The 57,671-nt window shown below is 56.7% G+C and carries 51 protein-coding genes; 31 read left to right on the forward strand and 20 right to left on the reverse strand.

Features of this window, described 5'->3' with window-relative positions:
• Positions 1-238: 238 nt before the first annotated feature.
• Complete coding sequence (gene gap, locus KDX30_RS16410) at positions 239-1,240, reverse strand: type I glyceraldehyde-3-phosphate dehydrogenase (protein WP_027898731.1); 1,002 nt, start codon at positions 1,238-1,240, stop codon at positions 239-241.
• Positions 1,241-1,459: 219 nt separating this feature from the next.
• On the opposite strand from gap, the gene edd reads away from it, so the two are divergent.
• The 10 genes from edd to KDX30_RS16460 all read left to right on the forward strand — a co-directional run bounded on the left by edd (position 1,460) and on the right by KDX30_RS16460 (position 13,850).
• Positions 1,460-3,286, forward strand: a complete 1,827-nt coding sequence (gene edd, locus KDX30_RS16415) for a phosphogluconate dehydratase (protein ID WP_231676933.1) — start codon at positions 1,460-1,462, stop codon at positions 3,284-3,286.
• Positions 3,283-4,260, forward strand: a complete 978-nt coding sequence (locus KDX30_RS16420; protein WP_027898729.1) for a glucokinase — start codon at positions 3,283-3,285, stop codon at positions 4,258-4,260. The genes edd and KDX30_RS16420 overlap by 4 nt, the downstream gene beginning before the upstream one ends.
• Positions 4,261-4,465: 205 nt before the next feature.
• Positions 4,466-5,203 (forward strand): response regulator, encoded by a 738-nt coding sequence (locus KDX30_RS16425; protein ID WP_027898728.1) that lies wholly within the window; start codon positions 4,466-4,468, stop codon positions 5,201-5,203.
• Positions 5,204-5,263: 60 nt separating this feature from the next.
• Complete coding sequence (locus tag KDX30_RS16430; protein WP_099267695.1) at positions 5,264-6,670, forward strand: ATP-binding protein; 1,407 nt, start codon at positions 5,264-5,266, stop codon at positions 6,668-6,670.
• Positions 6,671-6,994: 324 nt separating this feature from the next.
• Positions 6,995-8,281, forward strand: a complete 1,287-nt coding sequence (locus KDX30_RS16435) for an ABC transporter substrate-binding protein (RefSeq protein WP_231676934.1) — start codon at positions 6,995-6,997, stop codon at positions 8,279-8,281.
• Between the two features lie 114 nt (positions 8,282-8,395).
• A complete protein-coding gene (locus tag KDX30_RS16440; protein ID WP_027898725.1) occupies positions 8,396-9,304 on the forward strand; it encodes a carbohydrate ABC transporter permease in 909 nt (302 codons plus the stop codon).
• Positions 9,297-10,142 carry a carbohydrate ABC transporter permease gene (locus KDX30_RS16445; protein WP_027898724.1) on the forward strand — a complete coding sequence of 282 codons (846 nt, stop codon included), beginning with the start codon at positions 9,297-9,299 and terminating at the stop codon, positions 10,140-10,142. The genes KDX30_RS16440 and KDX30_RS16445 overlap by 8 nt, the downstream gene beginning before the upstream one ends.
• A gap of 2 nt (positions 10,143-10,144) precedes the next feature.
• A complete protein-coding gene (locus KDX30_RS16450) occupies positions 10,145-11,305 on the forward strand; it encodes an ABC transporter ATP-binding protein (RefSeq protein ID WP_099267570.1) in 1,161 nt (386 codons plus the stop codon).
• Positions 11,306-11,417: 112 nt separating this feature from the next.
• Positions 11,418-12,773, forward strand: coding sequence for a carbohydrate porin (locus KDX30_RS16455; RefSeq protein WP_027898722.1), 1,356 nt, complete (start codon positions 11,418-11,420; stop codon positions 12,771-12,773).
• Between the two features lie 222 nt (positions 12,774-12,995).
• A complete protein-coding gene (locus KDX30_RS16460; protein ID WP_231676935.1) occupies positions 12,996-13,850 on the forward strand; it encodes a D-hexose-6-phosphate mutarotase in 855 nt (284 codons plus the stop codon).
• A 153-nt stretch (positions 13,851-14,003) separates the two neighbouring features.
• Here KDX30_RS16460 and KDX30_RS16465 read toward each other — a convergent pair whose 3' ends face one another.
• Positions 14,004-14,870 (reverse strand): MurR/RpiR family transcriptional regulator, encoded by an 867-nt coding sequence (locus KDX30_RS16465; RefSeq protein ID WP_027901054.1) that lies wholly within the window; start codon positions 14,868-14,870, stop codon positions 14,004-14,006.
• A gap of 218 nt (positions 14,871-15,088) precedes the next feature.
• Between KDX30_RS16465 and zwf the strand changes: the two genes are divergently transcribed.
• The 3 genes from zwf to KDX30_RS16480 are packed head-to-tail and all read left to right on the forward strand — an operon-like array spanning position 15,089 to position 17,950.
• Positions 15,089-16,558, forward strand: a complete 1,470-nt coding sequence (zwf, locus tag KDX30_RS16470) for a glucose-6-phosphate dehydrogenase (RefSeq protein WP_027901053.1) — start codon at positions 15,089-15,091, stop codon at positions 16,556-16,558.
• Positions 16,545-17,258, forward strand: coding sequence for a 6-phosphogluconolactonase (pgl, locus tag KDX30_RS16475; RefSeq protein ID WP_231676936.1), 714 nt, complete (start codon positions 16,545-16,547; stop codon positions 17,256-17,258). Before zwf ends, pgl begins: the two co-directional genes overlap by 14 nt.
• A gap of 17 nt (positions 17,259-17,275) precedes the next feature.
• The gene (locus tag KDX30_RS16480) at positions 17,276-17,950 is read left to right on the forward strand and encodes a bifunctional 4-hydroxy-2-oxoglutarate aldolase/2-dehydro-3-deoxy-phosphogluconate aldolase (protein ID WP_099267572.1); all 675 of its coding nucleotides are present in this window, start codon (positions 17,276-17,278) and stop codon (positions 17,948-17,950) included.
• A 151-nt stretch (positions 17,951-18,101) separates the two neighbouring features.
• Here KDX30_RS16480 and KDX30_RS16485 read toward each other — a convergent pair whose 3' ends face one another.
• Both KDX30_RS16485 and KDX30_RS16490 read right to left on the reverse strand, forming a co-directional pair.
• Complete coding sequence (locus KDX30_RS16485) at positions 18,102-19,277, reverse strand: aminotransferase class V-fold PLP-dependent enzyme (RefSeq protein ID WP_231676937.1); 1,176 nt, start codon at positions 19,275-19,277, stop codon at positions 18,102-18,104.
• A 251-nt stretch (positions 19,278-19,528) separates the two neighbouring features.
• The gene (locus KDX30_RS16490) at positions 19,529-19,768 is read right to left on the reverse strand and encodes a DUF3820 family protein (RefSeq protein ID WP_027901049.1); all 240 of its coding nucleotides are present in this window, start codon (positions 19,766-19,768) and stop codon (positions 19,529-19,531) included.
• Between the two features lie 220 nt (positions 19,769-19,988).
• Between KDX30_RS16490 and KDX30_RS16495 the strand changes: the two genes are divergently transcribed.
• Entirely contained in the window at positions 19,989-20,468 is a 480-nt protein-coding gene (locus KDX30_RS16495; RefSeq protein ID WP_231676938.1) for a PA2169 family four-helix-bundle protein, read from the forward strand.
• A gap of 175 nt (positions 20,469-20,643) precedes the next feature.
• Here KDX30_RS16495 and KDX30_RS16500 read toward each other — a convergent pair whose 3' ends face one another.
• From KDX30_RS16500 to KDX30_RS16520, 5 genes are all read right to left on the reverse strand, one after another.
• On the reverse strand, positions 20,644-22,140 hold the full coding sequence (locus KDX30_RS16500; protein WP_231676939.1) for a sensor domain-containing diguanylate cyclase: 1,497 nt from the start codon (positions 22,138-22,140) through the stop codon (positions 20,644-20,646).
• A 369-nt stretch (positions 22,141-22,509) separates the two neighbouring features.
• Positions 22,510-23,874 carry a heavy metal sensor histidine kinase gene (locus KDX30_RS16505; RefSeq protein WP_231676940.1) on the reverse strand — a complete coding sequence of 455 codons (1,365 nt, stop codon included), beginning with the start codon at positions 23,872-23,874 and terminating at the stop codon, positions 22,510-22,512.
• Positions 23,871-24,554 carry a heavy metal response regulator transcription factor gene (locus tag KDX30_RS16510; RefSeq protein WP_231676941.1) on the reverse strand — a complete coding sequence of 228 codons (684 nt, stop codon included), beginning with the start codon at positions 24,552-24,554 and terminating at the stop codon, positions 23,871-23,873. Before KDX30_RS16510 ends, KDX30_RS16505 begins: the two co-directional genes overlap by 4 nt.
• 256 nt (positions 24,555-24,810) lie before the next feature.
• On the reverse strand, positions 24,811-27,936 hold the full coding sequence (locus KDX30_RS16515; RefSeq protein WP_231676942.1) for a multidrug efflux RND transporter permease subunit: 3,126 nt from the start codon (positions 27,934-27,936) through the stop codon (positions 24,811-24,813).
• Positions 27,933-29,093, reverse strand: a complete 1,161-nt coding sequence (locus KDX30_RS16520) for an efflux RND transporter periplasmic adaptor subunit (protein WP_231676943.1) — start codon at positions 29,091-29,093, stop codon at positions 27,933-27,935. The genes KDX30_RS16515 and KDX30_RS16520 overlap by 4 nt, the downstream gene beginning before the upstream one ends.
• Before the next feature lie 250 nt (positions 29,094-29,343).
• Here KDX30_RS16520 and KDX30_RS16525 point away from each other — a divergent pair, with 250 nt between their 5' ends.
• From KDX30_RS16525 to KDX30_RS16555, 7 genes are all read left to right on the forward strand, one after another.
• Complete coding sequence (locus KDX30_RS16525) at positions 29,344-29,712, forward strand: hypothetical protein (protein WP_231676944.1); 369 nt, start codon at positions 29,344-29,346, stop codon at positions 29,710-29,712.
• 472 nt (positions 29,713-30,184) lie between these two features.
• A complete protein-coding gene (locus tag KDX30_RS16530) occupies positions 30,185-30,769 on the forward strand; it encodes a fimbrial protein (protein WP_231676945.1) in 585 nt (194 codons plus the stop codon).
• Positions 30,770-30,948: 179 nt separating this feature from the next.
• Entirely contained in the window at positions 30,949-31,698 is a 750-nt protein-coding gene (locus KDX30_RS16535) for a fimbrial biogenesis chaperone (RefSeq protein WP_231676960.1), read from the forward strand.
• Positions 31,699-31,941: 243 nt separating this feature from the next.
• Positions 31,942-34,389 carry a fimbria/pilus outer membrane usher protein gene (locus KDX30_RS16540; protein WP_231676961.1) on the forward strand — a complete coding sequence of 816 codons (2,448 nt, stop codon included), beginning with the start codon at positions 31,942-31,944 and terminating at the stop codon, positions 34,387-34,389.
• On the forward strand, positions 34,386-35,117 hold the full coding sequence (locus KDX30_RS16545) for a fimbrial biogenesis chaperone (RefSeq protein WP_231676946.1): 732 nt from the start codon (positions 34,386-34,388) through the stop codon (positions 35,115-35,117). The genes KDX30_RS16540 and KDX30_RS16545 overlap by 4 nt, the downstream gene beginning before the upstream one ends.
• 309 nt (positions 35,118-35,426) lie before the next feature.
• The gene (locus KDX30_RS16550; RefSeq protein ID WP_231676947.1) at positions 35,427-36,347 is read left to right on the forward strand and encodes a fimbrial protein; all 921 of its coding nucleotides are present in this window, start codon (positions 35,427-35,429) and stop codon (positions 36,345-36,347) included.
• Positions 36,348-36,449: 102 nt separating this feature from the next.
• Positions 36,450-36,674: a hypothetical protein gene (locus KDX30_RS16555; protein ID WP_095094465.1), complete on the forward strand. Its 225-nt coding sequence runs from the start codon at positions 36,450-36,452 to the stop codon at positions 36,672-36,674.
• A gap of 150 nt (positions 36,675-36,824) precedes the next feature.
• Here the strand turns inward: KDX30_RS16555 and KDX30_RS16560 are convergent, their stop codons facing one another.
• From KDX30_RS16560 to KDX30_RS16575, 4 genes are all read right to left on the reverse strand, one after another.
• Entirely contained in the window at positions 36,825-37,577 is a 753-nt protein-coding gene (locus KDX30_RS16560; RefSeq protein ID WP_231676948.1) for a YkgJ family cysteine cluster protein, read from the reverse strand.
• A gap of 106 nt (positions 37,578-37,683) precedes the next feature.
• Complete coding sequence (locus tag KDX30_RS16565; RefSeq protein ID WP_099267586.1) at positions 37,684-38,004, reverse strand: hypothetical protein; 321 nt, start codon at positions 38,002-38,004, stop codon at positions 37,684-37,686.
• Positions 38,005-38,053: 49 nt separating this feature from the next.
• Entirely contained in the window at positions 38,054-38,554 is a 501-nt protein-coding gene (locus KDX30_RS16570; protein ID WP_231676949.1) for a GNAT family N-acetyltransferase, read from the reverse strand.
• The gene (locus KDX30_RS16575) at positions 38,551-39,450 is read right to left on the reverse strand and encodes a chemotaxis protein (protein ID WP_027901033.1); all 900 of its coding nucleotides are present in this window, start codon (positions 39,448-39,450) and stop codon (positions 38,551-38,553) included. Before KDX30_RS16575 ends, KDX30_RS16570 begins: the two co-directional genes overlap by 4 nt.
• A gap of 324 nt (positions 39,451-39,774) precedes the next feature.
• On the opposite strand from KDX30_RS16575, the gene hmpA reads away from it, so the two are divergent.
• The 7 genes from hmpA to cyoE all read left to right on the forward strand — a co-directional run bounded on the left by hmpA (position 39,775) and on the right by cyoE (position 47,438).
• Positions 39,775-40,956 (forward strand): NO-inducible flavohemoprotein, encoded by a 1,182-nt coding sequence (gene hmpA / locus KDX30_RS16580; protein WP_231676950.1) that lies wholly within the window; start codon positions 39,775-39,777, stop codon positions 40,954-40,956.
• Between the two features lie 654 nt (positions 40,957-41,610).
• Positions 41,611-42,135 (forward strand): disulfide bond formation protein B, encoded by a 525-nt coding sequence (locus KDX30_RS16585; RefSeq protein WP_099267589.1) that lies wholly within the window; start codon positions 41,611-41,613, stop codon positions 42,133-42,135.
• A 452-nt stretch (positions 42,136-42,587) separates the two neighbouring features.
• A complete protein-coding gene (cyoA, locus tag KDX30_RS16590; RefSeq protein ID WP_231676951.1) occupies positions 42,588-43,556 on the forward strand; it encodes a ubiquinol oxidase subunit II in 969 nt (322 codons plus the stop codon).
• A 3-nt stretch (positions 43,557-43,559) separates the two neighbouring features.
• Positions 43,560-45,578: a cytochrome o ubiquinol oxidase subunit I gene (gene cyoB, locus KDX30_RS16595; RefSeq protein ID WP_099267590.1), complete on the forward strand. Its 2,019-nt coding sequence runs from the start codon at positions 43,560-43,562 to the stop codon at positions 45,576-45,578.
• A gap of 2 nt (positions 45,579-45,580) precedes the next feature.
• Positions 45,581-46,204 carry a cytochrome o ubiquinol oxidase subunit III gene (locus tag KDX30_RS16600; protein WP_027901028.1) on the forward strand — a complete coding sequence of 208 codons (624 nt, stop codon included), beginning with the start codon at positions 45,581-45,583 and terminating at the stop codon, positions 46,202-46,204.
• Positions 46,205-46,540, forward strand: coding sequence for a cytochrome o ubiquinol oxidase subunit IV (cyoD, locus tag KDX30_RS16605; protein WP_027901027.1), 336 nt, complete (start codon positions 46,205-46,207; stop codon positions 46,538-46,540).
• 10 nt (positions 46,541-46,550) lie between these two features.
• A complete protein-coding gene (cyoE, locus tag KDX30_RS16610; protein WP_027901026.1) occupies positions 46,551-47,438 on the forward strand; it encodes a heme o synthase in 888 nt (295 codons plus the stop codon).
• An 81-nt stretch (positions 47,439-47,519) separates the two neighbouring features.
• On the opposite strand, the gene KDX30_RS16615 is transcribed toward cyoE, so the two are convergent.
• Both KDX30_RS16615 and KDX30_RS16620 read right to left on the reverse strand, forming a co-directional pair.
• Positions 47,520-49,025, reverse strand: a complete 1,506-nt coding sequence (locus KDX30_RS16615; protein WP_231666088.1) for a hypothetical protein — start codon at positions 49,023-49,025, stop codon at positions 47,520-47,522.
• Between the two features lie 199 nt (positions 49,026-49,224).
• A complete protein-coding gene (locus KDX30_RS16620; protein ID WP_027901022.1) occupies positions 49,225-49,650 on the reverse strand; it encodes a VOC family protein in 426 nt (141 codons plus the stop codon).
• Between the two features lie 126 nt (positions 49,651-49,776).
• Here KDX30_RS16620 and KDX30_RS16625 point away from each other — a divergent pair, with 126 nt between their 5' ends.
• Entirely contained in the window at positions 49,777-50,661 is an 885-nt protein-coding gene (locus KDX30_RS16625; RefSeq protein ID WP_099267592.1) for a LysR family transcriptional regulator, read from the forward strand.
• A 108-nt stretch (positions 50,662-50,769) separates the two neighbouring features.
• On the forward strand, positions 50,770-51,789 hold the full coding sequence (locus tag KDX30_RS16630; RefSeq protein WP_099267593.1) for a branched-chain amino acid aminotransferase: 1,020 nt from the start codon (positions 50,770-50,772) through the stop codon (positions 51,787-51,789).
• A gap of 90 nt (positions 51,790-51,879) precedes the next feature.
• Here KDX30_RS16630 and KDX30_RS16635 read toward each other — a convergent pair whose 3' ends face one another.
• The 3 genes from KDX30_RS16635 to KDX30_RS16645 form a co-directional block, all read right to left on the reverse strand.
• A complete protein-coding gene (locus tag KDX30_RS16635; RefSeq protein ID WP_231676952.1) occupies positions 51,880-52,857 on the reverse strand; it encodes an ATPase in 978 nt (325 codons plus the stop codon).
• Positions 52,858-53,021: 164 nt separating this feature from the next.
• Positions 53,022-53,810 carry a transporter substrate-binding domain-containing protein gene (locus KDX30_RS16640; protein WP_099267595.1) on the reverse strand — a complete coding sequence of 263 codons (789 nt, stop codon included), beginning with the start codon at positions 53,808-53,810 and terminating at the stop codon, positions 53,022-53,024.
• A 172-nt stretch (positions 53,811-53,982) separates the two neighbouring features.
• Positions 53,983-54,771 (reverse strand): transporter substrate-binding domain-containing protein, encoded by a 789-nt coding sequence (locus KDX30_RS16645; protein WP_231676953.1) that lies wholly within the window; start codon positions 54,769-54,771, stop codon positions 53,983-53,985.
• Between the two features lie 591 nt (positions 54,772-55,362).
• Between KDX30_RS16645 and KDX30_RS16650 the strand changes: the two genes are divergently transcribed.
• Positions 55,363-55,977, forward strand: coding sequence for a YitT family protein (locus KDX30_RS16650; RefSeq protein ID WP_027901016.1), 615 nt, complete (start codon positions 55,363-55,365; stop codon positions 55,975-55,977).
• Between the two features lie 119 nt (positions 55,978-56,096).
• Here the strand turns inward: KDX30_RS16650 and KDX30_RS16655 are convergent, their stop codons facing one another.
• Together KDX30_RS16655 and KDX30_RS16660 are read right to left on the reverse strand one after the other, a co-directional pair.
• On the reverse strand, positions 56,097-56,327 hold the full coding sequence (locus KDX30_RS16655) for a hypothetical protein (RefSeq protein ID WP_231676954.1): 231 nt from the start codon (positions 56,325-56,327) through the stop codon (positions 56,097-56,099).
• A gap of 49 nt (positions 56,328-56,376) precedes the next feature.
• Positions 56,377-57,261, reverse strand: a complete 885-nt coding sequence (locus tag KDX30_RS16660; RefSeq protein WP_099267598.1) for a manganese catalase family protein — start codon at positions 57,259-57,261, stop codon at positions 56,377-56,379.
• Positions 57,262-57,671 lie beyond the last annotated feature (410 nt).

Consider the following 57,671-nt stretch of genomic DNA (forward strand, 5'->3'; position numbering starts at 1 on the left):
CGTCAGCACAGGCAATATATTCATCGACTGACAGACCGAATCGCGGGCAAGCGCGCTCCTACAGATGAAAAAGTACTCCAAATCAAATAGTTGTAGTTTGTTTGATAGGAGCAGAGCTTGCTCGCGATAAAGCTGAACGCGGTCCAAAGTGAAGCGCGTTCAGCCTTATCGCGAGCAAGCTCTGCTCCCACAGGATTGCATTTCAGTTCAGGAATGATGATTCCTCAAACTGAAAGTTTTACTCCGCGTTATGCAGCGCCAGGCAGTTGTCCAGCATACGGTTGGAGAACGCCCATTCGTTGTCATACCACGCCAGGACTTTCAGCAACTTGCCGCTGACCTTGGTGTGATTGGCATCGAAAATCGACGACAGCGGGTTGTGGTTGAAGTCGTGAGAAACCAGCGGCAGCGTGTTGTAACCCAGCACCTTCGAATGCTGGCTAGCTTCTTTCATCAACGCATTGACGTCGGCAGCGGTGGTGTCCCGCGTTAATTGCACGGTCAGGTCTACCAGCGACACATTGATCACCGGAACGCGAACGGCCATGCCCGTCAGTTTGCCCGCCAGTTCCGGCAGTACCAGGCCTACCGCCTCGGCAGCACCGGTCTTGCTCGGGATCATCGACTGAGTGGCTGAGCGTGCGCGGTACGGATCGGTGTGATAGACATCGATCAGATTCTGATCGTTGGTGTAAGCGTGAATAGTGGTCATCAGACCGCTTTCGATGCCCAGTTCACGGTGCAGCACTTGCGCCACCGGAGCCAGGCAGTTGGTCGTGCAGGATGCGCTGGAAATGATTTGATGCGATTTACGCAGCGTGTCGTGGTTAACGCCATAGACGATGGTCGCGTCGGCACCTTGAGCCGGGGCCGAGATAATCACCTTGCGAGCACCGGCAGTCAGGTGTGCAGCGGCTTTGTCGCGGCTGGTGAACAGACCGGTGCATTCGAACACCACGTCAATGTCTTGTGCCTTCCACGGCAGTTCGGCAGGGTTGCGAATGGCGCTGACCGCAATACGGTCACCATTGACCGTCAGGCTCTCGCTGTCACACTCGACCGTGCCGGAAAAAGGCCCGTGAACCGTGTCGAAACGCAGCAGGTGAGCGTTCATCTCACTGTCGCCCAAATCATTGATGGCGACGACCTGCAGGTCCTGGCGGTAGCCTTGGGTATACAGTGCGCGTAGGACGTTGCGGCCGATGCGGCCAAAACCATTGATTGCGATACGAAGAGTCATACAGCCGTCCTTTCTGAATTTGTTGTTGGAATTACAAGATTATTCGCATAGAAATAGAAAACAAGCCTTTTTAGTGGCAATATTTTGTTTTATCTACAACGAGAAGCCTGTAAGGCCAAAACAGTTGATCGAGATCAAGCTTTTACAGATAAGGCCTGTGCCTCGAAATCTGCAAGGTCTGAAACGGGTGACCACATACGTTAGCCTGGAGTTCAGCACATGCATCCCCGCATCCTTGAAGTAACCGAGCGGCTGATAGCCCGTAGTCAAGAAACCCGGCAGCGCTATCTGCAACTGATTCGAGGCGCCGCCAGCGACGGCCCGATGCGCGGCAAGCTGCAGTGCGCCAACTTTGCTCATGGCGTTGCAGCCTGTGGTCCTGAAGACAAAAACACGCTACGCATGATGAACGCCGCTAACGTTGCCATCGTGTCCTCCTACAATGACATGCTCTCGGCGCATCAGCCGTACGAGCACTTCCCGAATCAGATCAAACAGGCTTTACGTGACATTGGTTCGGTCGGTCAGTTTGCCGGTGGCGTACCGGCCATGTGTGACGGTGTGACCCAGGGCGAGCCTGGCATGGAGATTGGTATCGCGAGCCGCGAAGTCATTGCCATGTCCACCGCCGTAGCGTTGTCCCACAACATGTTCGACGCCGCCTTGATGCTGGGTGTCTGCGACAAGATCGTGCCGGGCCTGATGATGGGCGCGTTGCGTTTTGGCCACTTGCCGATGATTTTCATTCCGGGCGGACCGATGGTTTCCGGTATTTCCAACAAGGAAAAAGCCGACGTCCGTCAACGCTATGCCGAAGGCAAGGCTACCCGTGAAGAGTTGCTGGACTCCGAGATGAAGTCCTACCACGGCCCAGGCACCTGCACCTTCTACGGCACCGCCAACACCAACCAATTGCTGATGGAAGTCATGGGCTTGCATTTGCCAGGCTCGTCATTCATCAATCCGTACACCCCGTTGCGTGATGCGCTGACCGTCGAGGCCGCACAGCAAGTGACGCGCATTACCATGCAAAGCGGCAACTTCATGCCCATCGGCGAAATCGTCGACGAGCGTTCGCTGGTCAACTCGATTGTCGCGTTGCACGCCACGGGCGGTTCCACCAATCACACCCTGCACATGCCTGCCATTGCTCAAGCCGCAGGTATTCAACTGACCTGGCAGGACATGGCCGACTTGTCCGAAGTCGTGCCGACTCTGACCCACGTCTATCCGAACGGCAAAGCCGATATCAACCACTTTCAGGCCGCGGGCGGCATGTCGTTCCTGATTCGTGAGTTGCTGGAAGCCGGTCTGCTCCATGAAGACGTCAACACGGTGCTGGGTCGCGGCCTGAGCCGATATACCCAGGAGCCATTCCTGGAAGACGGCAAGCTGGTATGGCGCGAAGGCCCGATCGAAAGCCTTGATGAAAATATCCTGCGCCCTGTCGCCAAAGCGTTCTCCCCTGAGGGCGGTCTGCGGGTGATGGAAGGCAATCTGGGACGCGGTGTGATGAAGGTTTCGGCCGTCGCCCTGGAGCATCAAATTGTTCAGGCCCCGGCAAAAGTCTTTCACGATCAGCAGGACCTGGCGGATGCGTTCAAGGCTGGCGAGCTGGAATGTGATTTCGTGGCTGTCATGCGCTTTCAGGGGCCGCGCTCCAACGGCATGCCTGAGCTACACAAAATGACACCATTTCTGGGTGTCCTGCAGGACCGGGGTTTCAAGGTTGCGCTGGTCACCGACGGACGCATGTCCGGCGCCTCGGGCAAGATCCCGGCTGCCATTCACGTCTGCCCTGAAGCCTACAGTGGTGGCCCTTTGGCACTTGTGCAGGATGGCGATATTATCCGTGTGGATGGCGTAAAAGGGACCTTGCAAGTTTTGGTCGAACCGGCAGAATTGGCCGCCAGAGAACCCGCTGTGGGTCATCTGGACAATGCGGTCGGCTGCGGTCGCGAACTGTTCGGTTTCATGCGCATGGCCTTCAGCTCCGCCGAGCAGGGCGCCAGCGCCTTTACCTCGAGTCTGGAGACGCTTAAGTGAAGTTGGCCCTGGTCGGTGATATTGGCGGTACCAATGCACGGTTTGCCATTTGGGAAGACGACAAGCTGCATTCGATCCGGGTATTCCCGACCATCGACTACGCCAGTCCGGAGAAGGCCGTTGAGGTCTATCTTCAGGATCTGGAACTGCAACGGGGTGACGTCGGCTCGGTCTGTCTGGCGGTTGCCGGGCCTGTGGACGGCGACGAATTCGAGTTCACCAACAGCCACTGGAAACTCAGCAAGTCGGCGTTTTCCGCGAAGCTGAAAATTGATGACTTGCTGTTGATCAACGACTTCAGCGCCATGGCGCTGGGCATGACGCGTCTGGCTGACGATGAATACCTGACGGTCTGTCACGGCATCAGCGAGCCGGACCGTCCGCGTGTCGTAGTGGGACCCGGAACGGGTCTTGGTGTCGGCACCTTGCTCAGTGTTGGCGTCAATCACTGGATGGCCTTGCCGGGCGAGGGTGGTCATATCGACTTGCCCATCGGCAATGCGCGCGAAGCCATGCTGTGGATGCGGCTGATGGCTGAACATGAACATGTCAGTGCGGAAACCGTACTCAGTGGCGCAGGTCTTCTGGGGTTGTATCAGGTCAGTTGCGCGCTGGATGACATCGAGCCGGTGCTCAAGTCTCCGGCGGCTATTACCTCGGCAGCCGTCGCTGGCGATCCGGTTGCGGCGGCGGTACTGGAGCAATTCTGTGTCTTCCTCGGGCGCGTGGCAGGCAACAATGTGCTCACCGTCGGCGGTCGCGGCGGGGTATATATCGTCGGCGGCGTGGTGCCGCGCTTTATAGAATTCTTCATGAACAGCGGTTTCAAGCGCGCTTTCGCCGAGAAGGGCGTGATGAGCGATTACTTCAAGGGCATCCCGGTCTGGCTGGTGACCGCCGAGTACCCAGGCCTGATGGGCGCCGGTGTGGCGCTGCAACAAGCATTTGGTGAAGGGCGCGCGGTAGAACTCTAGTTTTTGAAATTCGATCGGGCGCCTGATTTCTAAAATTTGGCATCCAATCCCATGTGGGAGCGGTGCTTGCCCGCGATAAGGTCCGCGCGATTCAAGATCATGGCGCCCTCATCGCGGGCAAGCACCGCTCCCACAGTTCAGGATGTGAGTAAGATTTCAGCTTCACCCCTAACAATAACGATCCATAGCAACAAGGACGATCCCAGTGAGCTCAGTCAGTAAATCGATCCTGCTGGTCGATGACGACCAGGAGATTCGTGAGTTGCTGCAAACCTACCTGAGCCGCTCCGGTTTTCAGGTACGTGCCGTCGGCGATGGTGCGGGCTTTCGTCAGGCGTTCAATGACGAGCCCGGCGACCTGCTGATTCTCGACGTGATGCTGCCCGACGAAGACGGCTTCAGCCTCTGCCGTTGGGTGCGTCAACATGTTCGCCATCCTCATGTGCCGATCATCATGCTTACCGCCAGTTCCGATGAAGCAGACCGCGTCATCGGTCTGGAGCTGGGCGCGGATGATTACCTCGGCAAACCCTTCAGCCCACGAGAACTGGTTGCGCGCATCAAAGCCCTGTTGCGCCGTGCGCAGTTCGGACAAGAGCGCGTCGGCGGTGACGTGCTGACCTTCGATGAGTGGCGGCTGGACATGGTCAGCCACCGGCTGTTCCATAGCGACGGCGAAGAAGTCATCCTGTCCGGTGCCGACTTTGCGCTGCTCAAGCTGTTCCTCGATAACCCGCAACAGATCCTCGACCGCGACACCATCGGCAACGCCACCCGTGGCCGCGAACTGATGCCGCTGGAGCGTATCGTCGACATGGCGGTCAGTCGTCTGCGTCAGCGCCTGCGCGATACCGGCAAGTCGCCGCGCTTGATCCGGACCGTGCGCGGCAGTGGTTATCTGTTGGCTGCCAATGTGATGTGTCAAGCCAGCAGTGGTTACTGAGTGTTGATCTACGAAGCGCCAAAACGCTCGTTGCCGCTGCCGCGTTCCCTCCTCGGGCGCATGCTGCTATTGACCCTGCTCGCGGTGTTGCTGGCTCAGGCGTTATCGAGTGTGATCTGGCTGTCGCAACTGCGTGCCACGCAGATGGAAGGTCTGGTCACCAGTGCGCGCAGTCTTGCGCACTCCATGGCCGCCAGCGTCAGTTACTTCCGTTCCTTGCCGTTGGCGTATCGCCCGTTGGTGCTCGACCAACTGCGCAGTATGGGCGGCACGCGCTTTGTCGTGTCCCTTAACGATCGTCCTCTGGACATGAAAGTGCTGGATGCCACGCCACGCAAACAGGCGGTGCTGACGGCAGTCGACGAGGTGCTGCGTCAGCATCTGGGTAATGATCCGGCCATTGCAGTATGGTTTGTGCGGCCTGAAGACTTGCGCATCTTCAACAGCGGGCTGACCCTCGATGAGCTGCCGCGCTCCTGGGCGCATTACGCACTCACTCTGGAGCCTGTGAACCCGCCCGTGCTGGTGACGCAAATCGAGCTGGCGGCGGGAGAGTGGTTGTATATCGCGTCGCTGCTGCCAGAGCCTTACACCACCCTCGAAGAACAGGACCTGCCGCTGCAGCAGGTCTGGTTCATCCTGCTCACCAGCGGTTTTCTATTGTTGTTCATTGGGCTGTTGGTGCATTGGCAGAGTCGGCCGCTCAAGCGTCTGGCGCTGGCTGCGCGGGATATGTCCCTGGGAGCGGACGTCGAGCCGGATGTTGAAGGGGGCGCCAGTGAGGTGGTGGAAGTCAGCAGGGCGTTCAGCGCCATGCGTACTCGCATCAGCCGTTATCTGACCGAGCGTGGTCAGTTGTTCAGCGCTATCTCCCATGACCTGCGCACACCAATCACCCGTTTGCGTCTGCGCGTCGAGTTGCTTGAGGACGAAGCCCTGCAAGCCAAATTCACCCGCGATCTTGATGAGCTGGAGTTGTTGGTCAAAGGCGCGCTGCAATGCGTCAAGGACACTGACATTCACGAAAACATCGAGGCTGTGGACCTTAACCATGTGCTCGATTGCCTGGTGGAGCCTTACCTGGCGCCTCATGGCAATGGCAACGCCACGCAGGAGGGCAAGGCGCTTGGGCCTTACCCCGGCAAACCGCTGGCCCTCAAACGCTGTATCGGCAACCTGATCGACAACGCTCTCAAGTACGGCACCAAAGCTCACCTCAAGATCGAGGACAACCTCCAGGCCTTCGTCCTGCACGTGGACGATGAAGGGCCGGGCGTACCCGAGCAACGCCTTGAACGGGTCTTCGAACCGCACTTCCGGCTCGCGGGCAATCAACAGCAAGGTTACGGTCTGGGTCTGGGCATCGCCCGTAATATCGCCCACAGCCACGGCGGCGAAGTCAGCCTGCAGAATTTGCGCGGTGGTGGACTGCGGGTGACGTTGTATTTGCCTAGAACGGTGGAGTGACTGACGCCCGGAATCCTTGTGGGAAATTGAAAACCCCAATTCTACGCTGGACCTGTGGGACCGAATTCATTCGGGAAGGCGGTACTCCAGGCGATACACAGGCTGCGGATGTACCGATCTCTTCGCGAATGAATTCGCTCCTACCGGTATTGTGTTTGCAGGCCAGCATAGAATCTCCCACAGGATTTCTCTCCCTGGTTCCAATGTAACCATCCTGTGACCATCGCGCGTCCCTTCGTTACTGTTCTTTCAAAACCCTTGGTTAGACTCCATGCAGCGCAAGCACAGACTTGCTCATGCATAACAACAAGAAAGGTTAAATCGATGAATTCAATCTCCCGCCTCGCAGCTGTCATCTCTGTTGCCTCGTTGTTCCCTCTGAGTGCTCTTGCCGCCGATTCGAAAGGCACCGTGGAAGTCGTCCACTGGTGGACTTCCGGTGGTGAAAAAGCGGCTGTGGATGTGCTCAGGGCTCAGGTTGAGAAAGACGGCTTCACATGGAAGGACGGCGCAGTCGCCGGTGGCGGTGGCGCTACGGCGATGACGGTGCTCAAGAGCCGTGCCGTAGCAGGTAATCCGCCTGGCGTTGCGCAGATCAAAGGCCCTGATATTCAAGAGTGGGCGTCCACTGGCTTGCTGGATACCGATGTTCTAAAGGACGTCGCCAAGGAAGAGAAGTGGGACAGCCTGCTGGACAAGAAAGTCTCCGACACCGTCAAGTACGACGGCGATTATGTGGCCGTGCCGGTCAACATTCACCGCGTCAACTGGCTGTGGATCAACCCGGAAGTCTTCAAGAAAGCCGGTATTGAGAAAAACCCTACAACCCTCGAAGAATTCTACGCTGCTGGCGACAAGCTGAAAAAAGCCGGCTTCATCCCTCTGGCGCATGGTGGCCAACCATGGCAGGACAGCACCGTGTTCGAAGCGGTCGTGCTGTCGGTGATGGGCGCGGATGGCTACAAGAAAGCACTGGTGGATCTGGATAACGGCGCGCTGACCGGGCCTGAAATGGTCAAGGCCCTGACCGAACTGAAGAAAGTCGCAACTTACATGGACGTTGACGGCAAAGGTCAGGACTGGAACCTGGAAGCAGGCAAGGTCATCAACGGCAAAGCCGGTATGCAGATCATGGGTGACTGGGCCAAGAGCGAGTGGACGGCGGCCAAGAAAGTCGCTGGCAAGGACTACGAGTGCGTAGCGTTCCCGGGTACTGAAAAAGCCTTCACCTACAACATCGACTCACTGGCCGTCTTCAAGCAGAAAGACGCCGGTACGGCGGCTGGTCAGCAGGACATCGCCAAAGTTGTGCTGGGTGAAAACTTCCAGAAAGTCTTCAGCATCAACAAAGGCTCGATCCCGGTTCGTAACGACATGCTCAGCGACATGGGCAAGTACGGTTTCGATTCCTGTGCGCAAACCGCTGCCAAGGACTTCCTGACTGACGCCAAATCCGGCGGTCTGCAACCAAGCATGGCGCACAACATGGCGACCACGCTGGCTGTTCAGGGCGCGTTCTTTGATGTCATCACCAACTACATCAATGACCCGAAAGCTGACCCGGCTGATGCTGCGAAGAAACTCGGTTCTGCAGTCAAGGCCGCCAAGTAATTCGTTTGCGCAGGCGCTAAAACCACCCCAGTCGCAGTCCGTGTTCATGACATCGTATTCCGGTGTCGGGCACGCCTGCGGACTGGAAATGATTTGTTCAATGTGAGTGATTCGATGAGCTCTGTCGCTGCCCTCAGCAAAGCCTCGCCGCTTGATGCGCTGCAACGCTGGCTGCCCAAGTTGGTGCTGGCGCCGAGCATGTTCATCGTGCTGGTCGGTTTTTACGGTTACATCCTCTGGACATTCGTCCTGTCGTTCACCACCTCGACTTTTTTGCCCAGCTACAAGTGGGCCGGTCTGTCGCAATACGTGCGCCTGTACGAGAGCGACCGCTGGTGGGTGGCCAGCAAGAACTTAATGGTCTTCGGTGGCATGTTCATCGCGATCAGCCTGGCAATCGGCGTGCTGCTGGCGGTGTTTCTTGATCAGCGCATTCGTCGTGAAGGCTTTATCCGCACCATTTATCTGTACCCGATGGCGCTGTCGATGATCGTGACCGGCACCGCCTGGAAGTGGCTGCTCAACCCGGGCATGGGCCTGGACAAAATGCTCCGGGACTGGGGCTGGGAAGGCTTCCGCCTGGACTGGCTGGTAGACCCGGATCGCGTCGTTTACTGCCTGGTGATCGCCGCTGTGTGGCAGTCGTCGGGGTTCATCATGGCGATGTTTCTCGCAGGGCTGCGTGGCGTTGATCAGTCGATCATCCGTGCCGCACAAATCGACGGCGCGAGCATGCCGAAAATCTACTGGAAAGTGGTGCTGCCAAGCCTGCGTCCGGTGTTCTTCAGTTCGGTGATGATCCTTGCCCACATCGCGATCAAGAGCTTCGATCTGGTGGCGGCGATGACGGCTGGCGGACCGGGCTACTCCTCGGACCTGCCCGCGATGTTCATGTACTCGTTCACCTTCAGCCGTGGCCAGATGGGCATGGGTTCGGCCAGTGCGATCCTGATGCTCGGCGCGATCCTGGCGATTCTGGTGCCTTACCTGTATTCCGAGCTGAGGACCAAGCGCAATGACTAGTCATGTCGGCAAACCCGCCCTCAGCTTCGGTCGTATCGCTATTTATGCGGTGTTGATCCTCGCTTGCTTTCTGTATCTCGTACCGCTGGTGGTCATGTTGCTCACCAGCTTCAAAACACCTGAAGACATCGGCACCGGCAACCTGCTGAGCTGGCCGACCGTGGTCACCGGGATTGGCTGGATCAAGGCCTGGGGGACGCTGGATGGCTACTTCTGGAACTCGATCAAGATCACCGTGCCGGCCGTTCTGATTTCCACGGCCATCGGTGCGCTTAACGGTTACGTGCTGTCGATGTGGCGTTTTCGCGGTTCGCAGCTGTTCTTTGGCCTGTTGCTGTTTGGCTGCTTCCTGCCGTTTCAAACGGTCTTGCTGCCAGCGTCCTTCACGCTGGGCAAGATGGGACTGGCCAGCACCACCACCGGTCTGGTGTTCGTCCACGTGGTTTACGGTCTGGCGTTTACCACGCTGTTCTTCCGTAACTACTACGTGAGCATCCCGGATGCGCTGGTCAAGGCTGCACGGCTGGACGGCGCGGGCTTCTTCACGATCTTCGGCAAGATCATTCTGCCGATGTCGACGCCGATCATCATGGTCTGCCTGATCTGGCAGTTCACCCAGATCTGGAACGACTTCCTCTTCGGTGTGGTGTTCTCCAGTGGTGATTCGCAGCCCATTACCGTGGCGCTGAACAACCTGGTCAACACCAGCACCGGTGCCAAGGAATACAACGTTGATATGGCGGCTGCGATGATCGCCGGGCTGCCGACTCTGCTGGTGTACATCGTCGCCGGCAAGTATTTCGTGCGTGGGCTAACGGCCGGCGCAGTCAAGGGGTAAACATGGCAACGCTCGAATTACGTAACGTAAACAAGACCTACGGCGCGGGCCTTCCGGACACGCTGAAGAACATCGAACTGCAGATCAAGGATGGCGAATTCCTGATCCTGGTCGGTCCGTCGGGCTGTGGTAAATCGACCCTGATGAACTGCATCGCGGGGCTGGAAAACATCAGTGCCGGGTCGATCCTGATCGACGACGCCGATGTCAGCGGCATGAGCCCCAAGGATCGCGACATCGCCATGGTGTTTCAGTCCTACGCGCTGTACCCGACCATGAGCGTGCGCGAGAACATCGAGTTCGGCCTGAAGATTCGCAAGATGAGCGCAGCGGCCATCGACGAGGAAGTCACCCGTGTGGCCAAGCTGCTGCAGATCGAACACTTGCTCAATCGCAAACCGGGGCAGTTGTCCGGCGGGCAGCAGCAGCGTGTTGCGATGGGCCGGGCGTTGGCGCGGCGGCCGAAGATTTACCTGTTCGACGAGCCGCTGTCCAACCTCGACGCCAAGCTGCGGGTCGAGATGCGGACCGAAATGAAGCTGATGCATCAACGCCTGAAAACCACCACTGTTTACGTGACCCACGATCAGATCGAAGCGATGACCCTGGGCGACAAAGTGGCGGTCATGAAGGACGGCATCATTCAGCAGTTCGGCACGCCCAAGCAGATTTACAACGATCCGGCCAACCTGTTTGTGGCGAGCTTCATAGGTTCGCCGCCGATGAACTTCATTCCTCTGCGCCTGCAACGCAAGGAAGGGCGTCTGATCGCATTGCTTGATAGTGGTCAGGCGCGCTGTGAATTGCCATTGGGTATGACCGATGCCGGTCTGGAAGACCGCGAAGTGATCCTGGGTCTGCGCCCTGAGCAGATCGTGCTCGCGCCTTCGGAGGCCAATGGTTTGCCGACCATTCGCGCTGAAGTTCAGGTCACTGAGCCAACGGGTCCGGACACCTTGGTATTCGTCACTCTTAATCAAAGCAAGGTCTGCTGCCGCCTGGCACCGGACGTCGCGCCACAGGTGGGCGAAAGCCTGACGCTGCAATTCGACCCCGCCAAAGTGCTGCTTTTTGATGCCGCGACCGGCGAGCGCCTTGGGGTGCTTGCCAGCCAGCCGGTTGTCGAGCGTGCGGGGAATGTCACCCAGATCAACCGTAACTGACCGGGCACTGCTGGCCGGGCGCTCACTGCCATAAGCGCGTCCAGCCAGCGAACACGAAGTAGTCGATGTCAATGCCGTAGAAGCTAATAACAATAAAATGAGGATCCAAGGGATGAAGAAGCTACGTAATAAATCGCTAAATCACTTCCAGCGTATCGGTGGTTTGTCCGTATTGAGTGCGCTGGTTTTCTCCAGTGCGGCCTACGCTATCGAGCCCTACAACCCCAACGGGCATATGACCGGAGACTGGGGTGGTTTGCGCAAAGAGCTGTATGACAAGGGTTATGATTTCTCGCTCGAATACGTTGGTGAGATGGGGTCCAACGTTCACGGCGGTTACAACACAGACAAAACGGCACGCTACAGCGATCAGTTCGCCCTCGGCGTCAACATTGACCTGCAGAAGGCTTTCGGCTGGAACGATGCCGAGTTCAAGCTAGCAATCACCGAACGTAGCGGCAAGAACATCTCCAATGACCGTCTCGGCGATCCGCGTGTCGGCACCCTGAGTTCCTCTCAGGAAGTCTGGGGTCGTGGTCAGACCTGGCGCCTGACGCAAATGTGGGTCAAACAGAAATTCCTCGACGGCAAGCTCGACATCAAAGCCGGTCGCATGGGCGAGGGTGAGGACTTCGGCAGCTTCCCTTGCGACTTCCAGAACTTGACGTTCTGCGGCACCCAGGCTGCGAACTACGTGGACACCTGGTACAACTGGCCCGTCAGCCAGTGGGCTCTGCGTGTGAAATACAACATCACACCTGAGGTGTACGCGCAGATCGGCGTTTACGAGCAGAACCCGTCTTATCTGGAAACCGGTAATGGCTTCAAACTGAGCGGCAGTGGATCCAAAGGCACGCTGGTGCCAGTTGAAGTGGTGTGGTCGCCGACCGTCAATTCGCTGCCTGGCGAATACCGTCTGGGCTACTACTTCAGCAGCCCGAGCGCCGACGACCGTTATGAGGACGTCAATGGCCAGCCTCAGGGTCTGACCGGCGCGGCATTCAAGTCGCGTAACGAAAAGACTGGCTGGTGGGTTGTGGCACAACAACAGGTCAGTACCTTCGGTGGCGATCCGTCCCGCGGCCTGAGTCTGTTTGCCAACGCCACCGTGCATGACAAGGACACCAACTTCGTCGACAACTTCCTGCAAGTCGGCATGGTCTTCAAAGGACCTTTCGATGCGCGTCCGAAGGATGACATCGGTATTGGTGTTTCGCGTATCCACGTCAACGATAACGTCTCTGATCGTGCCCGCCAGATCAATGCCGTCAACGGTGTCGATGATTACGACAACCCGGCTTACCTGCCTATCCAGAAGAGCGAGTACAACTCCGAGATCTACTACGGTGTGCACGTAACTGACTGGCTGACCGTTCGTCCCAACCTGCAGTACATCAAACACCCGGGTGGTGTTGATCAGGTTGATGACGCACTGGTTGCGGGTATCAAGCTGCAGACCAAGTTCTAAACGCTCAAGGGTCGTGTGTGCTTTACGGGCAGCCTGGCTGCCCGTTTTTTTTGAGTGGCAGATATGAAGTATCTGATTGAAATGCATACCCCTGTGGGAGCAGAGCTTGCTCGCGATAAGGCTGGACGCGATCCGAAGTGAACTGCGTCCAGCCTTATCGCGAGCAAGCTCTGCTCCCACAGTTAGAGTCTTCCAAGCAATTTTTCGACTGGAGCGGATTGGATGTCCGAACACCCCCTACAGCGATTCTTCACATCCCGACGTACCCGGCCGACTTTTGAGTGGGAGCGTCATCAGCACCGCGATGTGCTGCTGATCAATCATCCGCTGTGCCAGGCCGCCTTCAGTCGTCAGGGTGCTCAACTGCTGCATTTCCAGCCCATGGGGCAGAAACCCTGGCTCTGGTGTGCGTCGCGCTGGCCGCAGGTGGGCGCGATTCGCGGTGGAGTGCCAGTGTGTTGGCCCTGGCATGGAAAGCACCCGAATGAACCCGGCTGGCCTGCGCATGGCTGGGGGCGATTGGTGGACTGGAAGCTGATCGACAGCCACGAAAGCGAGTCCGGCGTCAGCCTGCACTGGCGCTTGCAGCTGTGTGACTGGCAGGCTGACTTGTATGCTGAACTGGGGCAGGGCATGGACCTGCGGCTCAGCACTTGTCATGAAGACAGCGAGCCTTGCCAGTTTGGCCACGCTTTGCATGCCTACTGGCGCATCAGCGATGTGGAAGACATTGCGTTGCAGGGGCTGGAAGGCGCTCAGGGCTACGACCAACTGAATCGGCGGGTCTGTCGGCAGGAAGGCGAGCTACGCGTCGCTGGCGGCTGTCAGCGGGTGTTTGAACATACCGGGGCACTGCAACTGGAAGATCAAACCTGGCAGCGGCGCCTGGGAATCAACAGTCGCGATAACGCCAACACAGTCGTATGGCATCCCGGTAACAGGCCGCTGCTAGGCGTGGCGGGCAATGAGGCATCCGGTTTTGTCTGCGTCGAAGCGGCGTCAGGCGGCGATGAAAGCCTGAGCCTGGCACCGGGCGAGCTGGTCGAGCTGAGTTTGCAGGCGTGTTTGCTGCATTGAACTGCTAACTTTGTCCGCAAACACGATTCCCGTGGGAGCGAATTCATTCGCGAAGGGGCCGGTACATCCGCAGCCTATCTATCGCCTGAGAAGCCGCCTTCCCGAATGAATTCGGTCCCACAAGTTACCTCCCCAGCCATGCCACTGTGATCCTTACCCCTGATCCTCAACCGGATACCGGCTGTCATTCAAGCTTTCCTTGATCTTGCGCAGGTGCGGCTGGAAGTCCACGCCGCGGCGAAGGGTCATGCCGGTAGCCAGCACATCGAGCACGGTGAGCTGGATGATCCGCGAGGTCATCGGCATGTAGATATCGGTGTCTTCCGGCAGCGGGATATTCAGACTCACTGTGCTGGCCTGCGCCAGCGGCGAGCCGGCAGCGGTCAGGCCCAGCACTGAAGCGCCATTGGCCCGGGCAATACGTGCCACTTCCACCAGTTCCCGCGTACGGCCTGTGTAGGAAATGATCACGAACAATTCACCGGTGTGTGCCACCGAGGCAATCATGCGCTGCATGAGCACGTCGGCGTGAGCGGTCACCGCCAGATTGAAACGGAAGAATTTGTGCTGGGCATCCAGCGCCACAGGTGCCGAGGCACCCAGCCCGAAGAAGTGGATCTGCCGCGCCTGAATCAACATGTCCACAGACTTGCTGATCAGCGCCGGATCCAGTTGCTGGACTGCACTGTCCAGCGAGGCAATCGCGCTGCCGAAGATCTTCTTGGTGTAAGCCTCGGGATCATCGTCGGCTTCCACTGCACGACTGACGTACGCGGCACCGCTGGCCAGACTTTGTGCCAACTGCAATTTGAGCTCTGGATAACCGCTGACTGCAAATGAGCGGCAGAATCGATTGACGGTCGGCTCGCTGACTTTTGCAGCCTGAGCCAATGCCGCGATACTGAAGCGAGTTGCTTGTTGTGGGTTAAGAAGAATCGCTTCAGCTACCTTGCGCTCCGCTTTGTTGAGCTCTTCGAGGCGGCTCTGGATCTGCTCCAGAAGATTTCTTGAGTGGTCCATTCAAAGTCCTAATCAGGCAGATTTGCTCAGGTTTTTTTGAGGGCAGGCACATAGGGCCTTTAGCCTGTAGCAAAGGTGGCCTATCGTACTCAGGGCCTGTGTTGATCACCACTGGAATATGCTTCTAGATGGAATGTTGTGGTTATTACTACATATGGCCTTGAGTAACGCCTTTAAAAAAGGTATTTGTAGCTTAACTTGATAAAAGAACCAACATTATGCTCTCGATTACGGTTGAACCGTGCACTTTTGCCTTGTTTGGCGCCTTGGGCGACCTGGCAGTGCGCAAACTGTTCCCGGCGCTTTATCAGCTCGACCGCGCTGGATTGCTGCACGCTGACACGCGAATTCTTGCGTTGGCGCGTGAGTCTGGCGACGCACAGCAGCATTTGGCACACATCGAAGATTCATTACGCCGCTTTGTTCCCGAAGCACAGCTTGAAACTGAACACGTGGAGCGCTTCCAGGCGCGTCTGAGTTACCTGCACGTCGACTTTCTCAAGGCCGAGGATTACGTCGCGCTGGCGGAGCGTGTGGGCGATGCGGAAACCCTGATTGCCTACTTCGCCACGCCGGCTTCGGTATACGGCGCGATCTGTGAAAACCTGGCATCGGTCAACCTGACCGAGCGCACCCGTGCCGTGCTGGAAAAGCCCATCGGCCACGACCTCGCCTCGTCGCGTCGGGTCAACGATGCCGTGGCGCAGTTCCTGCCGGAAACCCGCGTCTACCGCATCGACCATTATCTGGGCAAGGACACCGTTCAGAACCTGATCGCCCTGCGTTTCGCCAACAGCCTGTTTGAAACCCAGTGGAACCAGAACCACATCTCCCACGTGGAAATCACCGTTGCGGAGAAGGTGGGTATCGAAGGCCGTTGGGGGTATTTCGATCAGGCCGGGCAACTGCGCGACATGATCCAGAACCACTTGCTGCAATTGCTGTGTCTGATCGCCATGGACCCGCCGAGTGATCTGTCCGCCGACAGTATTCGTGACGAGAAGGTCAAGGTGCTCAAGGCCCTCGCACCGTTCACGCCGGAGCGCCTCGCCACTCAAGTGGTTCGCGGTCAGTACACCGCGGGTTACAGCGAAGGCAAAGCAGTACCGGGCTATCTGGAGGAAGAGAATTCCAACACCCAGAGCGACACCGAAACCTTCGTTGCCCTGCGTGCCGATATCCGTAACTGGCGTTGGTCAGGTACACCGTTCTATTTGCGTACCGGCAAGCGTATGCCGCAAAAACTGTCGCAGATCGTGATCCATTTCAAAGAGCCGCCGCACTACATCTTCGCCCCTGAGCAACGTATGCAGATCAGCAATCGCCTGATCATTCGCCTACAGCCGGACGAAGGCATTTCTTTGCAGGTCATGACCAAGGATCAGGGCCTGGACAAAGGCATGCAGCTGCGCAGCGGCCCGTTGCAACTGAATTTTTCCGACACTTACCGCAGCGCGCGCGTGCCTGATGCGTACGAACGTTTGTTGCTGGAAGTCATGCGCGGCAATCAGAACCTGTTTGTTCGCAAAGATGAAATTGAGTACGCCTGGCAATGGTGCGATCAGTTGATCGCCGGCTGGAAAAAGGCGGGCGATGCGCCCAAGCCTTACCCCGCCGGAACGTGGGGGCCGATGAGCTCCATTGCCCTGATTACTCGTGATGGGAGATCGTGGTATGGCGATATGTGAACTTGAATTTCCGCAGGGCCTCGTGGCCCGTGAATTCGATAATCCGCAGCTGCTGGCCGAGACGCTGGCAGCCAATGTAGCCGAACAGCTCAGCGCTGCAATCAACGCCAAGGGCGTCGCGATGCTGGTGGTCTCCGGTGGCCGTAGCCCGGTGGCGTTTTTCCAGAGCCTGGCGCAGCAGCCGCTGGACTGGTCGAAAGTGGTTATCAGCCTGGCTGATGAGCGCTGGGTGCCCGTTGAGCACGCCGACAGCAATGCCGGGCTGCTGCAGCGTTTCCTGTTGCAAGGTCCTGCGGCCAAGGCGCGCTTCTTCGGTCTATACACCGTCGCGCCGAGCCTTGAAGAGGCCGCCGACGCGGCTGATCAGGCGCTGGCCGAACTGCCACCGATTGACGTGCTGATTCTGGGCATGGGCGATGACGGTCATACCGCGTCGCTGTTCCCGAACAGTCCGAACCTGAGCGAAGCGTTGCGACTGGACAGTACTCGTCGTTGCTTGCCGATGCTGGCGCCAGCTGTTCCGCATCAACGCCTGACCATGACCCGTCAACTGCTGGCGTCGGCGCGCCTGCCGATTCTGTCGGTTTCCGGTCAGGCCAAACTCGACACCCTGCGGGCCGCATTGGCGGGCGATGACCTCGCTGAAATGCCAATACGCGCCTTTCTTGACTCTTCACTTGAGATTTACTGGTGCCCATAACAAAAGGATCCGCCGCCATGAACACCGTCGATACCACTCAGCCGCTGAACAGCATGGCGAACAAGATCAAGCAGATTGACGACCTCTGCGCCAAGGCAAAGATTTTGCCGGTCATCACCATCCTGCGTGACGAAGACGTCCTGCCGCTGGCGGATGCTTTGGCTGCCGGTGGCATGACGGCGCTGGAAGTCACCTTGCGTTCGGCCTTTGGCCTGAGCGCAATCCGCATTCTTCGTGAGCAGCGCCCTGAGCTTTGCGTCGGCGCTGGCACCATTCTCGACCGGCACATGCTGGCCGACGCCGAGGCAGCCGGTTCACAATTCATCGTCACGCCAGGCAGTACGCAAGATTTGCTGCAAGCGGCGCTCGACAGCCCGCTGCCGCTGTTACCCGGTATCAGCAGTGCGTCGGAAATCATGATCGGCTACGCGATGGGCTACCGTCGTTTCAAGCTGTTCCCGGCAGAAATCAGCGGCGGCGTTGCGGCGATCAAAGCCCTTGGCGGCCCGTTCAATGAAGTGCGTTTCTGCCCAACCGGCGGCGTCAACGCCGACAACCTCAAGAGCTACATGGCGCAGCCTAACGTCATGTGCGTCGGCGGTACGTGGATGATCGACAATGCCTGGGTCAAGAACGGCGACTGGGGCCGTATCCAGGAAGCCACCGCGCAGGCGATGGCGTTGTTTGATTGATTAATCCGCTGTTGAGCTGCAATACATTCCCCTGTGGGAGCAGAGCTTGGTCTGGGCGGCATTCCGACGATTAGGCTGGACGCGGTTCACTTTAGATCGCGTCCAGCCTTATCGCGGGCAAGCACCGCTCCCACAGTTCGAAGTTCGGCATTCACACGAGCTTTTGCAGCGCTTCCACCAACAACCCCATGTCCGCCGCCGAGGTACTGAACCCCGGCGTAATCCGGATACAAGGCCCGCACGCTGCGCCCTCACGGGCGACGGTGAACAGGTTGTAGTCCTCCAGCAAGCGCTTAACCATTTTCTGCTGATCTGCCTGACGGGTGAAGCGCAGCGCGGTGATCCCGCAATACAGCCGCGGATCGTCCGGGGTCAGAATCTCGATATGGTCCAGCTCTCTGGACGGCTTTACCCACAAGTCGCGCAGGTAGTTCAGGCGTGCGCCTTTACTGGCCGAGCCACCCATCGCCGCATGCTCTTCGAACACCTTGGGCAGGGTCATCCAGGCCGGAATGTTCGGTGTGCCATAAGGCACCAGCGACAGAATATTATCGGGGGAGTAGCGGGTGTCACCCATGTCCGGGTCGATAGCTGCAATCCTGTCCCGCGCCACATAGATAAACCCCAGGCTCAACGGCGCGCCAATCCACTTCTGCAGGTTGTAGCCCGCGAACGCCACGCCCAGCTCGTCGAGTTTGAAATCCAGTTGGCCCAATGCGTGGGCACCGTCAAGGATGATATCCACGCCGTGCTCTTTCGCCAGGCCCGCAATGGCTTGAACCGGCATTACCAGCCCTGTGCGGTGAGTGACGTGGGTCAGCGCCATCAGCTTGAGCCGTGGATATTGCTCGAAGGCTTGCTGATAGCTGTTCAACAGGCTTTCGTAGGTAGCGGGGTGGACGTGGGAAATCTCTATGACTTCGACGCCACGGCTTTTGGCCAGCCAGCGCATGGCAGACTGCACGCTGATGTAATCCAGATCACAGATCAGCACCTGATCGCCAGGTTGCAGCTGGTTGTAGTTGCGGATCAGCGACTGTAACGATTCGGATGCGCAGCGGGTGATTGCGATTTCTTCTGCGCTGACTTGTAGCAGCTGCGCCAGTTCGGCGTGGATCATGCCGCTGTCATGGGTATCAAATTGACGACGCACATAGACCGAGTTGCTACGGTTCACATAATCAATATTGCGACGATAGTCTTCCATGACCTCACGTGTCATACGCCCGAAGTAGCCGTTCTCCAGATTGATCGGCCCTGGCTCAACGTCGTAGCGCCCGGCGATGTCCTGCCAGAACTGTTCATCCCTTGCCTGTTGCTCGAGCATTGCGTCCTCTCTTTCTGACTGAATGACACGTTTTGTAGAAGCCACTGTGAACCCAATCCTGTAGGAGTCGCCCCGGTGTCCCTAAAACCACGCTGTCGCGCAGCAAACATAGAACCAAGGAGCGCACGAGCACCGCGAGGCCGCGATGGCGGTATTCCAGACAGGACGCGCCATCGCTGCCTCGCGGTGCTCGTGAGCGCCTACAAGGGCAATTTGCACGCAACATTGGATGGCGCCCCGGAAATCCACTGTTATTGGCGGTCGCTGTACTTCTTCCGCGGCCCCGTGCGCAGCGGCTCCAGCAGCTCCGACAGGCCGTTATGGTCAATCTCCTGCATCAACGCCAACAGGCTACCCAGCTCGCCCTTGGGAAAGCCCTCCCGCGCAAACCAGTTCAGGTATTGGCCCGGCAAGTCGGCCAGCAGACGGCCTTTGTATTTGCCAAACGGCATTTCGCGGGTGACCAGCAGCAAAAGTTTTTCCGGATCCATGAGCTTCGCGTTACCTGATTTCAAAACACCCTGACGATACGTGCATTCTGCATGCAGGCCAAAGGACAGTTCATGCAGAAATCACGACTCATCTGTATGGCGTTTAATATAAGTCATTGATTTTAAAGATTTAAGTTTATTCAAAAAAGCTGGCATGCCCCCTGCAATTACCTAAGCATGCAAATCATTTTGTATAAACCTGCCCATAAGGAACTTGAAAATGACTGACATCAATAAAGAATCGATCTCCCTTCTGAACGACCTGATCGAAACCAGCAAAGATGGCGAAAAGGGTTTTCAGACCAGCGCAGAAGATATCAAAAACCCTGCGATCAAGGCTTACTTCCTGAGCCGTTCTGCAGAAATCAAAACTTCGGTCGCTGAACTGCAGGCTGAAGTACGTTCACTGGGCGGCGATCCAGAAACCTCTTCCAGCGTAAGTGGCACCCTGCACCGCGCATGGGTTGACCTGAAGTCGGTATTGACCGGCAAAGACGACAAAGCAATCCTGGAAGAAGTAGAGCGCGGCGAAGACGTAGCGCTGAAGGCTTACAAAGAAGCCCGTCAGAAAGCGGTTGAGAAAAGTCTGCCAGCTTCCGTTACCTCGTTGATCGACAAGCAACTGGTTGGCGTGCAAGCTAACCACGATAAAGTCCGTGACCTGCGTAATGCTGCTCGTGCCGAGAAAGCTGCACACTAAGACTTGATTGTCTAAAAAACGCCAGCCAGTCTGGCGTTTTTTTATGGCTGTAATTCAGCGATATTTTTGGCCTCCCTCGGGACAGGCAGGAGCGAATTTATTCGCGAAGAGGCCAACGTTATCGCTGGATAATCAACTGACTGAACCCTGCCTTCGTCTCAACATCCCCTAAAACCTAAGTCGGCTCAACTCTGTTGCGCCCGTTGCTCTTGGCAACATACAGCGCCTTGTCGGCAGTGTTGAACAGCGTATCAACAGGGGCGCCAGCATTCGCCTCTGTACAGGCGATACCAATGCTGACGGTAATTGGCTGGTTATCCCCCGCATAAGGGGCAATGTCCTGTACGGCTTGCCTGATGACCTCTGCGATGGCTCTGGCACCCTCCATATCGGTTTCACCCAGCACCACGACAAACTCTTCGCCGCCATAACGAGCCACAAAATCACCCGGTCTTCTGATGTTGTTGGCGATGGTCGTCGCAACGTTGCGTAGCGCTTCATCTCCGCCATGATGGCCGTGGCGATCATTGAAGGCTTTGAAGTGATCCACATCGATCACCAGCAGCGAAACGGGTTTGCCTGAACGGATGCTGCGCATCCATTCGCTTTTAATCACTTCATCGAGCCGACGCCGGTTGGCCAGCCCGGTCAGCGCATCGGTTGAGGCGCGGGTTCTGAGCTCTTCTTCGGCCTGATGCCGCAGGCCTAATTCACGGCGCAGCAGCAGGCTCAGCCACAGAATACCCAGACACAGTACGGTGGTTGCGAAACCAACCAGCAGAACATTGCGATGCCAGAGGGCGTAGACCTCTTTGACGGACTGGCCTACTACAACAATCAGCGGCAAATCGCCGACATGGGAAAACGTGTATAGGCGCTCTTTGCCGTCGATGGATGACGTACCAGAAAAACTGCCATTACCTTCTTCAATAATCCGTTTGAAATTTGGGGTGCTGGCAAAGCTGGTGCCGATAAGGTCCTTGCCGGAGATTTCTGGATGACGGGCGAGCAGAACGCCGTCAGTGTTAAGTAGCGTGATGTTGCTGTCCGGACCAATGTCCAGCGTGCGAAACAACTGCTTGAAATACACCAGGCGCATCGCCGCACTGGCGATGCCTTGAAAAGAGCCGTCCTCGCCCGATATCCGCCGACTGAAGCTGATGCACCAGTCCTTGAACCCGCCGCGGGACTTGAAGGGCGCACCCACCAGCATCTCGTTTGACGGGTTACGCCTGAGCTCCTGGAAGTGCGCGCGATCAGCAAGATTGACAGTTCGGGGCGTCACTGATGTGGAGTCGGCGAGAATACGCCCGTCCTTGTCTATCAACAGCAGGTCGCCTTTGTAGCGTGCAGCGGTGGAGCGATCAAACAGGACCAGGTGACGCAGATTCGGCGCAATGTTTTGCAGTTCGGGCATTTGCCATGCGCTGATCATGCCCTGCAACGAGGTGTCGTAAAGCTCAGCATTACGCAATACATCGGCATCAATCAGGCTCACGATATTGGACGAAGCCCGCGCTGCCGCTTCATTCGCATCCCTTCGTTCACGGGTCAATAACGAGACAACAATGATCGCAATGGCGGCGATTGCCAGCACACTGCCGCACACCAGGAAAATCTCTGGCCGAGTCCATTTTTTATTCGGTGCCTGCATGGCGTGATGAGCAATCATTGCGCGGAGTGAACCCGGTAAATAATAAATCTTCCTCAACTCTTTGTTTTAAAAGAGGTTTAAGGAATTCATATATTGATAGTGGTTATCGATCCGCTATTTATAACCCATACAGGACGCGTTGAAACAGCAGTGATTTATTATGTTCGTGAACACGTTTTATTTGCTGGAGTGTTGTATCTGTAAAAAAACACATGCCTGGACGCTCATCCTTGTGGGCGCCGGGCTTGCCCGCAATACATGAGACGCACCTGGAAAATAGACTGCGTCATTGTTTATCGCGCGCAAGTCGGATCGCCGCACGGTGTGACCCCTCAGGATTGAATTCCAGGCCCGTTAGTCAGGTGTGGTTTGCTTCAAGGAAAACCATCACAACGGCAAGTTGATCCCGAAGGTATTAATACCCTCGCGGCTGTGCACAAATACGCTGCCGCCATGCATCAGCGCAATGGCTTTGACGATGGCCAGTCCCAGGCCATGGTTGGCACCGCTGTTGGCGCGCGAGGCGTCTACCCGATAAAAACGTTCGAACAGTTTGGGCAGGTGCTCACTGGCGATCTGTGTGCCGGGGTTGGCTACCCCCACACTGACATGGTCTGTCTGCCCGGCAATGTCCACGCGAATCGTTTGCCCAGCCTCGGTGTGTTGCACGGCATTGTGCAGCAAGTTGATCAGCGCTCGACGCAAGTGTGCCTTTTCCATGGGCACACGAGCGTCGCCGTGGACTTCGACGCGCACCTGGGCATCCTCAAGAATGAAGTCCAGATAATCCAGTGTGGTCGCCACTTCCTCAGCCAGAGACGCGCACGTCAGTTCCGTTACCTTGCTGCCTTGATCGGCACTGGCCAGGAAGAGCATGTCATTGATGATCGAGCGCAGTCGTTCGAGCTCTTCCAGATTCGATTGCAGGACCTCGAAGTAGTGTTCCGCCGAACGCCCTCGGGTCAAAGCCACCTGAGTCTGACCAATGAGGTTGGTCAGCGGCGAACGCAGTTCATGGGCGACATCCGCGTTGAAGGATTCAAGCCGCGCATAGGCCTGCTCGACTCGCTCAAGTGTTGAGTTGAATGAGGTTACAAACTGGTTCAGTTCCGGTGGCAGGGGCGTCATCTGCAGACGTCCGGAGAGTCTGGGAGGTGTGAGCTTGCGCGCCTCTAGTGAAAGACTGGCCAACGGCCGCAACCCGATGCGCGCGGCCCAATAACCCAGCACCGACGCCAGCAGTATGCCCAGTGTCGCGAATCCGATCAGAGCGATCATCAGCGAGTGCTGGGTTTGCAGAAATGTATCGGTATCGACGGCAATCAGGAAACGAAGAGGCGGGCGTTGCTCCCTGGCGTCGAACTGGCTGACCAACACCTTGAACGGATATTCGTGCCCGGTAATTCGCAGTTCACGCATGCCCAGAGGGCCATTGGCAAAACGGCGAATGTCGGCATCCGGGTTGCCAAACTCATAGACCGGATTGTCACTGACTACCCAGAAACGCAGGCGCTTGTCTTCTTCGCTGAGCAGCTTCAGCTTGTTTTTGATCCGGCCCCAGTGCTCGACGTCGCTGTGGCGATTGACCGCAGATTCCAGCACGCTGTAGCGGGCTTCCGCCTCTGCTTCCGGCAGCAATGCCATGCTTTTATCAACCTGCAGGTACAACGCCCAGCCAATCAGGGTAAACACCAGCAACGCCACGAGCGCGAACAGACCGCTCAGGCGCAGGGCGATGGAGTCCGTCCTCACTGCGATTCTCCGGCACGACTTTCAAGCACGTAGCCCATGCCGCGAATCGTGTGCAGTAATTTCTGTTCGAAGGGGCCGTCCAGCTTGGCGCGTAGCCGTTTGATCGCCACTTCGACGACGTTGGCGTCACTGTCGAAATTGATGTCCCAGACCATCTCGGCGATGGACGTCTTGGAGAGGATTTCACCCTGGCGGCGCGCCAGCACACTGAGCAAAGAGAACTCCTTGGCTGTCAGGTCCAGGCGCAGCCCGGCGCGCGTTGCTTTGCGGCTGATCAGGTCGATCCACAGATCGGCGATGCTGATTTGCATGGGTTCGTGACCGCTGCTGCGTCGGGTCAGCGCTTGCAGGCGAGCGACCAGTTCAAGAAATGAGAACGGCTTGCCCAGATAGTCATCGGCACCTTCGCGAAGGCCGCGGATACGGTCATCCACTTGCTCGCGGGCGGTGAGCATGATCACAGGCGTCTGTTTGCGGGCGCGCAACGTGCGCAGTACCCCAAAGCCATCCAGACCGGGCAGCATCACGTCGAGAATGATCACATCGTAATCGCTCTCCAGCGCCAGATGCAGGCCTTCTATGCCGTCGCGAGCGAGGTCCACGGTAAAGCCTTGCTCGGTCAGACCGCGACGCAGGTAATCAGCGGTCTTCTCTTCGTCTTCGATGATCAGGACACGCATGGGGCAGGGTCTCTTGGTGCAAAAAAAATACACAGTTTTTCAGCTGGAATACATTCCTGTGCAGACTGTGTGAAAACGTAGCGAGCGACGGCAAGACAAGGCAAAAACAGGCGAAAAAGCGGAGTCTAGGTGTTCTAAATGAGCATTTTTCGCCTGTTTTTAACGCAGTATTGCCGAGCGCAGTAGTTTTCACACAGTCTGTGTGGGAGCGGTGCTTGCCCGCGATACATGAGACGCGGCTGGAAGACCCACCGCGTTATCGTTTATCGCGAGCAAGGTGGAGCGCCACCCCGGCCGCTCCCACAGGTTGGGATCCCTTTGGCTTATGAAACACCCGCTCCAGCTGCAAGTAGATCACCGGTGTCGTAAACAGTGTCAGCATCTGGCTGACCAGCAAACCACCTACGACGGCAATCCCCAGCGGCTGTCGCAGTTCGGCACCCACACCATAACCGAGCATCAAGGGCAGGGCACCCAGCAAGGCAGCCAGGGTGGTCATGATGATTGGACGGAAACGCGTCAGGCAGGCTTCATGAATTGCATCCAGTGGGCTCATGCCTCGGTCACGCTGCGCCTCGAGGGCGAAGTCCACCAGCAAAATACCGTTCTTCTTGACGATACCGATGAGCAGAACCACGCCGATCAAGGCCATGATCGAAAAGTCTTGCCCCATCAACCACAGCAGTAACAGTGCGCCGATACCTGCCGAGGGCAGGGTAGAAATGATCGTTAACGGGTGGACGAAGCTTTCATAAAGCACACCCAGAATGATGTACACCGCCACCAGCGCCGCCAGAATCAGCCAAGGCTGGTTGGCCAGTGAACTCTGAAACGCCTGCGCCGCCCCCTGGAAGTTACCGATGATGGAAGCTGGCATGCCGATCTCGTTTTTGGCCTGATCGACCATCCGCACCGCATCGCCAAGTGCCACACCGGGCGACAGGTTGAATGACAGGTTGGCGGCAGGGAACATGCCGTCATGGGCGATGGACAAAGGCCCCATGGTTGGCGCGCCGACCTTGGCCAGCGCCGACAGCGGCACCATCTCGTTGGTCAGGGGCGAGCGCAGATAGAAATACCCCAGGCTTTCGGCCTTGCCGCGTTGTTTGGCGTCCAGTTCCAGAATCACTTTGTACTGATTGATTTCAGTCTGGTACTCGCTGATCTGTCGCTGGCCGAAAGCGTCGTACAGGGCCTGATCGACATCGTTGGTGGTCAATCCGAAGCGAGCGGCAGCGCTGCGGTCGATATTGATATGGGTAACGCTGCCGCCCAGTTGCAGATCGTTGGACAAATCACGGAATGCGGGGTTGGTGCGCAGTTTTTCCGTCAGGCGCTGGGTCCAGGTATTGAGCAGCGGACCGTCATTGCTTTTGAGCACATATTGATACTGGCTGCGGCTCGGACCGGGGCTCAGGTTGATGTCTTGCCCGGCGCGCAGGTACAGAACGATGCCGGGAATCTTCGCCAGCTTCGGACGTATCCGGTCAATGAACTCACTCACCGAAACGTCGCGTTCACCCCGGGGTTTAAGGGAGATCCAGAACCGCCCGTTCGCGATGGTCTGGTTGCTGCCGCTAACCCCAACCGAATGGGAGAACGCCTGCACTGCCGGATCAGCACCGATGATTTTCGCCAGTTGCAGGTGTTTTTCCACCATGTCGGGATAGGAAATATCGGCCGCGGCCTCGCTGGTGCCAAGGGCGAATGCGGTGTCCTGTACCGGAAAGAACCCCTTGGGGATCAGTACGTAGCCAACGCCTGCAAGCACAAATGTCAGCCCGAAAACCCCGAGCATGATCCGTTGATGGGCCAGGGCCTTGTTCAGGCCCCGCTCATAAAGTGCCAACAGGCGTTCGCTGAAACCTGGCTTTGCATGCGGATCATGTTTCGGCGCGCGCATGAACAGCGCCGCCAGTGTCGGCGCGAGGGTCAGCGAAACGACAACCGAAATCAGAATGGTCGCGGTGGCGGTGAGTGCAAACTCTTTGAACAGCCGCCCGACCACGCCGCCCATGAACAGCAATGGAATAAACGCTGCCACCAGAGAGAAGCTGATAGACACCACCGTGAAGCCAATTTCCCCGGAGCCCTTGATCGCCGCTTCGCGCATGCCGTCACCGGCCTCAAGGTGTCGGTGAATGTTCTCCACCACGACAATGGCGTCGTCCACCACGAATCCGACCGCCACCACAATCGCCACCAGCGTCAGGTTGTTCAGGCTGAAGCCAAACACGTACATCATCGCGAAGCTGGCGACCAGCGAGACACCCAGCACAGCGCTGACAATCAGCGTGGCCGACAGCTGGCGCAGGAACAGCGCCATGACCGCGACCACCAACAGAATGGCGATCACCAGGGTCATTTCCACTTCGTGCAGCGAGGCACGAATGGTTCGTGTCCGGTCATTGAGCACCGAGACGTCGACCGAGGCCGGAAGCATTTCCAGCAGACGTGGCATCTCGCGCTGAATGCGGTCCACGGTTTCCACGATGTTGGCACCGGGCTGGCGGAAAATCGTGACGTTGACGCCTTGCTGATCGCCCGACCAGGCCTGCACGTAAGCGTTTTCCGAACCGTTGATGACCCGCGCCACGTCTTTCAGGTGAACAGGGGCGCCGTCCTTGTAGGAGACGATCAGTTGCGCGTAATCCTGAGGCCGAAACAGTTGATCGTTGGAGGCGATGGTGGACACGCTGTCTTTTCCGTACAGCGCACCTTTGGCGAGGTTAAGACTGGTCTGTTGCACCGCGACGCGGATATCAGCAAGCGTCAGGCCCAGTGCGGCAAGCTTCTCCGGTGCAGCCTGTACGCGAATTGCCGGGCGTTGCTGACCGGTAATGAACACCTGCCCCACACCGTCGATCTGGCTCAGTTGCCGCGCCAGCAATGACTCGGTTACGTCGCTCAGTTCGGTAGGCGGCATCAGATTGGAGCTGACGCTGAGAATCAGCACCGGGCTGTCCGCCGGATTGACCTTGCGCCAGGTCGGCAGGTTGGGCATGTCGGCGGGAAGGCGGCCTGCTGCGGTATTGATCGCGGCCTGGACTTCCTGCGCGGCGGTGTCGATGCTTTTGTTGAGGGTAAATTGCAGGGTCAGGTTGGTGGAGCCCAAAGCGCTGCTGGAGGTCATTTGTGTCATGCCGGGAATGGCGCTGAATTGCACTTCCAACGGCGTCGCGACTGACGAAGCCATGGTTTCCGGGCTGGCACCGGGTAACTGCGCGGTGACCTGAATGGTCGGGAACTCGGCCTCAGGCAGCGGCGCGACGGGCAGGCGCGGGAACGCAATCGCCCCCAGCAGGACCATAGCAAACGTCAATAATAAAGTGGCGACCGGATGGTCCACGCACCAGGCTGAAACCCATCCACGGCCCTTCATCGTGTGCCGTCCAGTTCTGCCGTCTGGCTAGTCTCTGTCGTGTTACGCAGCACTTCGATTTTCGATCCTGCCTTGAGTCGTGACTGACCGTCGCTGACTAGCACGTCGCCCGCCTTGGGACCGGAGATGAGCATCAGGCTGCTGTCCTGATACAGCACCTGCACCGGAACCACTTCGACCTTGTCGCCGTTGACCCGGAACGCGAAGTGTTGATCGATGCCGCGTTGCACGACCTGCGGCGGCACTCGCAAGGCATCGCGGTCTATGGCTGTCTGGATTTTAACCGTGACCAGTTGACCTGGCCACAACAGCTGTTTTGGATTATTGAATTCGGCTTTGGCGCGAATGGTCCCGGTGGTGGCCGAGACCTGGTTGTCGATCAGGGTCAGCTTGCCGTCTCCCAGTAGCGTCCCGTTATCGCCGTCACCAAGGAAGGCTTTGACGGCTGCTGGCGAGCTTGAAGCGATCAAACCTTGCAGTGTTGGCAGCATTTGTTGCGGCAGTGAAAACTCCACCGAGACAGGATCAATCTGCGTGACCGAAAACAGGCCCTGAGCATCGCTGACGCGCAGGAAGTTGCCTTCATCGACGTTGCGAATGCCGACTCTGCCAGTGACCGGCGAGCGAATCTGGGTGTACGAAAGTTGCACTTGAGCGGCGTTGATCGCGGCCTCGTTGCCCATCGCTGTGGCTTTGAGTTGATGGACCGTGGCTTGCTGCTGATCGAAAGTCTGTTTGGAGATGCCATTGTCTTCACTGAGCAGCCGGTAGCGCTTCAGGTCGACCTGGGCCATGTCCAGCTGTGCCTTGCTTTGCGCAAGCTGAGCCTTGGCCTGTTCCAGCGAGGCGCGAATGGCCCGGTCGTCAATCGTCGCCAGCAAATCTCCGGCCTTGACCGTTTGCCCTTCCTTGACCAGCACTTTGGTGAGGATGCCATCCACTTGCGGGCGAATGATCACACTGTGCAAAGACAGCACTGAACCAATACCCGTGACGAAACGCGGTACATCCTCCTCGGTCACTTTGACGACTTTGACCGGCACCGCCGTCGGTGTGCTGACTTTTGCCGTCGCCGGACGGGTCAGGGTCCAGCTGGATACACCGATCAAGCCCGTGATGACAATAACGGCAAGGACGGTTCTGGTCTGTTTACGCATTCGAGAGACGCCGGAAAGTCGGGGAAGGAGGGTCGTTGTGGATGGCGCTTCTCTTATAGCCCGTCAACCCGGTCAGCAGGGTGACGGCCACCTGTCAGAATTGTCAGCAAGAAAGGCGCAACGCGCACGAACGTTATCAAGAAACACGGGCTGGAGACGATATCTATAGAAAGGAATTCTCGGGAAATTTTCCTGCTTGTTCCATTTGGTTTTCTTTGCTGATCAAAACGTACCAAGTTGGAGCAAGCCCATGAAGTGCAGCGTCTCAAGCGGGAACCGTTGGTTTGAAGTCGTTTATGAGGCGCGCAAGGTCATCGCCGTTCTGATTGTCGGTCCTTTATGCCTGAGTGCGTTTAACGCATCGGCCGCTAACGGTCAGCTGAGTTTTAGCGGGGCCGTCAACAATGCCAGCTGCGCGGTGCTGCCGACGAGCCTGGTTGGAGGGATCAACACTCAACGGGTCAACGTTTCCGCCCATATGTCCATTGTGGTTGATACGGCGCATAACGCCTGTACCGGCTCCGTCATCCCGTTCTCGACACAGTACCAGGCGCTACCAGCATCATTATCGAAGGGCAACCCGGCGGGTGCCGGAGTTCTGACCCTCACGTATCAATAGGCTCCTGGCACCGCGCTATCGCGCAGCAAACGGGTAATCCTGTAGGAGCCAACTTGTTGGCGAGACGTCGGACCTGCATCGTCAGAAGTTCTGTCTCGCGGTGCTCGTTAGCTCCTGCAGGTCATCTCTTTACTGCATGACCCTGGGCTCCTCTAACTGAATCCCTCCGCTAACCTGATACTTGTCGGGTGCGTGACAGCTCTGGTTGCAAATAAAGTTTAGCGTTGTAGCAATGTCGTCAACTTTATGTGAAGTATTGCCTGACCTTTTTTATCGGGTATTATCTCAGTGCCACGGTTTATGCGGGCTGCAAAAGAGTTACGGTTATTCCTACGGAAGGTTCCTGCAAGTTCCGTGGCTTATTCCATACGATTAAAGTAACAAAGCCGACATCGATCCAAAAGATCGAACCTTATAGTGCGTGGCGTCCGATTTAGGGCATACACGAAATAACACAAGGAATGTCGTTACTATGAAAAATATCACTCTTGCCCTGGCCGTTAGTGGCGCTTTGGCTTTGAGCCTGGCTAACACCGCCAATGCTGCGAACAATGGTGTGCTGAAGTTTTCCGGCACCCTGACCAACATTTCCTGCAGCGTTTCACCCGGCACTGGCACCGGCCCAGGCACCCAGCCTGGCGATATTGCGGTTGATCTGGGTAACGTTTCGTTCTCTGACATTGGTACTTCTGGTGAGAATAAACTGGAGACCGCGACGCCCATTCAGTTGCTGGTCAACTGCACCGCGGGTGCCGATCAATACAACCTTGTGAAAATGCGCTTTAAAGCCGGAATGGGTCATGGTACCGATGACAATGACAGCAAGTTACTTCGCGTAACCGGTTCGGCAGGCGGTGTTGCCATTGGTGTGCTTAACGCTTCGAATCAACTGATGGATCTGTCTGGAACCGGCACCATAGACAAACCGCTGGTCAAGGACGGTGCCGGTGGTGCCACCGCTGAGCTGAATCTGGCCGGGGTCTACATGCTGAATGGCACGGTAACCCGACCAGGTACAGCCATGGGCGATCTGCCGTTCACCCTGGATTACGAGTAATACGCCGCATGGAGCGAGCATTGCTCGCTCCATTTCGGGTTACTTACTCCATCGAACATCGAAGGGTATGGACGTTCGCAGAGTCGGCTTAAGCCGCGCGCGGTTTGAGTTCGGCCCTGCGAACCGTGTCTGACCAAGGCACTGTGGGATTTCATACTGAGTACAAGGCGAGCGCCAGCATGTTTTTGTTTTTCTACCGTCATGTAGCCCAGTTGGCTGCAACGGCTTTATGGTCATTGCTGTTCTGCGCGAGCGTGCAGGCCAGCATCGTCATAAACACCACACGCATTATTTATCTCGCTTCAGACAAGGAGGTCAGTTTCGGCGTACATAACGCAGGCAATAAAGAGATCCTTGTGCAAAGTTGGCTGGAGCCAAGCGCCGAACATACAGATCCGAATAACCTGCCTTTTGTGATAACCCCGGCGATTGCCCGTTTAGCCAGTGATGGCAGGCAACTGGTGCGGATTATCTATTCTGGCAAGGACATGCCGCAGGACCGCGAATCAGTGCTCTGGCTCAACGTTCAGGAAATTCCTCAGGTGGCTGCGCAAAACACATTGCAGATCGCCGTCCGGCAGCGAATGAAGCTGTTCTTCCGGCCCAAAGGGCTGGTGGGTGATGTCGCCGAAGCGCCGGAATATCTGCGCTGGAAGCTGGCGGCAGATAATACATTGCACGTTGAAAATCCGGGGCCGTATCACGTTTCCATGGTCATGATTACCGCACAGCGTGCCGGCAACAAGTTGCTGAGCCATGACAGCCAGATGATCGCCCCCGGTCAGCAACTGCAACTACCGTTAAGTGATTTTGGCGATGGAGCGACGTTGAACTTCATTAGCATCAATGATTTTGGCGGTCAGGTTGCATACCGCACCACACTGAAATCCGGCGAGATCACACAGGCCGTCACGGTGGAACCTCGATAACGGTCACTTCGTTTTTCTTCACTGCGTTACTTACCCAATTCAAGCCGCGTCACGCGCAATGGCTCAGTAGTTGTGTGCCTGCCTGAAAGGGATTCGGGCAAGGCTCAGAACTTCCAGATCGAGTGGAAACTGCTAATGGAATGGCTTTACAAAAACATTGGGGAATCAACTCCGGGATCCATCCTGCGTTTAGCAAAGGGGTTCAGACTCAAGTCGGTAACCGGCGGTATGGTTCTGGTCGTCATGCAGGTATTTACAGCGCAAGGCTGGGCAATCGAAAGCGCGCCGGTTAAACCGGTAAAGTTTAATACAGCATTCATCCAGGGCAGCGACCAGCCTCCAGAGCTTACTGAGTTCCTGCAGGCCAATACGCTGTTGCCTGGCACCTATCGGGTGGACATTTACGTCAATCGCGCATTGAGCGGTCGGCGCGATATTGTCTTTGCCAACAACCCGTTATCTGACCGTATCGAACCCTGCCTGACGCTGGAGATGCTTCAGACTTTTGGGCTTGATCTCAGTCGTTTGTCAGGCGACCCGACAACGCAAAGCGCACAGGCGTGCTTTGATTTGCCTGCCAATGTCGAGTTCGCCCGGGTTGAGTACCAACCCAATACGCTGCGCCTCAATATCAGCGTGCCGCAAGCGGTCATGCAGCGCAGTGCCAGAGGTTATGTACCTCCGGAGTTGTGGGACGGTGGCGAGTCCGTCGGCTTCTCCAGCTACTCGTTCAATGCTGTCAGACGTAGTAATCGGCGGGAGAAGACCGACCAGTATTATCTGGGGCTGCGCAATGGCCTCAATCTGGGCGCATGGCGGCTGAGGAACGAGTCCTCTCTGGTCTACGCCGACAATCAGTCTTATCGCTTCAGTAGCAACCGGACTTATCTGCAACGGGATCTGAGCACGCTGCGCAGTCAACTGACCCTTGGCGAGACATTCACCGACTCACAAATTTTCGACAGTGTGCGTTTTCTGGGTGTGGGGGTAAGTTCTGACGATGCCATGCTTCCCGACAGTGAACGCAACTACTCGCCGGTGATTCGCGGCACTGCCGAAACCAACGCATCGGTTGAAGTTCGTCAAAACGGCTTCCTGCTCTACAGCGGCAACGTTTCACCGGGGCCGTTCGAGATCAGTGACATTTACCCGAGCGGTTCCAATGGTGATCTGCAGGTCACCATCATTGAAGCCGACGGTCGTCGGCGTTCCTTCACCCAGGCCTATGCTTCGCTGCCGATCATGGTGCCCGAAGGCGCATTTCGTTACAGCCTTGCGACAGGGCAGGTCGACAGCGGCAGCAATGACGCTGCGACTCCGACCTTTGCCAGCCTTGCCCTGATTTACGGCGTGTCTGAACGGATCACGAGCTTTGGCGGTTTGCAGTGGGCTGAGGATTACCAGGCAACCAATGTCGGTGCGGGTCTCAATACCGGGTACGGCGCACTGTCAGCCGATCTGACCCACTCCGTCAGCGAAATCGATGATCAGCGTCAAGCGGGGCAGAGTGTGCGCCTGCGATACGCCAACATCTTGAATGCCACTGACACTACCTTCGCAGTGGCGGGTTATCGCTATTCCACCGAGCGCTATCTGTCCCTCAACGAACATGTCGAATCCTCACGAGCGCGGTTCCGTCGGGCAATGACTGGCCGTCCCAAAGACCGCATGGAGCTGACCGTTACGCAGACCTTGCCTGCGCAGTACGGTAGTCTCAGTCTGACCGCGTCCGAACAGCGTTACTGGGATCTTGGCAGCAAGACTCGACAGTTCTACCTGGCGTATAACGCTGCCTGGCGGTCGCTCAGTTACAGCCTGTCTGTGGAAAACAATCGTCAGTCCGGTCGCGACGGGCAGGCTGAAAATGACAACCGGGTCGCGGTCAGCCTGACCTTCCCGTTGGGTGAAAACTCCAGTTCTTCGCGCTTGTCCTTCAATGGCTTACGCGACAGTGCGGGCGAATACAACGCTCAGGCAGGCCTCAGTGGTCAGGTTCTCGATCAGCGTCACGCGTTCTATTCGGTGCAGGCCGGGCACGACAGCAGCTCTGGAAGTTTTGGCTCCGGAAAGCTCAACACCACGCAGCCCTATGGGCGCTTCGAGGCAGGCTACAGCCAGGGCCGTGATTACGATGCCTTCAGCCTTGGGGCTTCCGGGTCTGTGCTGGTTCATGGCGGCGGCATAAACCTGGGGCAGTCACTGGGAGAAACCTTTGCTTTGGTGGAGGTCACAAAGGTCGGCGGCGCCAGACTGACCAGCTTCAGTAATGTCGAAACCGCTGCCAATGGATATGCCGTGCTGCCTTACGCGCAGCCCTATCGCAGCAACTGGGTCAGCCTGGATACCCGTCAACTCGGCGCCGATGTTGAACTGGATAACGCGGTTAGCCAGATTGTGCCGCGTCGTGGCGCGATGCCGGTGGTGCGCTTCAAGGCTTCAACCGGGCGTCGGGTGCAGTTTGAACTGGTTCAGGCCGACGACAGCAAAATCCCCTTGGGCGCGAGTGTCGAAGACCTCAATGGCAAGGCCCTGGCGGTGGTTGACCCGACAAGTCGGGCACTGGTTCTTAGCGAGCAGGACTATGGCGAGTTGCAGGTGAAGTGGGCCGGGCAAAGCTGCCGTGCGCCTTTCGCTCTCCCGGCCCGTGATCCTTCACGTGCCTACGAACGCATTCGGGTGATCTGCCAATGACGAAGCTCATTTGTCTGGGCCTCGCCGCCCTGTTGTCGAGTTCTAATCTGCAGGCTGCCGTGTCTCTGAGCGGGACACGCCTGATCTTTGATGGCCGTTTCCCCGAAGCGAGCCTCGAAGTCGCCAATCGCAGTGACCGTGAAGTGTTGATTCAGGCCTGGTTGAGTGACCCGGCCAATACCGACGGTGATCTTGAAGAGGCCGCTGCCGAGCTGCCCTTCGTGCTTAGTCCGCAGTTGGCGCGCCTCGACGCCCGCGGCAAACAGACGCTCAGGGTCTTGTATCAGGGCCAGGGCATGTCGCTCAACGAGGAATCCTTGCTGCATGTTTATGTGCTGGAAATACCACGGCGCACCGACGTCACTAACGCGTTGAACATTGCGATTCGCCAGCGCATCAACCTGTTCTATCGTCCTGCCGGGCTTACCGAAGACCCTGCCGCAACCGCCTACCGTCTGCGCTGGACGCTGGCCTCTACCTCGTTACGCGTGAGTAATCCGACTTCTTACCATGCCGCGTTACAGGATGTGCGGTTGGGCGGTGTGGTTGCCAGGAACTACCTGCTGCTGGCGCCAGGTGCCAGCCATGAAATGGCTGTTCCTGCTGCAGGCGCAATACGGAGTCTGTCGTTCAAGGCGCTGAACGATTATGGCGGCGCGGACGCTTATTGCGCGGCGGGCAAGAGCGATGGCTTTGACAACACTGAACACCGGCAAAAGGACTGCTGAATGATGAATACCTGTTTCCAGGCTGTACGGAATTTTCTGAGCTCAAGCGCCATTCCTGTTGAAGTGCGCTCCTATAAAGCAAAATATAAATCACTGAATAGATGCGATTTTGAAGTGGGAGCGGTGCTTGCCCGCGATGAGGGCACCGCGTTTTATCCTTCAGACCGCGTCGCCTTTATCGCGGGCAAGCACCGCTCCCACATGAAACCGAGTTTGCCCCGCAACAGCGGGGCGCCTTGGCGACTGGGCGGCTCCTGCAGAGTATTGTTTCTGCTTACTCTGTTATTTACCCCCGCTACCAGCTTCGCAATGATCTGCAAAACCCAGGGCGCGGGGGAGACGGTGGTTCGTGGCGATCTGGACAGCAGCGTGGCTATCCCGGCCAGCGCGCCCGACGGAGATATTGTCTGGCGTTCTGAACGGATGGACCTTCAGGTCGAGTGCATCAAGGACAGCGAGCTATCAGCGCAGGAGGAAATTTTCCTCTACCTCAACCCGGACAACCTGAAGATAGGCCAGGGCATTCGCGCCGGTCTCACGTTGGCGGGAGTCGATCATTCGCAGAGCAGCGGGCGAATCAGTACCGGCCAGTACCTGCCTGTTTGTCACGAAGGCGCGGAGAACATCGGTGCCTGCCCCAAGACCCGATTCAATCTCGCGTTTTCCGTGTTCATTCAGAAGTTCGGGCCCACCCCTCATTCCGGTATCGCCAGTGATCTGCATGATTACCGGTTATTCCAGCTCGACAGTGGCAAGGGGCTTAATCCTCTGCCGGATCACAGCCTCAGTTACCGCATCAATAACCTGAACGGGCTGCGCTTTGTGGCGTGTGATGCACAGTTGCAGGTGGTGCCTGAAACCCTGGATTTCGGCCACATCGGCATTCAGCAGGTTGCGGTAGGCAAGGTCATTGAGCGCCGTCCGTTTTCGCTCGTCACCCGACGCACCTGTGATTCGCCATTCAGCCTGGGCGCGCGCTTCAAGCCGGTCAGTGGCAGATTGTCTGGGGACTACCTGATCCCTGCCGCAAACGACAGTGTCGGTATCCGCATTTTGAAAGCCCGTGATGATTCGGTGGTGAGCTACAACGAACCTTTTCATCTTGCCGATCTGCTCAACGATAACCAGGCAGCGACTGTCGACTTCAATGCCGAGCTGGTCTGGCAGAAAAACAACCCTCAAGCCGGGCCATTCGAGGCAGAAGTAATGGTCGATCTGTTCTACAAGTAGCCTCAGCCGATGAGAGGCTTGGCCCGGTGCAGGCGGCGGGCAAATGATTCAGGTATGCTGCGCGACCTTTCGACGACTGATTGCCAATTTCTGGAGCTTTTCATGACATCTACTGACTCAACACCGGCTCCTGAAACCGTCGTCGCCGAGGATTCGGCTGCGGATAAGAAAGCACCGATCCCTGCGTTCAGCTTCCCTTTCAAGCCCGCTGACTTCGCGCAATCGAAAAAAGACGAGCCTTGGTATCAGAAGTCGAACAAGCACGGGCATAACAAAATCCCGGGCGCCGCTCCCCACGGGACTCGCAAGTCGATGGGCAAGCGTTAAACAGGATCAAATCATTCGCCCTGGAATGAGATTAATCGTGGGAGCGAATTTATTCGCGAAGAGGTCGGTGATTCCACTGCATAGCCAGAAATTGGAAAACCTTATTCGCGAATGAATTCGCTCCCACAGATGCTTCACCTGTCAGGACAATCAACCCGCCTGCAGCGGTATGAACATGTAACCCGCAGGCTCGCCCGTCGCCAGTTCGGCCCCAGCCACATTCAGTGTCTCGATCACGGCGTCGCCTGCCACATGAAAGGTCCAGCCATTGCTTGTCGGGGCCGCATCGGTGTTGTCCACCAGGTCCATGACAGCAGTGGCAAAGGCATCCATATCCGGTAAGTACGCAACGAAACCATTGCCTTTCAAGGCCGTGGCGCGAATCCCCAGTCGTTGGCAGATCGCCTCTTTGGCACCGATGTCTTCCCGGTCAGCCTGGCGAGACTGCTCAATCAGGCGGCTGAGTTCGGTATCGACCAACTGGCCGCCGACGATCAAATCCGGTCCTTGTTCCCATGCCTCGGGCGGACAGTCCTTGGCCTCAGGGCGTAGTGGAATGTGCGGGTTGATTTCCATCGGATAGATACGGCATACCAGTGGGCGCCGCTCATAAATGCCGCAGCGATTGTCTGCGTCAAGATTCCGGCAAGGTCCTTTGTTATAGGCCGCGAAAGTGATCGCGACCTGGGCCTGGGTCACGCCACTCTGGACCAGCGTCGAGCGGCGTGTCGCGTGAGTCAACTGACCCTCTGGCAAGCCGTAGCCATCAGCCAGAAATGCCTCGATCAGGATGATCAGCGAACCGCCGTCAGCCGCCCATTGCAGGGATTCCCCGAGAGTGAGTGGCACATGATGGTCGCTGCAGCAGCGGCCGCAACCGGTGCAAGAGTATCGCGTATTCATTGCAATAAAGGTCCGTCATGACAGACGTCGAACGCGACAGAAACCAGAGCTGTCGGCACGACTGAGACGGTGTTCGAAGCAAGTTGTGAGCCAGCGAGCGCGATGCTTACTTTTTCACAGTGGCGGGAAGCTCGGTCCACTCACTGACCGTGGCTTTCTTGCTCGTTCGGTTGTAAAGGCACAGCTCGGCGCCGGGCTGATTTTTCATATGCGGCTGTGGGTAACGGCCTCTGAGCATGAGCGCTTCGTACCCGACATGGTCGTCAAACCCCGCCTTGCCGACAGCACGCACTTCTTTGAGCTGGCTGGCTTTCATGCAGCTGTCGATAACCGCCTTGTCCAGTGCCTTCCAGGCGTCTGTGCTGGAAGCATTGGCCTGGCTGGCGAGTGTCGCCGAGGCGATCAGCAGGAAGGTGGACGCTTTCATTGTCGTTCTCCATGAACATCGATTGATGATGGAGTATGCCAGATCAGACCTAATCGGTTTCCTGGCGCTGGACGTAGCGCATGCCTGCCTTCTCATACAGGCAGCGCGCGGCCAGATTATTCTCCATGACCTTGAGGTCCACCCAGGCTTCGCCTCGCTGCCGAAAAATGTTGAATACATGGTTGAGCAACTGAAGCGCCAGGCCTTGATTTCTGGCACGGGGGTGTATGACCAGATCCTTGATGAAGGCGCTGGTCCAGCCCTGAATCAGCCCGACCATTCCTTGCTCATCCCGGAGGGCAAAGCACAGCGTCGGATCGTATTCGGGATCGGTTCGCCAGTCGTTTACCCAGTCTTGATACTCGGGCATCCGTATATCGTCGGCATGCCCCTGCAACAACAGAGCGTGAGCTTCAGGGGCGTCTTCGAAGGTGAACGGCGTGATCTGGATATGACCGGGCCATGCTTGTGCCGGGGCCAGATTTCCCAGATCACGGCGCATCAGCCACCAATGCCGGTCTGAACCGCCGAGGCGGTCCATCACACTCATGCGCCTTGAGCCTTGACCGCGCGTGCAGCGACGATCAGGCAGCGGGTCAACTCAGGTGACGAAAACTTGGTCAACACCGCATTGGCCCCTGCAAGCCTGGCTTTCTCACTGTTCATGGCGCTGTCGAGCGACGTGTGCAGCAGAATATACAAGTCTTGATAGTCAGGCGTTTCACGCAGTGTGCGGGTCAAAGCGTAGCCATCCATCTCGGACATTTCGATGTCGGAAACCAGCACGTTGATCTGCGCAGGAGAACCCTGGAGTTCGAGCAAAACGTCAATGGCCTCCTTGGCGCTGCGGGCCGTGTGGCAATCGATACCCAGATTGCGCAGTGTGAGCAGCGATTGCTGCAGCGCCACCTGGCTGTCATCGACCACCAGAATGCGGGTGGCAGCCAGCAGTTCAGCTTCTTCCATGGTCAGCGCATCCGGCTGTGCAACGATCTGCGCCGGGGCAATACCGTGGATGACTTTTTCGATATCCAGTACCTGCACCAGCGTGCCATCGACCTGAGTGACGCCGGTGATGAACGATCTGCCGTTGGCACCAAAGGGCGGTGGGCGGATATCAGTCGTCAGGCAATGCACGATCTTGCTGACGGCCTGAACATGCAGCCCCTGTTTCGAACGACTAACGTCAGTAACGATCAGGCAGCCGCCATCCGGGTCGACCAAAGGTCTTTCACCAATGGCCCGGCTCAAGTCGATCACCGACAGCGAGGCTCCTCGCAGCGTGGCAACGCCTTTGACGTGCGGGTGCGATTCGGGAAGTCGTGTCAGGGCAGGGCACGGGATTATTTCGCTGACTTTCAGCAGGTTGATCGCCATCAACTTGCCGCTGCGTAATGTGAACAGCAGCAGCGAAAGTGAATCTGCTCGGACGTTCTTGGTGGACATATAAAACCTTCTGGCAATAAAAGTTTTGCCGCAGTAAGCAGCAAATAGCCTTCTCTGGACAGGTTATCGACCCGGTACAGGCACGCTTGAGGTTTTTTGTGCGCTAACCGGGTTTGCCTGATCCAGTCGAGATGTCGACAGCGGACTGGATGAAGCTCACAGCGATGAGTCATTAAGACCTCGTGTAGTCATAATGACCGCTTTTCTTTTGGAGTCTATTTGACTAATAACCGCTAACTCATTGATTTTAAAAGCCTGAAATTCTGGCATGGTTTCTGACACGGCATGAGTACTTTTTTAACGCCTGTCTGTAAGGAGTACATCATGTTGACCGCCTCGGATCGCGCCATTGTCAAAGCCACCGTCCCACTGCTGGAAAGCGGGGGCGAAACGTTGACGACTCACTTCTACAAAAAGATGCTCGATGAGTATCCACAAGTCAGGCCGCTGTTCAATCCTGCGCATCAGGCCAGCGGCGATCAGCCCAGAGCTCTGGCTAATGGTTTGCTGATGTACGCACGACACATTGATGAACTGGAGCAGTTGGGTGGCTTGCTGACAAAAATAATCAACAAGCACGTCGCCCTGCAAATCCTGCCGGAGCACTACCCGATTGTCGGTCGTTGCTTGCTGAGTGCTATCCGCGAGGTGCTGGGTGATATGGTCGCGACCGAAGAGGTGCTGCAGGCCTGGGGTCGAGCTTATCAACAACTCGCGGATGTGCTGATTGGCGCCGAGCACGCAATCTATGAAGAAAAGGCGCAGGCTCCTGGCGGCTGGCGTGGTACGCGTGAATTCACCCTGGCGGCCAAAGTCGCTGAAAGCTCGGAGATCACTTCGTTCTACCTGCGGCCCGCAGACGGTGGGCAGTTGCTGGAATTCGCGCCGGGCCAGTACATCGGCGTGCAATTACAGATCGCCGATGAGGAGGTGCGCCGTAACTATTCGCTGTCAGCGGTGGCGGGCGATAACCAGTACCGGATCAGCGTTAAACGCGAGCCTCGCGGTAAGGTTTCCAACTATCTGCATGATCAGTTGCAAGTGGGCGACAGCCTGCACCTGTTTCCTCCCTCGGGCGAGTTCACCCTGAGAGCCAGCGACAAGCCGCTGGTGTTGATCAGCGGGGGAGTGGGCATCACCCCAACCCTGGCGATGCTCGAAGCTGCACTCACAACATCGCGTCCGGTGCATTTCATCCACTGCGCCCGCAATGGCAGCGTGCATGCCTTTCGCGACTGGGTTGACGGGCTGGCGGTCAGGCATCCGCAACTCAAACGTTTTTACTGCTACGCCGAAGATGACGGTGTCAGCCCGGCGGCAGATGCACTTGGCCTGCTTGATCAATCGCGCCTGGAGCAGTGGTTGCCCGAGGAGCGGGATCTGGATGCGTACTTCCTCGGCCCCAAGGCTTTCATGAAGGTCATCAAACGCCAGCTCAAAATCGCAGGAGTGCCGGAAAAGCAAAGTCGCTACGAGTTTTTTGGTCCGGCTTGCGAGCTGGAGTGAGGTGCGACAAATAGTCGCGCTCTTCTATATATAGAAGAGGAGCTCCCGAGGAATGCGTTTTCCTCAATCATGGCTGCCGCCGATAAGCAAAATATGCTCCGTTTGCGTTCTGCGGGAGCTGCCGGAGGCTGCGATAGCGTACTGCCTGACCTGCCGCTATCGCAGCCTTCGGCAGTTCCTGCAGGGATGGCCCGATGCTACCGGCTGCGACAAATAGCCGCATCCCTCTATATATAGAAGGATACGGTTTTTCCCGATTTGGTCCTTGAATGGAGATGCCTTTTCTGTAGCTGCCAAAGGCTGCGATAGCGTACTGCCTGACACTCCGCTTTCGCAGCCTTCGGCAGCTCCTACAGGGATGGACCGATGCTACCAGCTGCGACAAATAGCCGCATCCTTCTATATAGAAGGATGCTGTTCGTCCTGCGCAATGCAGTTGCTCATGCACTGAACTGGCGCAACCAACACCACCGGGTGGCCAAATATGCCCATATGGCGGGTACAGGCTTGAGTTGTCCGTCACGGACCATGATTATCGCGAGCGATCAGGGCGTTGAGCCTTTACAATCCGGTGTCTGCCCTCGGGGTGCTGGCATCAAGTCCCCCGGCATTGATCGAACGGTCCCAATGGACACCCTTTCGAAAGGTAAGTGAATGAGCGACAACATGTTGTACCTAAAACGCGAGAAGCGCTTTCTGGTCCTGCTGGGCGTTATCTGCCTGGCGCTGATCGGCGGGGCGCTGTACATGCAGATCGTATTGGGCGAGGCGCCTTGCCCGCTGTGCATCCTGCAACGCTATGCGCTGCTGTTCATCGCCATCTTCGCCTTCATCGGCGCGGCCATGCCGGGCCGCCGCAGCATCACTGCGCTGGAAACACTGGTAGTGCTCAGCGCAATAGGCGGGATTGTTGCCGCAGGCCGCCATGTCTACATCCTTTCGCATCCTACCGAGAGCTGTGGCATCGATGTGCTGCAACCGATTGTCGACGGCCTGCCACTGGCCTCGATGTTCCCGATCGGGTTCCAGGTCAGCGGGTTCTGCACGACCCCTTATCCGCCAGTCCTCGGATTGTCCCTCGCGCAGTGGGCTCTGGTCGCGTTCGTTTTGACCGTCGTACTGGTGCCGATCGGCATCATTCGTAACCGTCGGAAATACCGCGGGCTACAGGGCCTGTAAGGAAAAAGTGCCCCTACGGAAAGGGGCATTTTTTGTGAAAAATTCGTGAGCTGTTTGTCGATTTTTACAGATCCTGATACAAACTGTTGCTAAAAAAAACATAGTCATTAAATTTCTAGATATCTACAATCCCCGCACTTGCCCCGCTGGCTTACCCAGTGATGAGCATTTTCGAGGTCAAATAGCGCCTTTTGCGCAGGCTGTGCCGTAGTGCCAGTCGGACTCTGAAGTACCATGAATGCATGCACCAAAGGGAGTTGGCCCGTATTCCGGGCGTGATGCCACGCATTCGAACAAGAAATTAAAGATAAATATGGATTTGTCGTTACGCTTTGCATGCGTCGTGACAGGCTTTGTTCAATCCAAAAAATATGCCAACACGGCAGGTTTCGGTGTTGGCGGTCGAAAACCAATTGCACCCGCAAGCTGCTTTTGCTTTTAGAGGTCGTGAGATGAGTAAAAAAAGGTACCCCAGGTTTTTTGGCTTCTTGGCCCTTTTCAGCATGCTTTTGCTCAGTGGTTGCGAGGGCGTGCCTCTGCTCGATCCTAAAGGGCAAATAGGGCTCGACCAGCGCAACCTGATTATCACCGCAACGCTGTTGATGTTGATCGTGGTGATTCCGGTCATTTTCCTGACCATCATCTTCGCCTGGAAATATCGTGCCACCAACAAGGACGCCACTTACACGCCTGAATGGTCGCACTCCACCAAGATCGAGGCCGCAGTCTGGGGCATTCCTCTGGTCCTGTTGGTGTTTCTTGGCTACATCACTTACAAGTCTACTCACGCTCTGGACCCGTATCGTCCAATCGAGTCCGATGTGCCGCCGATTACCATCGAGGTGGTTTCGCTGGACTGGAAGTGGGTCTTCATTTACCCGGAACAAGGCATCGCGACGGTCAACAAGATCGTTTTCCCAGCCAATACTCCGGTGAATTTCAAGATTACCTCTGATTCGGTGATGAACTCGTTCTTCATTCCGGGTCTGGGCGGCCAGGTTTATGCCATGGCTGGCATGCTGACCAAGCTACACTTGATCTCTAACGAAAATCACGAATACGACGGGATCTCCGCCAACTACAGTGGCGCGGGTTTCACCGGCATGAAGTTCAAGGCAATTGCAACGTCCAAGGCGGATTTCGACGCCTGGGTCGCCGAAGTCAAGAGTTCACCTAAAAAGCTTGAAGCTTCGGAATACGCTGCTCTGCTCAAACCGAGCGAGCGTAACCCGGTCGAGCTGTTCTCCGCAGTCACTCCGAACCTGTTCAATGCCGTCATCGACAAGTACGAAGGCATGAAGCCAGGCAAGGTGAACCCTCACGAGCAGGAAGGTACTGCACGCGAGTCGGACGCCAACTTGGGTGAGAAAGTGATGGACATGGGCAAGGGTAAGCATTCAGCTGCTGGGGCAGAGGAGTAAACGATGTTTGGTAAATTAAGTCTGGACGCGATCCCGTATCACGAGCCGATAGTCATGATCACCCTGGCGATGATCGCCTTGGGTGGTATCGCTCTGGTTGCGGCACTCACCTACTTCAAGAAGTGGACCTACTTGTGGACTGAATGGCTGACGTCAGTCGACCACAAGAAAATCGGTGTGATGTACATCGTGGTTGCCATGGTCATGCTGTTGCGCGGTTTCGCCGACGCCGTGATGATGCGTACCCAGCTGGCCTTGGCCCAGAATGGTGCCGAAGGCTATCTGCCGCCTGAGCACTATGACCAGATCTTCACCGCTCACGGTGTGATCATGATCATCTTCATGGCGATGCCATTCTTCACCGGCCTGATGAACATCGTCGTGCCGCTGCAGATCGGTGCCCGTGACGTTGCCTTCCCGTTCCTGAACTCCCTGAGCTTCTGGCTCCTGGTGTCCGGCGTACTGTTGGTCAACATTTCCCTGGGTGTCGGCGAGTTCGCTAAAACCGGTTGGGTTGCTTACCCGCCATTGTCCGGGCTTGCCTACAGTCCTGGAGTGGGGGTTGATTACTACATCTGGGCGCTACAGCTATCCGGACTAGGGACGACGTTAACGGGTGTCAACTTCCTCGTCACCGTGCTGAAAATGCGCACGCCTGGCATGAAGCTGATGGAGATGCCGATCTTCACCTGGACCTGCACCTTCGCTAACATCCTGATCGTTGCTTCGTTCCCGATCCTGACTGCCACCCTGGCAGCCCTGACTCTGGACCGTTACCTGGACTTCCACATTTTCACGAACGAGTTGGGCGGTAACCCAATGATGTACGTGAACCTGTTCTGGGCGTGGGGTCACCCTGAGGTTTACATCCTGGTACTGCCGGCGTTCGGTGTGTTCTCCGAAGTCATCTCTACCTTTACCGGCAAGCGTCTGTTCGGCCACAAGTCGATGATCTACGCCAGCGGCGGTATCACCGTCCTCGGCTTCATGGTCTGGCTGCACCACTTCTTCACCATGGGTTCTGGCGCCAGCGTCAACGCCTTCTTCGGTCTGGCAACGATGCTGATTGCGCTGCCGACGGGTGTGAAGCTGTTCAACTGGCTGTTCACCATTTACCAGGGCCGTCTGCGCTTCACCGCGCCAGTGCTCTGGACCCTGGGCTTCATGATCACCTTCTCGATCGGCGGTATGACCGGCGTTCTGTTGGCGATCCCGGGTGCTGACTTCGTGCTGCACAACAGCCTGTTTGTAATCGCTCACTTCCACAACGTCATCATCGGCGGCGCGGTATTCGGTTACATCGCTGGTTTCGCGTTCTGGTTCCCTAAAGCGTTCGGCTTCAAGTTGAACGAGAAGTGGGGCAAGGCTTCGTTCTACTGCTGGTTCTTCGGTTTCTTCGTCGCGTTCATGCCGCTGTACTTCCTGGGCTTCCTGGGTATGACTCGTCGTCTGAACACTACCGACAACCCGGCCTGGAACCTGTACCTGGACATCGCCTGGTTCGGTGCAATGCTGATCGCCGTTGGTATCGCATGCCAACTGATCCAGATCTTCGTGAGTATCCGTGACCGCAACAAGCCAGAGAATCTTGATCTGACTGGCGACCCATGGAATGGCCACACGCTGGAATGGTCGACGTCTTCGCCGCCACCGTTCTACAACTTCGCTGAACTGCCTAAAGCCGACGAGCTGGATGCATTCACCGCGGCCAAGCGTGATGGCGTTGCTTACAACGTACCGGCTCACTACTCGGCGATCCACATGCCGAACAACACTGCGACTGGCCTGGTAATGGGTCTGCTGTTGACAGTGTTCGGTTTTGCCATGATCTGGCACATCTGGTGGTTGGCTATCGCCAGCCTGGCGGCGACCGTTGTTTCGTTCGTCATCCACGCCGCACGTGACGATCAAGGCTATATGGTGCCCGCTGAAGAAGTGGCGCGTATCGAAGGTGAGCAGCACAAGGTCCTCGTGGCTCAGGGTGCATACACGCCTGGCAAATCCACACTGGAACAGGTTTAAACATGTCGAACTTAGTATTGAATCCAGGAGATGCCCACGATCACAGTGATCACGGGCATGATCACCACGATGCGGGGCCGATGACCGTTTACGGTTTCTGGCTCTACCTGATGACCGACTGCGTGTTGTTCGCATCCTTCTTCGCGATCTACGCGGTGTTGGTAAACAACGTTGCAGGCGGTCCTTCGGGACACGACATTTTCGAACTGCCATTCGTGGCCGTCGAAACTGCTTTCCTGTTGTTCAGTAGTATCACTTACGGCTTTGCGATGCTGGCCGTTCACAAGGGCAAGAAGAGTCAAGTGCTGGGCTGGTTGGCCCTCACTTTCCTGTTCGGTGCCGGCTTCATCGCGATGGAAATCTACGAGTTCCATCACCTGATCGTTGAAGGTTATGGCCCTAGCCGTAGCGGCTTCCTGTCTGGCTTCTTCGCGCTGGTAGGCCTGCACGGTCTGCACGTGACCAGCGGCCTGATCTGGATGGGCATCATGATGTATCAGGTCAAGACTCGCGGCCTGACGTCGACCAACGCTACCCGTCTGAGCTGCCTGAGCCTGTTCTGGCACTTCCTGGACGTGGTATGGATTTGCGTCTTCACCGTTGTTTATCTGATGGGGACTTTGTAAATGGCTAACGCACACGCGCATACCTCTGCTGACGACCATAGCAATGGCGTAAAGGACTATGTGATCGGCTTCGTCCTGTCCGTGATCCTCACTGCTATCCCGTTCGGCGTTGTGATGTACCCGGTCATGTCCAAGTCAGCGACGCTGATCACTATCCTGTTGTTCGCTGTGGTGCAGGTTCTGGTTCACCTGCGCTACTTCCTGCACCTTGATCGTTCGGTTGCCCAGCGCAATAACGTGTTCGCCTTTGCGTTCACTGCGATGGTCATCGTGCTGCTGGTCGGCCTCTCGTTGTGGATCATGTTCAGCATCCACACCGTCATGATGGCTAAATGAGGTAACCCTGATGTCCCTTAAGCACTTTATCCAAATCACCAAGCCGGGGATCATTTTCGGTAACGTGCTTTCGGTGGCAGGTGGCTTTTTTCTGGCCTCCAAAGGGCAAATTGACTTCGGCATGTTCCTGGCCGCAGTCATAGGCACCTCATTGGTCGTGGCATCCGGTTGTGTATTCAACAACTGCATCGATCGTGACATTGACCAGAAGATGGAGCGCACCAAGAACCGTGTGTTGGTACAAGGCCTGGTCTCACTGAGACTGGCCTTGCTCTACGCGACGATTCTCGGTGTTGGCGGGGTGGGGTTGCTTTACACCAAAACCAACCCACTCGCAGCGATGCTCGCCGTGATCGGCTTCGTGATTTACGTTGGCTTTTACAGCCTGTATTTCAAACGCAAGTCGGTACACGGCACATTGATCGGTAGCTTGTCGGGGGCCATGCCTCCGGTAATCGGTTACTGCGCAGTGAGCAACAGCTTCGACTTTGCGGCATTGACCCTGCTGGTGATGTTCAGCCTCTGGCAGATGCCGCACTCCTATGCCATCGCGATTTTCCGTTTCAATGACTACCTGGCTGCGAAGATTCCGGTTCTACCGGTTGAGCGCGGTATCAAGGTCGCCAAGCGGCATATCCTGCTCTACATCCTGGCGTTCCTGGTGACCACCTTGATGTTGACCTTTGGCGGTTACGCCGGGCTCAACTATCTGGCGGTTGCTGCGGGCATGGGTATGTACTGGCTGTATATGGCCTGGAAAGGCTACAAGGCGGTGGATGACACCGTCTGGGCCCGCAAGCTGTTCGTGTTCTCCATCTTCACCATCAGCGCTTTGAGCTTCATGATGTCGGTGGACTTTCAGGTAACCAAAGATCTGCTGGTGACTTACGCCTTCTGATCCACAGTTAGTCTGAAAACAGAAAGCCCCGTTGCTCGTTTGAGCAGCGGGGTTTTTTATTTCTGGCGTTTCACCTCTCACTCAATTCTCAAACCAAAACTCATACTTCCCCGTCGGCTGCTCCAGCGCATAAGCCTGCATTACCTCCCTTAGTGTCTGCGCTGATTGCTCGTCGGTCGCGTAAAAAGCAACGTGGTTGAACGCCGTAGCGATTTTAGGGATGTGCATCTGCAGTTCGCCGACCTTGATCCAGTTGTCCGGGCGTTCGGGGAACCACTCTTCGTAAACGAAGGCATAGTGGACGTTCTTGCGATCCATCAAATCCTTGATCCATTGCGGGCCGCTTTCGGACTTGCGCAGTTTCAGCGCTTCAAGGTTGCCCAGGCCCCAGAGGTCCAGCACGTATTGTCTGGAGTTCAGCGCCACCAGTCCAAGATCGTTGACTGCCACAGGGGCGTTGAGCCGCTGGGCGATCTGTGACATCGGGTACTGCTGGTTATAGACCGCTGCTGACGCTAGCGGTGTGCTCAGGGTGGTGTACACCAGTTGCGCGAACGCCAGTGGTAGCAGGCCGAAGATGATTGCTGTGGTGCGCGCCTTGAGATGGGTCAGGCACAGGTGCAGGAAAAACACCCCAAGAAATGTCAGCCAATAGATTTCATAGCGCCCGAACCATCCATTCTTGCCAAACAGGGTATGCAGCGCGGTGACCGTAATCAGCAGCATGACCAGCAGTTTGCGGTTCGGCATGAAGGCACACATGACCAGCATCGCGAGAATGATCCAGCCATACTTTTCAAACTGGCCAATGGCATTCATGACGATGGACGATAGCCCGGTCGTGTCCGATTTGGCGATAACAGAGGAGGGCAGGTAGCCAACGCCCAGCCTGGCCAGAAACAGAGAGAACAGCGCCACGATACCGACCAGTGCGACTCCGCAGACCAGCGGCTTCAGACGCTCACTCTTGCACAGCAAATAGAGCAACACCGGAAGAGACACCGCCAGCCCTTCGTAACGCACCAGTGGCAATAGCAGGATGGCCAGGTAGACGCCGTTGCTCGTGATCTGTTTGCCGTAAAACTCTTTGCGCAGCACGCCCACTGCAATTACCGCCACCAGATAAATCTGCAGGCAATGTTCCATGCCGTTGAAGATCAGCCCGTAGAAGTTGGTCGCGAGAAACCAGCCGCCCAGAATGAAGAACCGATGGGCAGAGCTGATACCCGACAGCAGTCGGTTGAAAAGCGAGAAGGTCAGAAAGGAGAAACCGATGTTCAGGAGCAGCGGCACCCACAGCATCAAGCCGCTGAGAGGGGTAAAAGGCGCCAGGAGAAAGGGCCAGAGGATGCTCGACGACGGTGCCGAATATTCGCCGGGATTGATGCCGTAATGACCGCTGAAGATGCGCCTGGCCAGATCGATATGGATATATGGATCATCGAGGGTATACATCAACGTGCCGCCGTTGATGACCAGTATGCTCAGCAACAGCAGAGTGACTGGCAGGCAGAACAGCAACAGCATCAGGCGGCGATCAGGAGTGGTTGCGATAGAGCAGGTTGCTGCGTTGATGCCCGTATCCATGGCTATCTGCTCATCAAAGAAGGCGAAGGAGTCCTGTTTGTCTGAAACAGGGTCAGCCTAACGCAGCACCACTTGATGTCAAATTAATGGCCTCAATCGCTTCCTGCTCGATGAGGTGTTTATCACGCGTCAAAATAACCACTTCAGGTGTGAAGGCTACTGTCACGAGTGCGACTGGCAGCCCCCGCCATAAACCTGATTACTTGGCGAACAACTGACCGATGTCCTTGAACGCCTTGAACTCCAGCGCGTTGCCGCACGGGTCGAAGAAGAACATGGTGGCTTGCTCACCGACTTCGCCTTTGAAGCGCACGTAAGGTTCGATCACAAACTTGATGCTCTGCGAACGCAGACGCTCGGCCAGGATTTCCCAGTCTTCCCAGCTCAATACCACACCAAAATGCGGAACGGGCACGTCATGGCCGTCCACCACGTTAGTGCCTGCCGATTCTTGCGAGGCGGTTTTCGGGTGCTCGTGGATCACCAGTTGGTGGCCGTAGAAATCGTAGTCAACCCAATGATCGCTGGACCGGCCTTCTGTGAAGCCGAAAATATTCGTGTAGAAATGGCGGGCGGCGGCCAGGTCGTGGACGGGAATAGCTAAATGGAAAGGGGCGAGGCTCACGGTAGTCATCCTTTTTTTATGAGGCAAAGGCTATGGAAGATGGATTGATTTTAGATAAGAATAAATTTATGCAAAGCAGATATATTCACTGCTCAGCTCAAATAAAATCGATCAATCGGACGGCTTATGCTGCGTGAATTGAAGACCTTCATCGCCGTGGCCCGCTATGGCACCTTCGCCGCGGCGGGCATGCACATTGGTTTGACCCAGTCAGCTGTCAGTTCGCAGATCAAGAACCTTGAACAGGCGCTCGGCGTGCGTTTGTTTGATCGCACCGGGCGTCAGGCGATTCTCAATGCCGCTGGCGTTCGCGCGCTGCCCCTGGCGCAAGAAATGTTCGAGTTGTTCAATCGCATGTCGACGCCGGTGGACCCGGATGAGTACCGCGGCGAAATGAAGATCGGCGCGATTGCCAGTGCGCAAACCGGGTTCCTGCCTCAAGCGTTGTTAAGGCTGAGGCGTCGCGCACCGGCGGTGGAGGCCAAGCTGGTGCCTGGCGTGTCGCTCAACCTGCTGAGTCAGCTGGACGCGGGTGAGCTAGACGTAGCGATCCTTATCAAGCCGCCCTTCGAGTTGCCCAAAGAACTGCATGTGCAGGTGCTGGAAACCGAGCCCTTTGTGCTGATTGTGCCGCTGGATGTCGAGGAGACCGATCCACTCAAGCTGTTGGCCGGGCAGCCGCACGTGCGCTACGACCGCGCTTCGTTCGGTGGACGTCAGGTCACGCGGTTTTTGCGTGAGCAGCAGATCGAGGTGCACGTCGCGCTGGAACTCGACGAGCTGGACGCTATCGTCAAGTTCGTCGAAAGCGGGCTGGGCATTTCCCTGATACCTCGGGCCGGGCTCTGGCTGGAGCGCGAAGCCAGGGTGCGGGTCATCAGCCTGGGCGACCTGACCTTTCATCGCGAAGTGGTGTTGATGATGCGCCGTAGCCAGCGCGATCTGCCGCTGCACAAGCTGTTCACCGATTGCCTGACACCTGACGCCGGTGGAGAGAATTCGTCAGATTGAAGGTGTATCAAGGTTTATGCGTATTTGAGGCCGCAAGCCGCGGATGATCTGGCAGAATACGGCCATTGCCTGATTCGTCCAGGCAGCCGCTAAATGAAAGAGGGCGTTATGAGTCACGACAGCATTAATTGGGACACTCTGGGTTTCGACTACATCAAAACTGATATGCGCTACCTCTCTCACTGGCGCGATGGCGCATGGGACGAAGGCTCGCTGACTGAAGACAACGTGCTGCACATCAGCGAAGGCTCCACCGCGCTGCACTACGGCCAGCAGTGTTTCGAAGGCCTGAAGGCCTATCGCTGCAAGGACGGCTCGATCAACCTGTTCCGCCCTGACCAGAACGCCCTGCGCATGCAGCGCAGCTGTGGTCGCCTGTTGATGCCGCAAGTGCCGACTGACGTATTCATCGAAGCCTGCAAGAAAGTCGTTGCTGCCAATGAGCGTTTCATCCCGCCTTACGGTTCCGGCGGCGCGCTGTACCTGCGTCCCTTCGTGATCGGCGTGGGTGACAACATCGGCGTGCGTACTGCGCCCGAGTTCATTTTCTCGATCTTCTGCATTCCGGTTGGCGCCTACTTCAAAGGTGGTCTGAAGCCGAACAACTTCGTGATCTCCGGCTATGACCGCGCAGCGCCACAAGGCACAGGCGCAGCCAAGGTCGGCGGTAACTACGCCGCCAGCCTGATGCCAGGTTCCGAAGCCAAGAAACTGAGCTTCGCGGATGCCATTTATCTGGATCCGCAAACCCACACCAAGATCGAAGAAGTCGGCTCGGCTAACTTCTTTGCGATTACTCACGATGACGTGTTTGTGACCCCCAAGTCGCCTTCCGTGTTGCCGGGCATCACTCGCCTGTCGCTGATCGAACTGGCGCAGAGCCGTTTGGGCCTGAAGGTCGTGGAAGGTGATGTGTTTATCGACAAGATCTCGGACTTCAAAGAAGCCGGCGCTTGCGGCACTGCTGCGGTGATTACGCCAATCGGCGGGATTTCGTACAACGACAAGCTGCACGTGTTCCACAGCGAAACCGAAGTCGGCCCGGTGACCCGCAAGCTCTATGCAGAACTGACCGGCGTACAGTCCGGTGACGTTGAAGCGCCAGCAGGCTGGATCGTCAAGGTTTGATGTAAACCTGTAGGAGCTGCCGAAGGCTGCGAACGAGGCTGTGTCAGACAGACCGCTTTCGCAGCCTTCGGCAGCTCCTACAGATCTCCGTTATTTCGTGGAATCTGTCTCCTTCGCCGGCCCCAGCACAATCACCAGGTGCCGCAAGTCTTCCACGCTCAAACTGATGCTCTTGCCCGACGGGCTTTCGCTCACTTCACCCAGCGCATACACCGTAAAGAACTTCACCTCTTCGGCATGGCTCAGCAGTTCGCTGATGTATCGGCTGGAGCGGTAGGCTTTCATCTGCGCAGGCGACACATACAGCGTCACCAGCTTGCCCTCAAGCCGGTCGAAGAACTTGAACTTGAACCCCAGCCCGTAGCGCTCCACCAGACCGCCGCCGTATAGCACCCGACCGTTATCGCCCAGCTTCGCGTATTTGATATGCCGGAAGTAGGAGCGCAGCGTCAGCTCGCCCTGGCCAGGAATCTTCAGGGTCAGCAGCTTGAAGTCATCGGCGGATAACTGCGCTTTGGCCTGGCGATAGCTGTCGACGAGACGTTCAAGGTTGTTGGTGCGGGTTTCGCTGTCGCGAGGTGGCTTTGCCGCTGGAGCCTTAACGGGAGTGGGTTCGTCCGCTATCTCTGCGGCGACAGCAGCCGGTTTGGCTTCTTTGGTTTTTCCTGCACCGGGCGTCTTGATGGCTGGATCAAAGACATCAATGTAGTCATCCAGCTTGCGCTTGGCCTTGCGGATGCGCGTCTGTGGTTCGGTTTCTTCGCCATCAGCGGGCGGCTGGTTTTCTTCTGCCTGCTCATCGATCCACTCACAATCGGGATGATGATCGGAGTGCGGGTTAGCGCGAAAGTGAGCAGACACAAACGTCGGATTGTCCTGCGGCTTCACGTCGTAACGCACGCCCGTAATCTTCGCCCCGAGCCTGCGGCAGGGCTCGCTCGAACAGAGAAACTCAAAGCGCTGCCGAGGCTCTTCCTGAGAAAAGTATTCCCGGCGCGCAGCACTGATCGACAACTCCTCCTTGAGCTCGACACAGAACGCACGGGTGATGGTTTTGTTGGTTTTCATCTGGCAGGTCCGACAGGTCAGAAGCACGTCGTAGTGTCTTTGACATAACTGTGTCCTGCAATAGACACCAAACCGGTAGGAGCCAACTTGTTGGCGAGGCAGCGTGTCTGATACACCGCGTCAAGCCTCTCGCGAACAAGTTCGCTCCTACCGGTTTTTGGGTTTTACTGCCCCGGCACTGCCAGCCAGTTACCCACTGCTTTCTGATAAGCACCTGTGGCTTTGCTCAAGTGCAGCCACTGATCGACATAGCTTTTCCAGGCCACATCGCCACGCGGCAGCAAATAGGCTTTCTCACCGTATTGCAGAGACTGGGTCGGATTGATCGCGCACAAACCCGGCATGCGTTTCTGTTGGTAGAGCGCTTCGGAGGCTTCGGTGATCATCACGTCAGCTTTTTTATCCAGTAGCTCCTGGAAAATGGTTTTGTTGTCATGGAACGCCAACTGCGCGTTGGGCAAGAAGGCACGGGCGAAGGCCTCGTTGGTGCCACCGGCCGGTTCGATTACGCGTACCGACGGCTTGTTAATCTGCTCGAGGGTTTGATAAAGCGCCACATCTTCACAACGGGCCAGTGGAATCTTGCCATCGACGTCCAGCGTGCTGCTGAAGAACACCTTCTTCTGGCGCTCCAGTGTCACCGAAATCCCACCCACGGCGATGTCGCATTTCTCGGCGACCATATCCGGCACCAACGTCTTCCAGGTGCTCGGCACCCATTGCACCTTCACCCCGAGGCTTTGCGCCAGAGAGCGGGCCAGTTCGATATCAATGCCTTCGTACTCACCGTCTTCGCGCAGGAAAGAATACGGCTTGTAATCACCGGTGGTGCACACCGCGAGTTGTCCCTCTTGCAACACCTTGTCCAGATGCGACGGCAGTTCCTGTGCCTGGGCAAAACCCGACAGCCCGAAAAGCAGGGCGGCGGTAGCGCTGTGTTTCATGTTTTTCATAGGAGGAGAAGCTCGAGGGTTGGAGTGATGCTGCGGACAAAGCAAGAACGGAGCCATGTCGCGCAAGTGCGCAACCACTCAAACCCTGTAGGAGCTGCCGAAGGCTGCGAAGCATTTATCCTGACATACCGCGATCGCAGCCATCGGCAGCTCCTACAGATGAACGCTCTTCTTACTGCCCCGGCACCGCCAGCCAATGACTGACCACGGTCTGATACGTCCCGGTTGCCTTGCTCAGGTGCAGCCATTGATCGACATAGGCCTTCCAGGTGGTGTCGTCCCGTGGCAGCAGATAGGCCTTCTCGCCGTATTGCATGTAGCGCGTCGGGTTGATCGCACACAGCCCGGGCATGCGCTTCTGCTGATACAGCGCCTCGGACGAGTCGGTAATCATCACGTCGGCTTTCTTATCCAGCAGTTGCTGAAAAATAGTCTTGTTGTCGTGGAAGGCCAGTTGCGCCGCAGGCAGGTGGGCGCGCACAAACGCTTCATTGGTGCCACCGGCTGGCTCGATCAGGCGTACCGAGGGTTTGTTGATCTGCTCGATGGTTTGATACAACGCCTGATCTTCACAGCGGGTCAGCGGGATCTTGCCGTCAACGTCCAGCGTGTTGCTGAAGAACGCCTTCTTCTGGCGTTCCAGCGTTACCGAGACGCCGCCCATGGTCACGTCGCATTTACCGGCCAGCATGTCCGGCATCAGGGTTTTCCAGGTCGTCGGCACCCACTGCACCTTCACGCCAAGGCTCTGCGCCAGCGAGCGGGCCATTTCGATATCGATGCCTTCATATTCGCCATCCTCGCGCAGGAAGGTGTAGGGCTTGTAATCCCCCGTGGTGCAGACAGCCAGCTCGCCGGACTGCAGAACCTTGTCCAGATGCGAGCCTGAATCGTCAGCCAGGGCGGTGCCGGATAAGCCGAACAGCAGGGTAGCGGTGATGCAAAGTTTCTTATTATTCATGGAGGGCAGAACTCGAAAAGTTAAGTGGTAAGGCGGCCGTAATCCTGCCTGACAATCACCGTCGCTGCCATTGTTGCGGGTTCGTTGTCTGCCCCTATTTCAATGTGTATTCATGCAAAAACACCTGACTGCACTGTTTTTCGTGGGGGCGAATTCATTCGCGAAGGCGTTTATCCGGCAAAAATATCTGCGTCTGACACACCGCCTTCGCGAATGAATTCGCTCCCACAGGGATGTGTTTTCACCGCGTAAATATCTGACTGCACTGTTTTTCGTGGGAGCGAATTCATTCGCGAAGGCGTTTATCCGGCAAAACATCTGCGTCTGACACACCGCCTTCGCGAATGAATTCGCACTCAAGGGATTTCCATTCATCCCGGCAACGGTGGGCTATTTGGCAAGCGTGTGAATATGCACCACGGCAGTGCGATCCGGCGCATAAACAGTGCATTTTCTGCTTTCTGGTGCGTGATACACGCATATCTATCTATTTAGCGCGCACATCGATCTTTTATTGGGTAATCTGTGCGCGCTTTGGTTGGCGCTTTTCTGCTGGCCAGCTATTCGTCCTTACACTTTCAAGAGTTCGTCATGACCCAGATCGCCGCCACTCAGACCGTCAAGCACTCCATGTTCGAAGACATATTTGCGATCGTCATTGGTACGTTGATGGTGTCCTTTGGAGTGATGATGCTGCGTCAGGTGGGTGGTGTGACGGGCAGCAGCGCCGGGATCGCGTTCCTGATCAGCTATGCGACCCACTTGTCATTCGGGGTGGCATTCTTCCTGATCAACCTGCCGTTCTATTACCTGGCCATCCGCCGAATGGGTTGGGCGTTTACCATCAAAACCTTCTGCTCGGTCGCGCTGGTGTCGATATTCTCCGAGCTGCATGCGCGGTTCATCCATATCGACCAGTTGCAGCCGATCTACGCAGCGCTGTTCGGCAATATCATGATGGGCTTGGGGTTCATCGTTCTCTTCCGGCACAAGGCAAGCCTGGGCGGTATCAATATTCTTGCGCTGTATCTGCAGGATCGCATCGGTCTGCGGGCAGGCAAGTTGCAGATGGTTGTAGACGTACTCGTGGTGCTGGGTTCGCTCTACCTCGTCAGCCTGCCGATACTGTTGGCATCCATCGCCGGTGCTATCGTGCTGAACCTGATCATCGCCGTGAACCATCGGCCGAATCGTTATACCGCCTGATGCCTTCCAGATAGTGCAGAAAAAACAAGAGCAAGCCCCCGCTGAGGAGCCTGCTCTTTTTTTGCGGTGCTTCACTGGTTGTTACTCTGGGGGTGTTTACTCTGGGGTAGCTACTCTGGCTATTTATCCGCCCGATAACTGATTGCCGCATAACCACTGGTTGAATGCGACTGAAGTTCTCGGGTCAGTTGCCCAAGCGTTCGCAGACTCTTCAAGGTCTGGTTCACCTGAAAGCCACGTTTGAGAATAACGGCCTGCTGATCAAAACGTTTTAGCGTTGAGTCAAATACAGCGGGTGCAGTCTCAAGTGTCTCCAGATCCTGTCGGGGCGAATGTCCAGTTAAAGCCATGGTTACCTCCTTATCAGTTCGGGGTTTGGGCCAGCGATTGTTCAAACGATCAAGCGTCTTTGCCTTGCACGAAACCTGAGCCCAGATCAGCCGCAGTGATCGGGTTGGCCTCCGGATCGGACATGGTTCGGGTTTTCATATTCAGCAGTACGTCTTCATCTTCATCTGACAACACGACAGACGCACTGCCGTCGCCACCATCCACCGCAGGCTCTGGCGATTCGACGTATTCCCACTCTTCACCCTCGTTCCATGGACCGCGCACATCAGGGCCGCCAGTAGACAAGTTGAAGTACACGTTGGTGAACTCTGGCATGCCGGGTAACTTGCCTTGCGGGAAGTTAGGCTGGATGGAGTGCAGTGCTTTTTCGAACGACTTCTGGTGAGCAATTTCCCGGGTCATCAGGAAGCCCAAGGCTTCTTTGACACCTGGATCGTCAGTCACATTCATCAGGCGTTCATAGACAATCTTGGCCCGTGCTTCGGCAGCAATGTTGGAGCGGAAGTCCGCCGTTGGTTCGCCGATGGTGTCGACATAAGCGGCAGTCCATGGCACGCCGGCCGAGTTGGTCAGTGGCGCACCGCCGCCGTACAGCAGGCTGGTGATGTGCGAATCGTTACCGGCACCGTTGATAGCGCGATACAGTTCGCCTTCTTCCTGTACGCCTTCAGCCAGTTGGCCTTTGCCGCCACGGTTAAGCATGCAGATGATCGAGCCAATGATTTCCAGGTGGCTCAGCTCTTCAGTGGCGATGTCCATCAGCAAGTCTTTACGGCCTGGATCTTCTTCGGCCAGGGCTTGAGTGAAGTAGCGCGCTGCTGCCGCCAGTTCACCTTGAGCTCCACCAAATTGCTCAAGCAGAAGATTCGCCAAACCTGGGTTTGGTCTTGCCACGCGCACGGTGTATTGCAAACGTCGGTTATGTAAAAACATGGAGTTATTCCTCAACTTTATCTTGGCCAAAACGGCTGTGTGGTCATCTTTGTGGCCACAGGAAAGAGAGCAATTGAAAAGAAGTACCGTTCCAGAAAGTTGACCAGCGGTATTAAAAATTTAGAACTTGCAAGTTGATAGAGTCGACTGAGTGTTTATTGTCGTATAAATGCACTGTTTTGGGTGGGCGGTCTTTGACTGGTAGCTATTGGCTATACAGAAAATGCCCTGGTGTCCTGACTGTCGTGCAGCAAATGTTCGACCTGTAGGCGCTCACCGAGGTTACGAGGCCAGCGATGGCGGTTTGTCTGACACTCCGCCATCGCTGGCCTCGTAACCTCGGTGAACTCCTACAGGCAGCGGTTCAGTTCAGGAAATTGCATTCTGTTGGGGGAGGGCTGTCGAGGCTG

The organism is Pseudomonas quasicaspiana, assembly GCF_021147825.1.
Lineage (GTDB): Bacteria > Pseudomonadota > Gammaproteobacteria > Pseudomonadales > Pseudomonadaceae > Aquipseudomonas > Aquipseudomonas quasicaspiana.

Bases quoted from the DNA above. Each gene is read 5' to 3' on its own strand.
- gap (WP_027898731.1), bottom strand. From the start codon at position 1,240: ATGACTCTTCGTATCGCAATCAATGGTTTTGGCCGCATCGGCCGCAAC.
- edd (WP_231676933.1), top strand. From the start codon at position 1,460: ATGCATCCCCGCATCCTTGAAGTAACCGAGCGGCTGATAGCCCGTAGT.
- KDX30_RS16430 (WP_099267695.1), top strand. From the start codon at position 5,264: ATGCTGCTATTGACCCTGCTCGCGGTGTTGCTGGCTCAGGCGTTATCG.
- KDX30_RS16435 (WP_231676934.1), top strand. From the start codon at position 6,995: ATGAATTCAATCTCCCGCCTCGCAGCTGTCATCTCTGTTGCCTCGTTG.
- KDX30_RS16440 (WP_027898725.1), top strand. From the start codon at position 8,396: ATGAGCTCTGTCGCTGCCCTCAGCAAAGCCTCGCCGCTTGATGCGCTG.
- KDX30_RS16445 (WP_027898724.1), top strand. From the start codon at position 9,297: ATGACTAGTCATGTCGGCAAACCCGCCCTCAGCTTCGGTCGTATCGCT.
- KDX30_RS16450 (WP_099267570.1), top strand. From the start codon at position 10,145: ATGGCAACGCTCGAATTACGTAACGTAAACAAGACCTACGGCGCGGGC.
- KDX30_RS16455 (WP_027898722.1), top strand. From the start codon at position 11,418: ATGAAGAAGCTACGTAATAAATCGCTAAATCACTTCCAGCGTATCGGT.
- KDX30_RS16460 (WP_231676935.1), top strand. From the start codon at position 12,996: ATGTCCGAACACCCCCTACAGCGATTCTTCACATCCCGACGTACCCGG.
- KDX30_RS16465 (WP_027901054.1), bottom strand. From the start codon at position 14,870: ATGGACCACTCAAGAAATCTTCTGGAGCAGATCCAGAGCCGCCTCGAA.
- zwf (WP_027901053.1), top strand. From the start codon at position 15,089: ATGCTCTCGATTACGGTTGAACCGTGCACTTTTGCCTTGTTTGGCGCC.
- pgl (WP_231676936.1), top strand. From the start codon at position 16,545: ATGGCGATATGTGAACTTGAATTTCCGCAGGGCCTCGTGGCCCGTGAA.
- KDX30_RS16480 (WP_099267572.1), top strand. From the start codon at position 17,276: ATGAACACCGTCGATACCACTCAGCCGCTGAACAGCATGGCGAACAAG.
- KDX30_RS16485 (WP_231676937.1), bottom strand. From the start codon at position 19,277: ATGCTCGAGCAACAGGCAAGGGATGAACAGTTCTGGCAGGACATCGCC.
- KDX30_RS16490 (WP_027901049.1), bottom strand. From the start codon at position 19,768: ATGGATCCGGAAAAACTTTTGCTGCTGGTCACCCGCGAAATGCCGTTT.
- KDX30_RS16495 (WP_231676938.1), top strand. From the start codon at position 19,989: ATGACTGACATCAATAAAGAATCGATCTCCCTTCTGAACGACCTGATC.
- KDX30_RS16500 (WP_231676939.1), bottom strand. From the start codon at position 22,140: ATGATTGCTCATCACGCCATGCAGGCACCGAATAAAAAATGGACTCGG.
- KDX30_RS16510 (WP_231676941.1), bottom strand. From the start codon at position 24,554: ATGCGTGTCCTGATCATCGAAGACGAAGAGAAGACCGCTGATTACCTG.
- KDX30_RS16515 (WP_231676942.1), bottom strand. From the start codon at position 27,936: ATGAAGGGCCGTGGATGGGTTTCAGCCTGGTGCGTGGACCATCCGGTC.
- KDX30_RS16520 (WP_231676943.1), bottom strand. From the start codon at position 29,093: ATGCGTAAACAGACCAGAACCGTCCTTGCCGTTATTGTCATCACGGGC.
- KDX30_RS16525 (WP_231676944.1), top strand. From the start codon at position 29,344: ATGAAGTGCAGCGTCTCAAGCGGGAACCGTTGGTTTGAAGTCGTTTAT.
- KDX30_RS16530 (WP_231676945.1), top strand. From the start codon at position 30,185: ATGAAAAATATCACTCTTGCCCTGGCCGTTAGTGGCGCTTTGGCTTTG.
- KDX30_RS16535 (WP_231676960.1), top strand. From the start codon at position 30,949: ATGTTTTTGTTTTTCTACCGTCATGTAGCCCAGTTGGCTGCAACGGCT.
- KDX30_RS16540 (WP_231676961.1), top strand. From the start codon at position 31,942: ATGCAGGTATTTACAGCGCAAGGCTGGGCAATCGAAAGCGCGCCGGTT.
- KDX30_RS16545 (WP_231676946.1), top strand. From the start codon at position 34,386: ATGACGAAGCTCATTTGTCTGGGCCTCGCCGCCCTGTTGTCGAGTTCT.
- KDX30_RS16550 (WP_231676947.1), top strand. From the start codon at position 35,427: ATGATCTGCAAAACCCAGGGCGCGGGGGAGACGGTGGTTCGTGGCGAT.
- KDX30_RS16555 (WP_095094465.1), top strand. From the start codon at position 36,450: ATGACATCTACTGACTCAACACCGGCTCCTGAAACCGTCGTCGCCGAG.
- KDX30_RS16560 (WP_231676948.1), bottom strand. From the start codon at position 37,577: ATGAATACGCGATACTCTTGCACCGGTTGCGGCCGCTGCTGCAGCGAC.
- KDX30_RS16565 (WP_099267586.1), bottom strand. From the start codon at position 38,004: ATGAAAGCGTCCACCTTCCTGCTGATCGCCTCGGCGACACTCGCCAGC.
- KDX30_RS16570 (WP_231676949.1), bottom strand. From the start codon at position 38,554: ATGAGTGTGATGGACCGCCTCGGCGGTTCAGACCGGCATTGGTGGCTG.
- KDX30_RS16575 (WP_027901033.1), bottom strand. From the start codon at position 39,450: ATGTCCACCAAGAACGTCCGAGCAGATTCACTTTCGCTGCTGCTGTTC.
- hmpA (WP_231676950.1), top strand. From the start codon at position 39,775: ATGTTGACCGCCTCGGATCGCGCCATTGTCAAAGCCACCGTCCCACTG.
- KDX30_RS16585 (WP_099267589.1), top strand. From the start codon at position 41,611: ATGAGCGACAACATGTTGTACCTAAAACGCGAGAAGCGCTTTCTGGTC.
- cyoA (WP_231676951.1), top strand. From the start codon at position 42,588: ATGAGTAAAAAAAGGTACCCCAGGTTTTTTGGCTTCTTGGCCCTTTTC.
- cyoB (WP_099267590.1), top strand. From the start codon at position 43,560: ATGTTTGGTAAATTAAGTCTGGACGCGATCCCGTATCACGAGCCGATA.
- KDX30_RS16600 (WP_027901028.1), top strand. From the start codon at position 45,581: ATGTCGAACTTAGTATTGAATCCAGGAGATGCCCACGATCACAGTGAT.
- cyoD (WP_027901027.1), top strand. From the start codon at position 46,205: ATGGCTAACGCACACGCGCATACCTCTGCTGACGACCATAGCAATGGC.
- cyoE (WP_027901026.1), top strand. From the start codon at position 46,551: ATGTCCCTTAAGCACTTTATCCAAATCACCAAGCCGGGGATCATTTTC.
- KDX30_RS16615 (WP_231666088.1), bottom strand. From the start codon at position 49,025: ATGGATACGGGCATCAACGCAGCAACCTGCTCTATCGCAACCACTCCT.
- KDX30_RS16625 (WP_099267592.1), top strand. From the start codon at position 49,777: ATGCTGCGTGAATTGAAGACCTTCATCGCCGTGGCCCGCTATGGCACC.
- KDX30_RS16630 (WP_099267593.1), top strand. From the start codon at position 50,770: ATGAGTCACGACAGCATTAATTGGGACACTCTGGGTTTCGACTACATC.
- KDX30_RS16635 (WP_231676952.1), bottom strand. From the start codon at position 52,857: ATGAAAACCAACAAAACCATCACCCGTGCGTTCTGTGTCGAGCTCAAG.
- KDX30_RS16640 (WP_099267595.1), bottom strand. From the start codon at position 53,810: ATGAAAAACATGAAACACAGCGCTACCGCCGCCCTGCTTTTCGGGCTG.
- KDX30_RS16645 (WP_231676953.1), bottom strand. From the start codon at position 54,771: ATGAATAATAAGAAACTTTGCATCACCGCTACCCTGCTGTTCGGCTTA.
- KDX30_RS16650 (WP_027901016.1), top strand. From the start codon at position 55,363: ATGACCCAGATCGCCGCCACTCAGACCGTCAAGCACTCCATGTTCGAA.
- KDX30_RS16655 (WP_231676954.1), bottom strand. From the start codon at position 56,327: ATGGCTTTAACTGGACATTCGCCCCGACAGGATCTGGAGACACTTGAG.
- KDX30_RS16660 (WP_099267598.1), bottom strand. From the start codon at position 57,261: ATGTTTTTACATAACCGACGTTTGCAATACACCGTGCGCGTGGCAAGA.